We start from the raw sequence: 55,782 nt of genomic DNA, 5'->3' as shown, positions 1-55,782 counted from the left end.
CGTCCGTCAGATCGGTATAGAACTCGCCCAGCCGGGAGCCGGGGAGCATGCCCTTGTAGACGATGCTCCGGCAGGAGCAGCTGGCCACATAGAAGAGTCGGGTGTCCTGTCCCTGCCGGCGCAGTTCCTTCCAGATCAGGTTCTCGGCCATGTGCCGGGCAAGGAACAGGCGGCGTTCAAGGGCTTCGGGATCATGGAGCTCGGCGGCTTCGGGGGAGCTGGTATCCGGCAGGACGAGCAGCTGCAAAAATCCGGGCATGGTCTGACGGGCAGCGGGAGCCAGCACGTCTTCGCGCACAGGGACGTCGCGCTCGTCTTCCACGCGCAGACCGCAGGCCGTGAAGATCTCGCGGAAGCGCTGCAGGCACAGTGCCCGCAGCGCCGCATCCCGGGGCAGGAAAAGCTGGGCCACGGCCCAGGGGGCGGCGCAGACCGACAACGCGGGCCACTGGCGCAGGAAGAAATCGCGCGGCAGAGGGAAGAGGATGCCGGCGCCGTCACCGTTCCTGCCGTCACCGCCGCCACGATGGGCCATGCGGGTCATGGCACCCAGGGCCATGTGCATCACGTCATGACGGCTCTGGCCGTCCAGATAGGCAACAAAACCCACACCGCAGGCATCATGCTCCCGGCGGGGATCGAAAAGACCGTTCATATGTCACTCCTGGGAAGGCTGGGGGAGTGGAGGGAAAACGTCCCCGGGCGGGGATGGTCATGCCCGGCCCGGGGAGACAAAGGGACCAGTTCGGGGATCAGTGCAGCCAGAGCATCTCCGCATAGGAGGGCAGCGGCCAGACGGCGGCATTGAGCATGCGCTCAAGGGCGTCGCAGTGTTCGCGGCAGGCCTGCATGGCAGGGACCACGCCGTCACGGGCAATACGGGCGGCCGTGTGGGCGTCCGCAGCGGCACGCAGCGCGGCGAGCTGCTGTTCCAGGGCGGCAAGGGCACCGTTCAGGCCCACGGTATGGCCGCGCAGGCAGGTGAAGCGCTCTTCTTCCATGGCGGCCTCGGTGCTGACGGCCCGGGTCTTGAGCACCAGATCGGCGGCAGCGGCCTGCTCCTGCAGGGCGACGGGCAGGATCTGCGTGCGGGACATGTCCAGCATGAGCGAGGCTTCGATGGCGATGGTCTTGGCGTAGGTGTCCAGCAGGATCTCCTGCCGGGCCAGCATCTCGCGTTCGGAAAGCACGTTCTGGCGCAGGAACACGTCCATGACTTCAGGCGTGTTGTAGCGTTCCAGGGCATCCACGGTGGTGGCCAGGTTGGGCAGGCCGCGATGGGCCGCCTCCACGGGCCATTCCTCCGAGTACCCGTTGCCGTTGAAGACCACGGCCTGATGTTCCCGGAACAGACGGGGCAGCAGCTCCTGCAGGGCGGCGTTGAGGCTCGTGCCGGAGCCCACGGTGGCTTCCAGCTCGGTGGCGATGTCGTCCAGGGCGCAGGCCATGGCCGTATTCAGGGCGATGTTCACCGGCGCGATGGACTGGGAGGAACCCACGGCCCGGAATTCGAACTTGTTACCGGTGAAGGCAAAGGGGCTGGTGCGGTTGCGGTCGGAAAGATCCACGGGCAGGGGCGGCAGGGAGGAAACGCCGATCTCCATGCTGGTGCGGCCGGGCTTGTGGGTCACACCGTTCATGATGGTGTCGATGACGTCGGTCAGCATGTCGCCCAGATAGACGGAGATGATGGCCGGCGGGGCTTCGTTGGCACCCAGACGGTGATCGTTGCCCGCACCCACCGTGCCCAGACGCAGAGCGGCGCTGTGCTTGTGCACGGCCCGCAGCACGGCGGCCAGGAAGACGAGGAACTGGGCATTGTCCAGCGGGGTCTTGCCGGGATCGAGCAGGTTGTTGCCCTCGGAATCGCTGATGGACCAGTTGTTGTGCTTGCCGCTGCCGTTGACGCCGGCAAAGGGCTTTTCGTGGAGCAGGCAGATGAAGTCATGCCGCGGCGCGATCTCATGCAGCAGGTTCATGATGAGCATGTTGTGGTCGGTGGCGATATTGGCGTCCTCGTAGATGGGCGCGATCTCGAACTGACCGGGGGCCACCTCGTTATGCCGGGTCTTGGCCGGGATGCCGAGGCGGAACAGGGCGTCCTCCACATCCTGCATGAAGGCCATGACGCGCGCCGGGATGGAGCCGAAGTAGTGGTCTTCCATCTCCTGGCCCTTGGCGGGCGGGGTGCCCATCAGCGTGCGGCCCGCCAGCAGCAGGTCGGGGCGCAGGGCGGCCAGACGGCGGTCGACAAGGAAGTATTCCTGTTCCGGTCCCACGCTGGGGCGCACGAAGGTGGCCGTATCGTTGCCGAACAGGCGCAGGATGCGCAGGGCTTGGCGGGAAAGGGCGGAAATGGAACGCATGAGCGGGATCTTGCGGTCCAGGGCCTCGCCCGAATAGCTGTAGAACAGGGTGGGCACATGCAGGGTGCGGCCGATGATGAAGGCAGGGACCGTGGGATCCCAGGCCGTGTAGCCGCGGGCCTCGAAGGTGGAGCGCAGACCGCCGGACGGGAAGGAGGAGGCATCCGGCTCGCCGCAGATGAGCATCTTGCCCGAGAACTCGTTGATGACGCGTCCTTCGCCGGTGGGGGTCAGGAAGGCGTCGTGCTTTTCGGCCGTCAGGCCGGTCATGGGCTGGAACCAGTGGGTGTAGTGCGTGGCGCCCTTGCTGATGGCCCAGTCCTTCATGGCGCAGGCCACAGTATCCGCGATGTCCGGGTCAAGGCGTTCGCCGCGGGCGATGGTGGCCTTCAGCATGCGGAACACGGGCTTGGGCAGACGCTTTTGCAGGATGTCGAGGGAGAAGACGTCACAACCGAAGATGGTGTCGATCTCGGTGGCGGGGGGCTGGTGGTCCGGATGGCTCTGGGCGATCTGCCGGATGGCGTCGGTACGGGCATTCATGAGGGACTCCTTGGAACTCTTTTTTCAGGCCCGCCGGAAAGGGGAGAGGGTGAGACCTTTCTCGGCAGGCCTGATGGGGAGGAAAACGGAAAAACTTTGGGCAGCGGATCCTTACAGGGCGGCGGGGCCGCGCTCACCGGTACGGATACGGATGGCATCCAGCACGTCGTAGATGAAGATCTTGCCGTCGCCGATCTCGCCGGTGCGGGCCACGTCGATCGCCTGCAGCACCTTTTCCAGCGCTTCGTCATGGACCACGATCTCGATCTTGATCTTGGGCAGGCAGTCCACGGCGTAGGTGGTGCCGCGATAGACTTCCGTATGCCCGTGCTGGCGGCCGAAGCCGCGCACTTCGCTGTAGTTCATGCCGTGGATGCCGATGGCGGTCAGCTGCTGCTTCACTTCTTCGAACTTGGACGGACGGATGATGATTTCGAGCTTTTTCATGATGGGCTCCAGATATTCCTGACAGCAGGTGGAGAGGTCTCGACAGTTACAGGGTGTAGCCGCGTTCGTTGTGCAGGCTGAGGTCCAGGCCCCGGATCTCGGAGGCGGGATCCACACGCAGGCCCACCAGGGAATCCGTCAGCTTCAGCAGGATGCGGCTGACCAGGTAAACGAAGCTCCAGGTGGCGACGATGGAGATGACCTGGACCACGAGCTGCCACGGGTTGCCGTAGAACAGACCGTTGACGCCGTTGATGCCGGCGGAGGCGAACAGGCCGGTGGCAAAGGCGCCCCAGGTACCGCCCACACCGTGGATGCCCACCACGTCGAGGGCGTCGTCATAGCCCAGACGGTTCTTGAGCAGGATGCCGCCGTAACAGATCATGCCGCCGGCAAAGCCGATGACCAGGGCGGGCATGGCTCCCACGAAACCGGCTGCGGGCGTGATGGAGACGAGGCCCGCCAGCGCACCGGAGATGGCGCCCAGGGTCGTGGCCTTGCCGAAGCGCAGGTATTCAAGGAGCATCCAGCCGAAGATGCCGGCGGCCGTGGCCAGGTGCGTGGTGACCAGGGCGTGGCCCGCAAGGGCGTTGGCAGCCAGGGCGCTGCCGGCGTTGAAGCCGAACCAGCCGAACCAGAGCAGGCCGCCGCCAAAGAGCGTCATGGGCAGGTTGTTGGGGATCATGGGCGTCTTGCCGAGGTCAGTACGGGGGCCCACCGCATGGGCGCAGGCCAGGGCCGCCGCGGCGGAAGCCATGTGCACCACGGCACCACCGGCAAAGTCCACAGCGCCCAGCTTGGCCATCCAGCCGCCGCCCCAGACCCAGTGCGCCATGGGGCAATAGACGAAGACCGTCCAGAGTGCGGAAAAGACCAGCATGGCCGAGAAGCGGATGCGTTCGGCATAGGCACCGGAAATGAGCGCCACGGTAAGAGCCGCGAACATGCACTGGAACGCCATGAAGACATTGTGCGGCAGGTTGGCTGCGGGGCCGTTGGCTTCGCCTCCCACACCTATGAGGAACACATGGTCAAGGTTGCCGATAAGGCCGGAGATATCGCCGCTGAAAGCAAGGGAGTAACCGAACAGGGCCCAGAGGATGGAGACCATCCCCAGCGCGGCATAGCTGTGCATGCACGTGGAGAGGATGTTTTTTGACCGGACGAGCCCGCCGTAGAACAAGGCCAGGGCCGGAGTCATGAGCATGACGAACGTGGCGCAAAGGATGATGAACGCGGTGTCTGCAGGATTCATGGAAAACCTTCCTGTGGTCTGGCGGTGCGACAGGTATCGGGCCTGTGCACTGCGGAAAACATGATTGCCGTTTTCTCAGACAGCGAGCAGCGGCAGACGTCACAGGACAAAGCAATCCTTGTGCCAGAAGCAGATATGAGGAAGGTTTATTTATGTAATATACTAAAATCACTTATAAAAAATTTATATTTAACGAAAGCGCACCAGAATGCAGGAGAAAAAGAATCCTTGGAAAAGGCATATTTCTACCAAATGGTAGAAATATGTCGGATACACAAACATGCGCTTTGCGGCACAAACGGGATTTGATGTTGATAATCTTTATAAATCAACTAGATATGAAGATATTTTTATTTTTCTACCAGGATGTAGAAAGTTAATACGCTATATATTGATTGAACACCCAATCACTGAAAATTGAAATATATCATATCGATATAATTATATTTTTTTAAATTTATACCAAAATGTGGACAAAGCGGAGCCGCAGGCACGGATGGACAGACGCTATGTTACGAAGCGTTGTTTTGTGCCGGATAGTTCCCTGCGGACCAAGGCAACAGGGGCGGAAAGATATGCCCTGGACAGGATCTGTGCAAAAGCGAAGCTGGTCCGCCTGCATGGTGAGGAATCCATCCTGCTTCTTGCCGGGAAAAGATGGTTTTCGTGCGCCCGCACACGGAATCCCGGGCGTGATGCGGGTATCTCCCTGTGGAACAAGAGGATGACCTTCAAACACAGACAAGGAGATCAGGATGCCCGGACAAGCATGGTTGGCAGGAAGGGGCGCAAGTGCTCTCAAGGTAGGGCGTGCCTGGCTGGGGAGCTGCTGCGGCCTGTTACTGGTGGCGGCTTTGGACAGACTGGCCGTAGGCGATTACGGCGTGCCCATGTTGATAGGTTCTTTTGGTGCCTCGGCGGTACTGCTGTTCGCAGCCCCGGACAGTCCGTTGTCCCGTCCACGCAATCTGCTGGGAGGGCACTTTTTTTCTGCTCTGGTCGGTGTGGCCTGCGCACAATGGCTGCCGCCCTTCTGGGCTGTATGCCTTTGCGTGCCCACAGCCATCGCCGTCATGCTGCTGAGCGGGACAGTGCATCCGCCGGGAGGGGCCACGGCCCTTATCGCCGTCACAGGCGGAGAGCAGATCCGGCAGCTGGGCTTCTGGTATGCTGTAGTCCCCTGCCTGGCGGGTGCTGCCCTCATGCTGGCTGTTGCCTGGTCCATGACGGCAGCGGCATATCTGTGGGCCCGCCTGTACGGTCGTGTGCGCGTGAAAGAGGGAGAGACGACGGGTCTCCATATCCTGTCAGGAAGGTAAAGTTCACGGGCGGTTGGGCAGGGAGCAGGCTGCCGCATGACAGGATCGGCGGATCCGGCAAAGAAAGGACTGTCCTCCCTGTATGTTCCCTGTTATCCAGCTGTCTTGCCTGCGGAAAGGGAATAGGCTACATTATAAAAGGAGTAATCGAAGCACTGTCCTCCAGTGGCTATTCCCTTTTTAAAGGAGATTGTTGATGATAAAAAAGGTCTTTACCGTGCTGCTGGGCCTTCTGGTGGCGGGCGCCATGATCTCTGTGGACTGTTCGGATGCGGCGGTCAAGCGTAACCGTGTGCGCCCGCGTACGGTCAGCAAACCGGTGACCCAGCCTGCCCCGACGGCCACGCAACAGACGAACGCTGCCCCGGCAGCGGCGGCTACGGCGACCGCTCCCAAGACGACTACGGCTCCTGCCGCTACGGCCACCCAGCCCACTACGGCCCAGGGCATGCCCTATGGTCAGACGATGGCCCCCGGCCAGACCATGGCCGCACCGCAGTCGCAGGGCAGCGGCATGGGCAGCGCCCTGCTGGGCGTGGGTGCCGGCCTTGCCGGCGGCTATCTGCTCAACAGCGCTCTGTCCGGCTCTGATGCCACCGCCGCTACCGCTGCTGCGCCTGCCGAAGGAGGGCAGTCCGCCGTGGCTGCTACCCCGGCTCCTGCGGCTGCTCCGGCCTCGCCTGTGGCGAACCTGCTGGGCTACGACACGGCCAACTACTGTACCCAGCTCTCGCAGGGCAATGCTGACGTCATGCAGCAGTGTACTGCCGCTGAGGCCGCAGCTACGGCGGCTTTCCGCCAGTGTGTGGCCATGTCCACTGGGTTGAACGGCATCGGCAGCTACGATGCCCTGCTGCGCTGCCTGCGCGGTACGCCCGCTGTCCAATAAGCTGGCTTCCTGTCAAGAGAATCGCCCCGTCTGATGTTTTCAGGCGGGGCGATATTGTTTTGCAGGGCATGGCGGGAGAAATGGTAAATGGAAAGACGCCTGACTAGAAGGCCAGGCGGGGCTCTGCCAGCATCCTGTCGATATCTGCATACTGGATGGAATGCTTTTTCAGCAATCCTTCAAGGGCAGGGCGATCCCACAGGATAAGGCCCGGTGACCGCGCTCCAGAGTACGCTTCAAAAAAAATCATTTTCTTTCCTCAAGAGCATTGACAGGCTGCCCGCTTTTCTATAAGAACACCCTCACGACGCGCTCGTAGCTCAGCTGGATAGAGCAACAGGCTACGAACCTGTAGGCCAGGAGTTCGAATCTCTTCGGGCGCACCACAACAAAAACAAGCGGTTAGCTGTAACAGGCTGACCGCTTTTTTTGTATCTTTTCTTCAGCAGGGCGTTAGGGGCAAAGATGCCGCATGCTATCGCGCTGTCCCTGTCCGGAGCCTCCCCCTTTGCTTGAAGAGGAAGGCTGAGCAATGTTTTCACGTCCAAGGCGAGGCGTGGAGAGGCGACTATCGCTTTGTCCTGCTATCCTTCCTTCATTGATCTTGCTCATGGCGGGCACCGGCCTCCCCGCTCTGGGGGGCGCCTTATTATTTTGAACAGTGCGGAAGGGATGGGCTTTACGGAGTCCAAAGGAAGTCTGCCCAGGTAAGTTGGCTCCACCTCCGTTTCGCTGCTGCCGAGGCAAGTGTGCCCGGTCGTGATCGTATTGCCGGGAAGCTTCGGATACAAAAAAAGGCCCCGCCGGAAGCGGGGCCTTTTTCATTCAGTCGGAAGCGGGGGCTTCGCGGCGGCTTAGTACATGCCGCCCATGCCGCCCATGCCACCCATGCCGTCAGGCATGGCAGGAGCGTCCTTCTTGGGTTCGGGCTTTTCGGAGATGGCGCATTCGGTGGTCAGCAGCAGGGAGGCCACGGAAGCGGCGTTCAGCAGGGCGGTACGGGTCACCTTCTTGGGGTCGATGACGCCGGCCTTGATGAGGTCTTCGTATTCGCCGGTAGCGGCGTTGAAGCCGAAGCCGTCCTTGCCCTGGCGGACCTTTTCCACAACGATGGAGCCTTCAAAGCCGGCGTTGTGGGCGATCTGGCGCAGAGGAGCTTCGATGGCGTTGCGGATGATGTTCACGCCGGCCAGTTCGTCGTCGTCAGCGGGCTTGATGCTGTCGAGCACCTTGGACACGCGGATCAGAGCGGTACCGCCGCCAGGCACGATGCCTTCTTCCACGGCAGCGCGGGTAGCGTTCAGGGCGTCTTCCACGCGGTCCTTCTTTTCCTTCATTTCCACTTCGGTAGCGGCACCCACATGGACCACGGCCACGCCGCCCACCAGCTTGGCCAGGCGCTCCTGCAGCTTTTCGCGGTCGTAATCGGAGGTGGATTCTTCCACCTGGGCGCGGATCTGCTTCACGCGGGCCTTGATCTCGTCGGCCTTGCCGGCGCCGTCAACGATGGTGGTGTCTTCCTTCTTGACCACCACGCGCTTGGCGGTACCCAGGTCGTTGAGGGTCATGTTTTCCAGCTTGGTGCCGGTGTCGTCAGAAGCCACCTGGCCGCCGGTCAGGATGGCGATATCCTGCAGCATGGCCTTGCGGCGGTCACCGAAGCCGGGGGCCTTGATGGCCACGACCTGCAGGGCGCCACGCAGCTTGTTGACCACCAGGGTAGCCAGGGCTTCGCCTTCCACGTCTTCGGCCAGGATCACCAGAGGACGATTGACCTTGGCGACCTGTTCGAGCACGGGCAGCATGTCCTTCATGCTGGAGATCTTCTTCTCAGTGCACAGGATGTAGGGGTTGTCCATCTCGCATTCCATCTTCTCCGCGTTGGTCACGAAGTAGGGGGAGAGATAGCCGCGGTCGAAGCGCATGCCTTCCACCACGTCCATGGTGGTTTCCAGGCCCTTGGCTTCTTCAACGGTGATCACGCCTTCCTTGCCCACCTTGGCCATGGCTTCGGCGATGATGTTGCCGATGGTGGCGTCGGAGTTGGCAGAGATGGTACCGATCTGAGCGATTTCCTTCTGGTCGCGGGTGGGCTTGGCCAGGTTGGCCAGTTCGCCGATCAGGGCTTCCACGCCCTTGTCGATGCCGCGCTTGATGGCCATGGGATTGCGGCCGGCAGCCACCAGCTTCACGCCTTCGTGGTAGATGGCCTGAGCCAGGATGGTGGCGGTGGTGGTACCGTCACCGGCGGCGTCGGAGGTCTTGGAGGCGACTTCCTTCACCAGCTGGGCGCCCATGTTCTCGAACTTGTCGTCCAGTTCGATTTCCTTGGCGACGGTCACGCCGTCCTTGGTGATGACGGGAGCGCCGAAGGACTTTTCGATGGCAACGTTACGACCCTTGGGGCCGAGGGTCACCTTCACGGCATTGGCCAGCTTATCAACACCACGCGCCAGTTTTTCGCGGGCTTTCACGTCGAAGAGAACTTCTTTAGCGGACATTATATTTTCCTCCTGGGAATAATCGAAAAGCGGAGAGTGTGTATGACCGGGCGTATGCGTTAGTCGGTCAGGATGGCGAGGATGTCTTCTTCGCGCATCACCAGATGGTCGATGCCGTCCAGCTTGACTTCGGTGCCGGCGTACTTGTTGAAGAGCACCTGATCACCCTTCTTGACGGCCAGTTCAACGCGGGTGCCGTTTTCCAGGACCTTGCCGGGACCGGTAGCGATCACCTGACCCTTGCAGGGCTTTTCCTTGGCGGTGTCGGGGATATACAGACCGCCGGCGGTCTTTTCTTCGGTTTCCAGGCGCTTGACCAGCACACGATCGTTCAGGGGCTGCAGTTTCATGGTGTCAGATCCTCCAAAAATTTTTATGGCCACGCTTGGGTGGCATGCACAGCGTCCGCGGGGCGGAGCTGAAATTATCGCGTCATGACCGCCGTAAACCATTGCTGCGGTCCCGCAACGGGATAGTAGATAAGACACTCTTTGCGCTTGAAAAGGGGCAAAAAGGAATTTTTTTTGCAGAAAAGTTATTTTTTAGCATAAAATAAATAAAATCAATATGTTATAAAAACAAAAAACTTTTCTTCCCAGCTGTTTTCCCGGGTACTGGGAAATGGCCGGGAAAAATACGGCAGGAGCAGGATGAAAAGCAGAGGATGCGGCAGCAAGCGTGCAGCCAGCCTTGTGCCGGCACAGGCAATCCGGTGTGAAGGCGGGGGTACCGGATGCACCAGGGCAGACGTCGGGCTGCTTGCGGGCCGAAAAAAGAAAGGCCCCGCATGGGCGGGGCCTGAAAAAACAGCTAGCTGCAAGATAGACTAGTCTTTGTTGCCGAACAGCTGATCCGGCGGCAGGACAGTGAAGCCGTTGCTCTTGAGCAGATCCACGGCCTGGTCGGTCTTGTCGAAACGGAAGATCATGATGGCACAGTCAGCTTCACGGGTGATGAAGGCATACATGTATTCCACATTGATGCCATGCTGCGAGACGAACTGCAGCACGCTGTCCAGACCGCCGGGGGTATCGGGCACCTGCACGGCGACCACACTGGTGCGGCCCAGGGTGAAGCTGTGTTCCTTGAGAACGGATTTGGCTTTTTCCTGGTCATCAACGATGAGGCGCAGGATACCGAAATCGGAGGTATCAGCCAGGGAAAGAGCGCGGATGTTGACGCCGGCCTCAGCCAGCGTATGGGTCACTTCGGCCAGACGGCCGGCGCGGTTTTCCAGAAAAACGGAAAGTTGTTCAGCTTTCATGGCAGGATCCTCTACGCTTTGGGAGCATCGTCGCCCGAGGTGGGCTTTTTGTCCTTGCCGGGGGTGATGTCGATCTCGTCAGGCTCGGACGAGGCCCGGCGGAAATTTCGGATGGCCCGTCCCAGCCCGCCACCGATCTCCGGCAGTTTGTTGGCGCCGAAGATGAGCAGCACTACGATCAAAATAAGTAACAGTTCCTGCATGCCGATGCCGAACATGGGGGCCTCCCTTGAATGTTGAGCCTTTCAGGCCATTGATTTGAAAAACATACGACGTGAAGGTGCCGAGGTCAAGACGTGCTGCGCTAAAGGACACCTCGCATGCGCTTGCGTACCTGCTGGGGAGAGGCGGGTGCCTTGAATCCCGCCTCGATGAGGCTGTGGGCGACCATGTCGCGGGCAGCGCGGCTCCTGCCGCCCATGACCACCACCAGCAGGCGGGTCTTGCCACGGCGGGCCGTGACGATGATGTTGTAACCGGAGGCCACGGTCCAGCCCGTTTTCAGGCCATCGACACCGGGGATGCCCAGCATGGTGTTGGTGGCCCCCAGGGTGCGCCCGTTGAAGCGGAAGGAGCGCAGGCTGTGGTAGCGCATGGCCTGGGGATGGCTGCGCAGATAGGCGCGGGCCAGGGTGGCCATGTCGCGGGCCGTGGTGCGCTGGCCCGCTGCGGGCAGGCCCGTGGGGTTCTTGAAGACCGTCCGGGTCATGCCGAGCTGGCGTGCCTTGTGGTTCATGAGGTGGGTGAAGTTGCGGCTGTTGCCGCTGATATGCTGGGATATGGCCATGGCGGCGTCATTGCCCGAAGCTACGGCCATACCGGTAAGGAGCTGGTCCACGGTGACTCTCTGGCGGGGACGCAAACGCATGCTGGAACCGCCCACCCGGGCCGTAGGATGGACACGGATGCTGGTGTTGCGTTTTAGGCGGCCCATCTTGATGCGGTCCATGACCACATACATGGTCATGACCTTGGTCAGAGAGGCGGGCGGGATGGACAGATTGGGGTTGTGCTCGTACAGCACCTTGCCGTTGCTCAGGTTGATCATGACGGCAGCGCGGGCCCTGCGGGCCGCATCGGCACCGGCAGGCAGCGAGAGCATGGCAAGGACAAGCAGCAGGACGCACAGCCAGCGCCCCGGGATGGAGGGGGAGTGGAACATGAGCTTCAGGCCATATGGTGGTAGGTTTGATGGGCTTCTTCCACAGCCTGCATGGCGATGGCCAGCAGCACGGGGCCGATGATGAGCCCCATGGGACCAAAACTGCCAAGACCGCAGAGGATGGCGATGATCAGTACGAAGAAAGGAGCATTGATGCCCTGTTGCAGGAACAGGGGGCGCAGGATGTTGTCCACGCTGGTCACGGCCAGCGTGCCCCAGAGGGCCAGGCCCACGGCGGGCATGGTGGCGCCGGAGAACCAGAGGGAAAGACAGAGCGGGCCCCAGACGAGCGCCGTGCCCACAAAGGGGATGGGCGCCACGACCGTGGCCAGCAGCCCCCAGAAGGCAGGCTGCTTGATGCCCGCCACGGCAAAGCCGATACCGCACAGGACCCCCTGGGCGATGGCCACCAGGACGATGCCCAGCATGACGCCCTGCAGGGCCCGGCGGATGGCCAGGACGAAACGGCGCAGCATGGTGGCCGGTATGTGGAAGATGCGGGCCGTGATCAGGTTGATGCGGCTTGCGTAGGCGGCAAAGATGACCGTGAGCGTCACGAAGAGGAACAGGGTCCAGAGGACGGTCATGGTGCCGCCCAGCACGTCCACGCTGCGGTTGATGAGCAGGCCCATGGTATCGGCCAGCATGGCATCGAGGTTGCTGAGGAACTCCGAGATCATCTTGTCCACTTTGGGATAGTCCGCCAGGCTGTGGCGCAGCTCCTGGAAGCGCATGACCCATTCGGGCGGCAGCTGGAAGTTGTTTGCCTGGAGTTCCCGCAGCCTGGCCAGACCGCCGGCCACCTGGGGCGACACCAGCAGCACCAGGGTGCTGATGGGGATGACCACAGCCGAGAAGATCATGACGATATAGCCGTACAGCGGCAGGCGATGGGAGCAGGAGATCACGATGTGCCCCAGCCTGCCCGGATGGCGCAGGCGCAGACGCTTGCGCCAGTGCCGGATCGTGCAGCGCATACGCCGGTAGACGGGCAGCGTCAGGCAGGCGAAGCATCCGGCCATGACGATGGTGACGGGGTTGGGGCGGAGCAGCAGGAACCAGGCCAGTGCGGCAAGGATGTACAGGAGGCGCGGCAACATGTTGGGCATGCGGGGAACCTTTAAGCGGCAGAATGGGTCTGGGCGAGGATAGCACGCGGGGCCGGAGCTGCCAAGTTCCCTGTGGGAAGAGGGACGACCGCGGGGCAGAAGCCGAAAAAAAGCCCTGTGCAGGGATGCAGCAGGGCTTGATGGTGTTCCGGTGCCAACGGTTAGTCGAAGATGCTGGAGCCGCGGAAGGTGATGTCCACGATCTCGTAGGTGACGCGGCCGCGCGGGATGTCCACGCTCACTTCGTCGCCCACTTCCTTGCCCAGCAGGGCCTGGCCCACGGGCGAGAGGAAGGAGATGGAACCCTTGGCGGGCTCGGCTTCGTCGGGACCGAGGATGGTGTAGGTGCGGCTTTCTTCGGTATCCACGTCTTCCACTTCCACCGTGGAGCCGAAGATGACCTTGTCGCCGCTCAGCTTGTCCAGGTCGACCACCTGGTAAAGAGCCATGCGGGACTCGATATACTTGATGCGCGCTTCCGCCATGCCCTGGCGTTCGCGGGCGGCATCATAACCGGCGTTTTCGCGCAGGTCGCCTTCTTCACGGGCCTCCTTGATGGCCTGGATGATGGCGGGGCGTTCGCTCTTCAGGCGGGCCAGCTCTTCTTCCAGACGCTTGTAGCCCTGCTTGGAAATGGGGATATTGGTCACGGCCATGATACACCTCTGTTCGTCAGATGAAAAAAAAGCGTCCGCTGCGCGGGCAGCGGAGCGCGTGAAAACTGCATTCGTTATTTGGACTATAGCCGTTGCCCCAATATTGGTCAAGCCCCGCAGACCATACGGATCACCCGTCTGCCGGGATGCCGCCGGGCATGTTGAGGCTTGCACCGGGAGGCAGCTGCGTATATGGTGAAGATAATTTGAACAACTTCTTACCTTGCCGGAACGCCATGAAAAAATACTTGCGTTACCTGGGGCCTGTACTCATAACGGCACTTTTCGTGCTGGCCATATATCTCCTGTATCACAAGCTCAAAGCTTACAGCATCGCCCAGATCAGAGAAAGCATCCAGCAGGTCTCCACGGGCAGTATCTGTTTCTCCATCGGCCTGATGATCGTCAACTACATCATCCTGGTGGGCTATGACTGGCTCGCCCTGAAGGCCATCCACAAATCCTTGCCCCTGCCGCGTGTGGGGCTCGTCTCCCTGGTAGGGCAGGCCGTCAGCTACAACTTCGGGGCACTGCTGGGCGGTACGAGCGTCCGCTACCGGTTCTATTCTGCCTGGGGCTTTTCCCTGGTCGAGATCGTCCGTCTTGTGCTCATGCTGGCCGTCACCTTCTGGGTCGGTGCCCTGGGACTGTGCGGCGTGGTCTTCCTGCTGGCGCCGCCCGTGATCCCTGACGAGCTGCTGGCCAAGATGCCCATCCATGACGTACGCTTCCTGGGGGGCATCCTGCTGGCCATTGCCCTTTCCTATCTGGTGCTGTGCTTCACCATCCGCAAACCGGTCCATATCTTCGGCAAGGAATTCGTCTTCCCCATCCCCCGCATCGCCGTGGCCCAGATGGTCGTGGCCGGGGTGGACCTGATCGCTGCCGCCGCCTGCATGTATGTGCTGCTGCCCGATGATCTGGGCATCGGCTTTATCGACTTCCTGCCCAGCTACCTCATGGCGCAGGTGGCCGTGGTGCTGACCCACGTGCCCGGTGGCGTGGGGGTCTTCGAGCTGGTCATCCTGCACCTGACGCATACCCCGCGCGAGCAGGCCGTTTTTGCAGCCGTGCTGCTGTTCCGCCTGATCTATTTCATCCTGCCGCTGCTGGCCGCCGCGGCCCTGCTGGCCGTGTACGAAGCCCGGCAAAGCCGCAATACCCTGCGGGAAGCGGGGCGCTGGCTTTCGGTACTTTCCCATTCCATCGCGGCCTACACCACCTTCGTGGGCGGCTGCATCCTGCTGGTCTCCGCCATGCTGCCGACGCTGCCCGCCGTGGTGGCGCAGCTTGACGACTTCCTTCCCCGTACCCTGCTCATGGGCGGGCATCTGGTCTGTGCGCTTTCCGGGGCCTTGCTGCTCTTCGTGGCCTATGGGCTGGAGCGGCGCCAGAACCGTGCCTTCTGGATGGCGGTGATCCTGTTGCTGCTGGGCATCGCAGGGGCTTTGCTCAAGGGCCTCTCCTTCCTGGCCGCCGGTGCCGCTCTGGTGGTGCTTATAACGGTCTGGCTGTCCCGGCGCCGCTTCTACCGTTCTTCCTTCTTCTGGGAAGAAGCCATCCCGGCACACTGGCTGGTCCTCGCCTTTGTGGCTCTGGGCCTGGCCATGGGCCTGGGCTGGTTCATCTACCATCCGGCATGGGACAGGGCCACCCTGTGGGGCTTTGAGCAACACTTCAACGCTTCGCGCGTACTGCTGGCCGATGTGGGCATCGCGGTCGTGGTCCTGGTGTCGTGGCTCGTCCGGGTCAGCCTGCGGGCCCGCAAGCGCCTGCAGGAACGCAATCTGCAATCCGGGCGTGTCCCGCGCGCCTGAAGTCGAGATGTATCTGAGGGCTGTCCCGCATGGGGCAGCCTTTTTCGTTGGCGGGGCAGAGGAGAGCCTGAGCTCTTCCTGAGGCTGCGGGCAGACTGTCTGCCGCGGCAAGCATGACCGGGGCAAGCGTTTTCTCCGGTCGGACCGGTAAAGATGGGGCCGGAGGGCTTCCGCCGTCTGGCTGCAGGTGTCCGGGCCGGGACATGGCATGCGCCTGGCAACGTGGCGGATGACAGGGCAGCGAAAACGCCGGCTATTGCCGCTATACTGGTGTTTTTTGGGGGCGTCTTTCAGGCTGGAAGACGCCCGTTACCATTCGGAGGTATGGACCATGATGACGGAAGAAATCCTGTATGCCCGCCTCAAGGAGGCATTGCGTGATGCCATCGCACGGCATCATCTGGACGAGCGCAGCATCAGCCTGAAAAGCCGCGGCCTTACCCCGGAAGAAGCCATAGGGAGGACCGCGCGCACGGACTATCCCATCCTCAACGGCAGGGAAGTCATGCTCCAGGCCCGGTTCGGCGAGGCTCTTGGGCAGGCCTTCACCAGTGCGCCGGTGGATTTCGAGGGCTCGCTGGCCGATGTGCTTGAACTGGACACGACACATGATCCCCAGGCAGCCGGGATGCTGGTGGCCACGCTCAATGCCGTTTTGCGGGCGGTGGGCGAAATCGGCAATACGGTCCACTGTCGCGATGACGGGCCGGAGCTGTGCGCGGAACGGTATGCCGCTCTTGTCCGGGAACGCTTCGGTACGCCGCGCATCGCCCTGGTGGGGTTCCAGCCTGCGCTGCTGGCACGGCTGTCCAAAGAATTCAGCGTGCGGGTGCTGGATCTCAATCCCGAGATCGTGGGGACGGTCCGGTCCGGCGTGCTGGTGGAAGACGGCATGGCAGCCTATCAGGATGTGGTGCGGGACTGGGCCGAGCTGGTGCTGTGCACGGGCAGCACGCTTTGCAACGGTTCGTTCGTCAATTTTCTGGGTATCGGCAAGCCGGTGCTGTTCTTCGGTACCTCCTGTGCCGGGGCGGCGCATGTCCTGGGGGCGGAACGCTTCTGCCCCATGTCGGCCTGAGGCCTGCCCGGCGGGACTGGCCATGGCGTCCCCTTGCTTGGCTGTCGGGAGAATGTCGGTTGTCCGACATCATCCTGACAGGTGAGGGGCTCCAGACTATCGGCATATGCGGAGGTAAGCATATGACCGACAATGACAGGATACTTTGCCAGGTACTGGAACAGCAGCTTTCCCTGCGCCTGCGGGAAGGCTGCCGCGATGTGCTGCTGCATCTTCTGCCCACGCCCCTGCGGGGGCTACTGTATATCGCCCTGCGCAGCAGTGCCGCAGGCTATGCCCGGATGTGGGCGGGGACCCGCAAGATGGAAAGCCGCAGGCAACAGCCCCGAAAGGCAGGTCACCTGCGGCAGGAAGAGGTTTTGTGCGGCAGGCCGGCCTGATGACGGCGTCAAACATGTCCGGCCCGCACTTTACGAAACCTAGAATTTGTAGATGAAGCTCATGTTGACGTTCCAGGCGTCCTCGATGCTGTTGGCACGGTGCCAGCTGCCGTTTTTGCTGAAACCTCCCCAGACATCGGACGACTGATCCAGCCAGAGGGCTATATAGTTGGCTTCCACAAGCAGACGCAGGTTGTCATAGATCTGGTAGGAGCTCATGATGCCGAATTCCGCGGCATAGTCCCGCTGCGTCAGGTAGATGCCGCCATTGGTGTTGACGTTATTGAAGTCCGAGGCCGTGCCGTACAGGCTGCGGCCCGCATGGCCGGGAACGTCCAGTTCTCCCTTGATGTAGCGGGCCATCCTGGGGGCATTGGTCCCGTTATAGAAGTTGACACGGATGGTGTGGCTGAGTTTGTCGATGAAGCTCAGGTCCCGGATGCGCGCACCAAAGCCCCATGTACCGGCCAGGGTATAGCCCAGTACGGCATCGCGGCCGATGGTCCAGGTCCCGAGCGTCCCGAAGCCGGAAAAACCGCTGGTGCATTCGTTATTGTAATCAAAGGACGGCAGCCGCTCGGAACCGTTCGTCGGATCGTCGTCATCACCGCTGCTGTACCAGGCATAGATGCCGGGCGTGCCCCAGTCCAGTTTGTATTCGGCCAGCAGTGAAGCATACCAGCCGCTGCGGTTCAGGGCTTCTTCACCGGAATCGAAGGTGCCGTAATTGACGCTCCAGGCCAGCCGGAAGGGATCGGCAGCCGTGATCTCGCCGGTCAGGCCTGCCCAGAATGCCGTTCCGTAGGCATTGGCCGAGGTGCCGTCAGCCTTGTGGGCGGGCAGGGCATACCACGAAGGGCCTATGCCCGAACCGTAGCCGCTGCCGTAGTAGTCATTGCCGGAGCGGAAGGCATTGCTGCCCACCATGCCCAGCATGGCCCAGGGGGTCAGGCGTACGCCTTCGAAGGTCAGGGGCAGCAAAAGGCCGAATACGTCCACATTGTCCAGGTAGTGGGTCGTTCCGTCCGCCCCCCCGCTCCAGTTGTCATTGAATGGCCGTGCCCAGAATGCCGTCACGGCGGCATGCTCGCCAAGAGGGGCGGACACGTTGATCCCCGCCACGTCGGCATCGAAGACCTGCGAAGCCTCGGAGGCGTAATCCGGCAGGAAGATACGCTGGATGCCCATGCGGGCCTTGACGGCCGTACCGGGGACGACCCAGTCCAGATAACTGTGCTTTATCTTGACGATATTCTTGTCAGCACCCAGGGCACCTCCTTTGGATGCGCTGCCCCAGGTGGCGGCGCCGATCTCAAAATAGACGGTCCCCGAAAGGCTTTCCGAGGCGATGGCCTCCAGTTGCAGGCGGACACGTGTCTTGGCCTCGAACTCGTCCTCTCCCCAGCGTCCCCATCCGGTCACGTTATGGCCGTTGCGGTCATTTTTAACGAAATTTCCCCCGCCGCCGTACTCGAGCATATTGATCCATACGCCCTTGGCTTTGAAGTCCACGGCCTGGCCCTGCTGAGCTCCCCCCAGAAGCATGCCGGCCGCAAGAAAAAGGATGGCCAGGTGTTTCTTCATATCCGTTACTCCTTTGACAGTAGTTTTATGCTGTTGTTTTTTTGTTTTGGGGATCGCAAAGATATTTTCTTACAAGCTCAAGAAAGGTCTCATATTCCGTGGAAAGAGTCGTATTCCTCTTTTTTATGTAGCCAAAAGAAAGGCATTTTCCGCATCCATCTATGGGAATATCCCGGATGGCATACTTCCTGAAGGAATCATTCATCAGACGTATGCCGAAACTGCAGATATCCGTATGCAGCAGCATCTCGATGATCTGATTGTCGCTGTTGGTGGAAAAGAGGCTTTTGAAGTTTGCCGCTTTGGACATCCCCACACTGATCCTGTCCAGGTGATGCTCTATGGAAAAAAAGTCATTGACCGGCTGGATGAAGCTGTTGTCATCAAGGTCGGAGAAGCTGATGCTTTCCCGGTCATACAGGGGATTCTTGGGCCCTACGTAGATGCAGGGCTCATGCTGCGAGATCTCGATGAATTCGATGTCCTTGTGGGCAAGGACATGCGAGAAGCATTTATGCTGGTCTTTGGAAAAGTAGACGATGCCGATATCGGAAACGCCGGTATGGACATTGTCCACGATGTCCTCCACCGTCCCTTCCAGAAATGACATCTTGTATTCATCGTGGTTGATGGTGTTGTACAAAAAGCAGAACAGCCGCGAGATCATGGTGGACGGATAGCAGGAGATGTTTATTTTCTTGTATTTTTTTTGCCGTCCCATCTGCTTCATAAGGCGGACGTTCTGCAGGATGGCGTGGGCCTGGTCATAAAATTCCCTGCCTGCCTCTGTCAGGGAGACACCGCGGTTGGAGCGGACGAACAGCGTGACCCCCAGCTCTTCTTCCAGCATGCTGATATTTTTGCTCACGCTGGATTGCGAGGTATACAGGGTCTCGGCAGCACGCCGGGTGCTGCCGAAATCGGCTGTAGTGACAAAGTGTTCAAGTTGGCGCAGTTCCATGATGATGCTTGCCGGAAGGCGTATTTTTTATGTGAAAAGGGCGACTTGCGGGACGAGGCCCGTCAAGGGGGCTTTTTCGCGCCCCGGACGAGGAGAGTGCCGGCATGTTGCAGACTGCCTGTGTTTCCGGGGCGGACGCTCCCCGGAGAGGCGGATCTGCACGCTGGCCGGCAGCCCTTGTGTCTAGCCGTAGGCCACCAGGGGCGTACCGGCCTTCACGGCAAGAGAGACCGTCATGTACAGGATGATGCCGTCCTTTTCGGCCCGGTAGCAGTCGATGGCACGGCCAAAGATGTCGCGCACGGTCCCCAGTACCGTGCCCCGGCTGACAGGCGCTCCGGGCGTGACTTCCGGGTACCAGCAGCCCTGGTCCTTCGACGTCAGATAGACGGCATCCCGGATCTCGCGCTGCTCCCGGCAGGGCAGCCCCGTGACGGGCGGCAAGAGCTGCAGATGGGCCAGCAGCGCCCGGATGTCCCGCTTGTAGGCATCCACTTCGGCCCGGGACCAGACGCCGTTGCCGCCCCGTTCGATGAGCAGGGACGGTACGCCGCGCAAGGCGGCGGAGTTGTAGGCTCCTGTCGTGGCCGAAGAAAGGACGCGCACGTCCACATCCAGGACCTTGGCGGCCTCTCTTGCCCTGTCCGTGATCCGTTGTTCGGCCACGCCGGGGATGAAGACGAGGGGGTGCATGCTTTCGTGCAGATCACCGCCGTGCATGTCCACATAAAAATCGGCATCATCCTGCAGGCTGGTGATGAGATGGGCCAGACGTTCGGCCTGGCTGCCGTCATCCCTGCCCGGAAAGACCCGGTTCAGGTTCTTGCCGTCTTCCGCCACGATCTCGGACAGCCGTTCGCTGAATCCCGAAGCGTTGGCCAGGTGGACGATGGTCAGCCGTCCGGCCACGACGTCCTGGTCCAGTTCTGCCGCCAGCTCTATGGCTGCCTGTATGCTGCAATATTCGCATCCGTGTATGCCGGCGGTAAGCAGCACGCGCGGCCCGGGTCTGTTGCCGTGTATGGTGGTCACGGGCAGGGAGAGGTCACGGTCACGGAGCAGGGCGATCGTTTTTTGTCCCGGGGCGGCTTCCGCCCGCGAAGCTTGATGAAAGTTCATGTACGTCTCTGTCAGGATAAGGTTCAGCAAAGGACCGCGCCGCCATGCCTGAAGAAAGGCGCGTCACGCAGCCGGGGCCAGTAGCGCAGCAGGAAGAACGACCTGCCGGCATAAAAGATCAGGTATGCGCCCCACAGGCCGTGGTTGCCCCAGAAAGGGACAAAAGCCAGCCAGGCCAGACCAAAAGCCACGAGGGCCTGCAGGGTGGAGAGGAAGACCGGGCGGGTCAGGCTGCTGCCCGTGAACAGGCCATAGTAGGTCAGGCCCAGGGCCGCGCATGCCGGGAAGCATATCCCCCAGTCCGCATACCGTTCCGCAGCGGCCAGGACTTCCGGCAGATCGGTGAACAGGCGCAGCAAAGGCGTGTGCCCCAGGGCGTAGATCAGGGTCATGCCCAGCAGGGCCGCGAGGGACCAGTGCAGGGTAAGGCGCCGTGTCCTTTCCAGAATGGCGGCACAGCCCTGTCCGGCGGCCTTTCCGGCAAATACGCTCGATGTATTGGCGATCCCCTCGAAAACATAGGAGAAGATCAGCATGATCTGGAGGATGACGGCATTGGCCGAGATGGTCAGGGTCCCGAAAGATGCCGTGGTGATCATGAAGATGTTGGTCTGGGTCAGCAGGCAGACCGTACGCAGGAACAGATTGCCGTTGACCCGTGCTATGCGCAGCATTTCCCCCACGCGGACGAGAGTGGGGAGCGGGGCAGGGAGGGGAGGCAGGGAGTCCCGCATGGCGACCAGCCCGGTGATGGTGGCAAACAGGCAGGCCAGTACGGATGCTGCGGCCACTCCCGGTACCCCCCAGCCGAACAGGCTTACGAAAAGCAAGTCGAGCAGCATGTTGACCGCATTGCCGCCTATCTGCATGAGCAGGGAGGCCCTGATGCGGGCCTGCCCCATGAGCCAGCCCAGTATGGCGTAGTTCAGCAGCGTGAGGGGAGCCGTCCAGATCAGGATGTCGTAATAGATCCCGGCGACTTCTCTGGCAGCCGGATCAAGGCGCAACAGGAACATGGCACCGGAAAAGACGGCATCCCGGCACAACAGGATGAGCGTGCCCAGCAGCAGGGCCATGAGGCCCGGCAAAAGGAATGCCTTCCAGGCGGCCTCCGCATCCCCTGTGGCCAGGGCCTGCGCGCTGAACCCCGTGGAGCCCACGCGCAGGAAACCCAGCAGCCAGTACAGGGTATTGAAGATGACGGCACCTACGGCCACTCCCGCGATATAGGAAGGGTCGGAAAGGCGTCCCATGACAGCCGTATCCACGGCGCCGATGAGCGGCTGCGTCACCGTGGAGAGGATGAAGGGCAGCAGCATGGCTGCATATTCCCTGCGGGAGGGGGCGGACAGGGCGGCCGCCTGGGGAGGAACCGGGGGCATGAATCTATCCTTCTCAGGCAATGGCCGCGTAACGATCCTGCCCGGTGCGGGCAGCCCCGCTGCCGTGCTCCACGCCGATGCCCATGACGGATCCCAGCAGGTTGCGGGCATAATCGTTACGGATCATGGCGATGCACCGGATATCGTCCACCTGTTCCACGATGGTGCCCGCGTCGATGAAAACGACCCGGTCACACAGGTAGGTGATGCTGGTCAGGTCGTGGGTGATGAACAGGTAGGAAAGCCCCAGATCCCGGCGCAGCTCGATGAGCAGGTCCATGATCTGCACCTGGGTGGAAGCGTCCAGCGAGCTGATGGCCTCGTCCAGAAGGATGATGCGCGGCCGGATGGCCAGGGCACGGGCGATGCATACACGCTGCAACTGACCGCCGCTCAGTTCATGCGGATAGCGGGAGATGAATGCGGCCGGCAGGCCCACCTGCTCCAGCAGCTCACAGATCCGGGCACGACGGTCCACACGCTGGCCCGTACTGCGTTCCAGGGCCCGCAAGGACTCCCCGATGATATGTTCCACCCTGAAACGGGGATTGGCCGAAGATGTATAGTCCTGAAAGACGACGGAAAGGCTGTGGTGCAGGGCGGCAGCCTCGCGGGCGGAGCGTCTGGCATACAGATCCAGCCCGTTGATGCGCACTGTGCCCCGCTCCGGTTTGAGCAGGCCGGAAAGCACACGCCCCAGCGTGCTCTTGCCGCTGCCGGACTCACCGATGATGCCCAGGCATTCCCCCTCGCGGAGGCTCAGAGAGATGCCGCGCAAGACCTGCTGCCGTTCCCGGCCGAACAGGCTTTTCTGGTTTTCCTTTTTGAATGAGACGTGGATGTCGTCTGCGTGGAGCAGTGTGTTCATGCGGGTATCCTTCCGGGGACAGGAGCATGCAGCGCATCCAGGAAGCGGTGCATGACGGCCCTGTGCTGTTTGATGAGGTGTCGAGTGTAGGTGTCCGTGGCGTTGTCGAAGATCTCCTGTGCCGTACCGCTTTCCACCGCCTTGCCGTCATGCATGACGATGAGCCTGTCAGCGATGAGCGACAGCACGCCGAGGTCATGCGAGATGAAGATCATGGAGACTTCCCCGCGCTGCTTGATGCGCAGGAATTCCTGCATGATGGCATACTGGCTGATGGAGTCGATGGCTGTCGTTGGCTCGTCGGCGATGATCAGCGAAGGCTGCATGCAGATGGCCAGTCCGATCATGACGCGCTGCAACATGCCGCCCGAGAGCTGGTGCGGGTACTTGCGCAGCACGTCCGCCGGGTCGTGGATGCGCATCAGGCGAAGGATGTCCTCCATCCTTTTTTGCAGGGGCCTGCCTTTCAGGGCGGTGTGCTCCTGCAGGGTCTCGGCCATCTGCTCCCCGATGCGGTACAGGGGATCGAAGCAGGACATGGGATTTTGCAGGACCATGCTGATCTTGCCGCCCCGCAGGCGGCGCAGCTGCTCCGGTGTCTGGCTCAGCAGGGGCTTGCCTTCAAAGCGGGAACTGCCGGTGACCTGGAAGTTGTCGTCCAGCAGGCCCAGCAGGGCCTTGCAGGTCATGCTCTTGCCGCTGCCCGATTCTCCCAGGATGCCCAGGCATTCTCCCCTGGCCACGGAAAAGGAGACCCGGTCCACCAGCTGCACCAGACGCTTTCCCTGTCGGAAGTGGACGGACAGGTCCCTGACGGTGAGGATATCGTTCATTGGCGCACCGCCTTGGGATCGAGGGCGTCGCGCAGGCAGTCGCCCAGCATGTTGAAGGCCCCTACCAGCACCACCACGGCGATGCCGGGGACGATCATCTGCTCGGGGTTGGAGACCATGACGTTCTTGGCTTCATTGAGCATGGCGCCCCATTCGGGCACAGGGGCCTGGACGCCCAGTCCGAGGAAGGAGAGGGTAGAGATGTTGAGGATGGCCCATCCCGTATCCAGCGAGGCCAGTACGGCCAGTTCAGCGGCGATGCAGGGAAGCATGTGCCGGGTGAGGATGTAGAAGTTTCCGGAACCGATGCTGCGGGAGAAAAGCACGAAGTTCATGCCCGTATACTTGATGGTCGCAGTCCTGATCATGCGGGCGTACCAGGCCCATTTGATAAAGATGCTGGCAATGACCACATTGCGGATGTCCACCCCCAGCAGGGCGACCACGGCCAGGATGATGATCTGGCTGGGGAAGGAGAGCATGACGTCCACCACACGCATGATGACTTCATCCACCGTGCCGCGGAAGTAGCCTGCGGTGATGCCCATGATCACGCCCAGCCCGATGGTGCCCAGCATGGTCAGCAGAGAAAGGAAGAGCGTGGGCCGTATGCCGAAGAGCATGCGCGAGAACACGCAGCGCCCCAGATGGTCCGTGCCCAGGGGATATTGCCAGGAGGGGCTGTCGAATTTGTTGAGGATGTCGTTGGCATAGGGATCGTTGGGCGCCACCCACGGGGCAAAGATGCCCAGCAGGGCCGTGACCAGGACGATCCCCATGCACAGCAGGGCCATGGGATTCTTGAAAAGTTGTTGCAACATTTACGCTTTCCTTTCGCGCAGGCGCGGGTCGGCCACATACTGCAGGATGTCGAAGAACAGATTGAAGAAGACGAAAAGCACGCCTACCAGCAGCACATAGGCCTGGATGACCGGATAGTCGCGATTGAAGATGGAGGCGATGCACAGGCGCCCCACACCCGGCCAGGCGAACACGTTCTCCACCACGATGGTGCCGGCGATGAGCTGGGGGATGCTCATGCCGATGGCGGTCACGCAGGATTGCAGGGAGTTCTTCAGGATATGGCGTACGAGGATGCTGCGCTGCTTCAGGCCGCGGGCCTGGGCATAGAGCACATAATCCTCGCGCATGTTTTCCAGCATGTTGTTGCGGATCAGGCGGATATAGGTGGAGATGTAGCTCAGCGCCACGGTGAAGGCCGGCAGGATAAGGCTGGAAAAGCCCCCGTAGCCGCTGGTGGGCAGCAGGTCCAGCTTGATGCTGACGATCCAGATGAGCAGCAGGCCTACCCAGTAAACGGGCATGGCCGTGGTGGCAAAGACCACGCCGCGCATGATGCGGTCGAACCATGTGTCCTTGTAGACGGCGCTCAGGAAGCCGATGGGCAGGCTGAGCACGATGACGTAGACCAGCGAGAGCCCGGCCAGTTCCAGAGTGGCCGGCAGACAGCGGCCTATCTCGCCCAGCACTGTCCGCGCAGGGTTGGTGTAACTCACGCCCAGGTCGAAGTGCAGGCAATCCCAGAGCCAGTGGGCATAGCGTACCAGAAAGGGCTGATCCAGACCCAGTTCGGCACGGGTTTGGGCGATGAGTTCTTCCGTGATGATGGGTGTCTGGCGGATGCGCAGGGCCACCTCGGCAGGGTCGGAAGGGATAAGGTTGATAAAAACGAAGCACAGGAAGGATATGCCCAGCAGCAGGGGCACGGTGGCCAGCAGGCGCATGATGATGTAGTTTTTCATGAGGCGATCCGGGCGGGAAAGGCGGGGAAGGGCCGGCCTGTGGCGGGATAGCCCTTCCCTGCGGGGACTTCCGTCCCGCTATTTCCCTTCAAAGTACATTCTGGTGAACGGCACTTCGTACTGGGTCTGGTTGAAGCCCACCCCCTTGAGGCGCTTGGTAAAGAGCGCCTTGTTGGTCTCGTAGGTCAGGGGGATGTAGATGGCATCCTCATGCAGATGGGTCAGGGCAAAAGTGAAAAGCTCCTGCCTGCGGACCGGATCGGTGGAGGACATGATCTCCGTGATGGCCGCATCGATCTGGGCCTTGTCGGGCAGGGAAAGCTGGGCGGCATAGTCGCCGTAGACGCGCTGGCGCATGGCGGCCATGGAAGACTGCGGGTCGTAAGGCATGCCCCAGCAGATGTTGAAGATCATGTCGAACAGGCCGTTCTTCATGTTGTCGCGATAGGACTGTTCTTCCTCGCCGCGCAGGCTCACCTTGATGCCGAGCTTGCCGTATTCATGCTGCAGGTATTCGGCGATGGTCTTTTCCGTCACGCTGTTGCTGTTGTAGAGCAGCCCAAGCTCCATGCGCTTGCCGTCCTTCTGGCGAATGCCGTCGGAGCCCGGCTTCCAGCCGGCCTCGTCCAGGATCCTGGCGGCCTTGGCCATGTCATATTCGTAGGGTTTCAGATCGATGTCGCAATAGGGGACACTGCGGGCATACAGCGTATCCGCGGGAAGTTCGGTATTGTGGAACACCCCCTTGGCGATGGCGACACGGTTGGTGGCATGCTGCAGGGCCTTGCGGACATGGATGTCGGCAAGTACGGGATTCTGGCCGTTGAGGACGATGTGCCGGGTGGAGGTGGGGGCGGAAAGGGCAACGCCGAACCCTTTGCTGTCCTTGTATTTGTTCAGGGCATCGGCATCCAGCATGTTCTTGCCCCAGATCAGGTCGATCTCGCCTTTTTCCAGAGCCAGGATGCGGGTCTGGTTGTCGGGGATGACCTTGACCACGACACGCTTGATCTTGGGCTGTTCGCCCCAGTAGTTCTCGTTGGCCTCGAACACGGCGTATTCGTCCGTGACGACCTTGGTCAGCTTGTAGGGCCCGGTTCCCACATAGGCCGTCACGCCGTTCTTGGTGGATCCGTTTTTCATGGCCTTGGGCGAGATGATGGCAAAGGGACGGGTCACGCCCAGTTCCGTAAGCATGGGCCAGTACGGAGCCTTCATGAAGATGCGGAAGGTATGGGCATCAGGCGCGTCCACCTTTTCCAGCAGGTGCATCATCTCCAGCCAGGTATGGCGGGCACGGTTTTCCAGGATGGCATCGAAGTTGGCCTTGATGGCAAAAGCATCGCACGGGGTCCCGTCAGTAAACGTGACGCCCTTGCGGATATGGAAGGTGTAGACTTTGCCGTCGGCAGAAATATCCCAGCTTTCGGCCAGGCAGGGCTTGTAACCGTCGGCCGTGATGTCCACCAGGGTCTCGAAGATCATTTCCTGGGCATACATCTCACCGGCATACAGGTGGGGGTTGAGATCACGGACATCCCGGTAGTTGACAAAATTCAGCGTATCGGTCGTGTCATTCGCGGCCCGGGCGTCAAGGCCGGGAAAAAGGAATGTCCCTGCCAGGGCAAGAGAGAAGGCCAGCTTGCCGAAAGTGGAATGAATGGTCATGCAGTCCGTCCTTTGTTATGGAATAAAAATTCATTTTCATTTCCAATGGACTCTATGCCATAACCTTCTGATGCCGCAAAATACTTTTTTCCCATTACCCGTGATAGGAAAGGAGAATCACGGCAGGGCGGAGCATGGATATCCCAGGAGCCCTTCAGGCGCTGGGGCAAAGTAGAGTACGGACTGACTGGAACCTGCGTGGATGCGAACGGGGTGGGCCAAGACGAAGTACCTGATAGAGGAACATCCGGTAGGGATGCACACAGGTCCGGCATCGTGGGTTACTCCCGCAGCCGCAGGGAGCAGGCTTGCCCAACACAAGCGGGACGTAGCCGTAGGGAGTTACTCCCGCAGCCGCAGGGAGCAGGCCGCGGCAGGCGAGCCGCCGCTTTCGGCCGTGTCTGCCGGTTTGTGCGGCGTGTGGTACAGGCAGGCCATGGCAGAGACCGTTTTTTTGATCTCCCTGCGCAGCCAGTCCGGGGCCAGCACCTGGGCCCTGTCAGCAAAGCCCAGCACCCGGGAAAGACACTCCGCTTCGTTATGCGCCCTGATAGGCAGCGTGACGGAACCGTCGTCATGCATTTCGCAACGCTGGTCCCGGCTCCAGCGGCGTTCGGCCGCATAGGTGGCGGCCTCCGGGGCAAAGCGCAGGCTGACTTCGAAAGGTTCTTCTTCCATTTCCATGATGCCAGCCCCTCGCCGGACGGTGCGGGGATGTCCGGCAGGGCGGCAGAGCTGCGTCCGGTGACGCGACTGGCCGTGATGCGATGCAGCGCCAGCAGGGTCGTATCGTCGAACAGACGCTCCACCGGACCGTCATCCGTGACCATATGGCCTTGCGCGAAAAGGCTCTCGCGATAGGCCAGCAGGCGCAGCGACGCATACTGCCAGGTCTTTTCCTGCCGGTGCAGAGCGACACGGTAGCTCACGGTACAGATGTTGCGTGCCTGCATGGCCTGGGGCAGACAGTCCAGCGTGGCCGCAAAGGGGGCGTAGTCGATATGGCCCTTGCTCAGCCGACCGCCGATACCGCCTGGCGGCAGGCTCTCCGTATCCGGCAGCAGGGCGGCCGCCTGATACGGGCTGTCACGCATGACGCGGTGCATGTCGTCCGGCAGACAAAAAAGGCGTACCGGTATCCGGTACGCCTTTCGTGTTTCGTGCGTCCTAGGGGGCTGCGTCTACTTCATCTCCTGATAGAATTCGTCCACGGCGGCCAGCACTTCCAGCGGCGGGTTCCAGCCGATGAGCGTGGCCATGAAAAGGTTCAGAGCCATGCTGACGGGGCTTTCGAAGACCGGCGAGAGATCACGCGGGCGTGCGCCCTTGAGGATGGCCTCCACCAGACCGGCGCTGAAGCGGCCTTCTTCGGCCGTATTGGATTGCGCCACACTCAGCAGGGCCCCGTGGATCACGTCCGGTGCGCCCAGCTGGGAAAAGGTGGGGACATGCGCATCCGTCAGCGGCTGCAGCACCCTGCGCATGGCACCGGCCTGCAGACCGACATTGTACGTGAGGTAAACAGCCTCGGCCCCTTGGTCCACCAGTTTTTTATGACAGGCCAGCAGACGCTCCGAGGCCAGGTCCGTGTCCTGGATGTCGAAGGTATCGGTACAGCGCAGCAGGGTGATCCCCAGTTCCTTGGCGGCATCCTCGATCTCGTTGAGGGCGATGCTGCCGCGGCCGGCCGGGGTATCTTCGTAGGCGATGCCGAGTTTTTTGAAGGCGAAGATATCGTGGAAGAGCAGGACCTGGCGCTTGAAGCGGTCAGGCTCGATGGGGGCCACCAGATTGTCCCGTCCCGAATCTTCCACCGAGGGGATGATGCCCGCGTCCACCGCATTGGTCACGGACGAGACGATGACCGGAACAGGCAGATCCTGCGCGGCAAGATCCTGTCCGGCCCAGGTCCCGAAGGCCAGGACCATGTCCACGTCCTTCTTTTCCCGTATGCGGCGCAGGACATCCTGGCGTACTTTTTCCCGCTGTTGGCCGTCCCAGTCCGCGGAGTAGAAACCGTCCGCCGGAAAGACAAGACGTTTGCCGCCTGCATGCTGGTGCAGCCATTCCCACATGCCGCGGGCTTCTTCGCTGTCCTTGGGCAGGGGCACATGCCCGTTCTCGATCAGTCCGCGTTCCTCCAGTCCCAGGGCCAGTCCCTGAAAGATGCGCTGGTAATCGGAAAAGGGGCCGCCTTCCACATAGATCACCCGCCATACCTTTTCCCCGTCGGGATCGGCCTGCGCAGGGGCGGCAAAGGCGCAGTCCCGGAGCAGCAGGGGCAGGAGCAGCAGGCAGGCAAGTACAGGGGCAACATATCGTGACGTCTTCATGAAACCTCCGAAAGGGGCGCCGTCTCCTGCTGGGGAGAGGCGGGCCGGGAGTCGGGAAGGGATCGTCCCGGCAGAGTATCGTGGATAAGGGTCTTGCGGATGTGGGGCATACGGCAGGTACGGGCCACGGCCCAATAGGACGGGATGAACCGGACATGTTCTCCCGGCACGGGAGCCTGCGGGCAGCCGCTCAAGTCCAGGATGGCGTAATTGCCGCTGAAATCGGATATCCGCCAGTCCGGGCGGGCCAGGGAAAGGCCCCGGACGTCCGTATGCAGGCTGCCGCAGTCCACCAGTGCCCGGAGCCGTTTTCCCAGATCAGGGCAGTCGGCGTGCAGCCCCCGTCCGTTGTGGACGCTCTGTCGGGGCGGACGGATGTCCCGTTCCGTCACTTCCAGCACCGTGGCCGACAGGCGGAAGATATCCTGCCGGAAGTCCCCGGCCAGCAGGGCTTCGTCCCGGTACATGTCCCGGCCAAGCAGCAGGGGATCCCCCATGCGGAATTCCATGATGCAGCCGGGCGGCAGATGCGGTCCATGCCCGTGACGGCGGGCGAACCAGTTCCAGAAGATGCTCCCGCCCAGGCTGACCCGGTGCAGGGCATGCCCCAGCAGGGCGCCTGCCCGGGCCGCCAGGGCTTCGAGCAGGGCCATGTTCTCGTCGTCCGGACAGGTCCCGTACAGGCAGCCGAGATTGACGCCGATGCCCGCCACATGGGCCCCCGGCCCATGGGCCGCACGCTGCGACGCGGTCGCTACGGCCCGCAGCAGGGCGGGGGCATCTTCCTGCGGGATCCCTTCGCGCATGTCGCCTATATCCACCATGAGCAGGGCCTCGTGATGCAGGCCCGCGGCACGGGCAGCAGCATCCAGGGCCCGGAAGGTCGACTCACAGGAAAAGGCGCTGCGTTCGAACAGGCGGACGACGTCGTCCGCCCTGTCCGGGGGCGCCAGATTGATCAGGACGCGCCCTGTGCGTGCAGGCGGCTCCTGTCCGTACAGAAGATGCTCCGTCATGTCCGCGATGCCGTAGCGGGCATAGCCCTGCGTACGCAGGAAATCGACGACGTCCGGGTGGGAAGCCACCATCTTCAGCACCGGCAGGAAACGGAAGCCCCAGGCCTGTTCCTGGCGCCGTATAAGACGCAGATTATGAGCCAGGGCATCCAGATTTATCTCCAGTTCAGGCATGAGGCATCTCCAGGGGGAAAGGCGCAAGAAAGGGCAGGCTCCCGATGGGCGGGGCCTGTTGCAAAAGGCTGTCCAGCAGCGGCGGTCGCATCTCCTGAGCGGACAGGTCTTCATAATGATACGGCAGCGAGGCTGCCAGGGCATGATCGACCCGGCTGTGCCGCAGTGACTGCCACAGGGCGGGAGAGAGGCCGCCGGCCAGCCAGAGGTCCGCGGCGCCGGCTCCCCGGCCGGTCTGCCGCAACGGTCCGTCAGGGCAGGGCAGACGCAGGGGCAGCAGCCCCGTGCAGGGCGGACAGGGACGGAATGCCCCGGCGATGCGCGTGGCCGGCCCGTCGGCACCGCAGTGCCGCAGAGCCGTACTGATGCCCCGGATCATGCGCGGCAGGTACGAGGTCTGGAAGATGCCTCCGGCACAGCGCAGGCCCCTGGCCGCCGTCACGGTGGCGAAATAAAGGAAAAGCGAGGGGAGGATGCGCTCTTCCGCCAGGGCCCTGCCCAGGGTACGGGCATCCAGCGGCAGGCGCCAGCCTGCATCCCGGACAGCCACCAGCGAGCGGAAATCGCAGGCAGGCCGCAGGGCCAGGGCCCGGCCTTTGCCGTCCACGCCCCAGAACAGGAAGGTGCCTCGCTGCAGGCCCTGCGCATCCCCGGTCCAGCAGGCCCGTTGCCCGTTGAGGGCATCCCAGATAGCAGCGGCCAGCGGCGGATGCAGGAGCAGGTGCCGGACAAGGCTGTCCGGTTGTTCCAGATCGGCCGTGATCAGGCGACCGCACAGCCATTGCATGTCCAGCGAGACCAGCGGCGGGAGATCACAGCTTTTCGGGATGACCTGCTGCCACAGCAGAGCATTCATGAGGCTGGCCTGATCCCGGAATGTCTGCTGTTCCAGGACGCGGGGATGGCGGTAGACGGCCTGGACAAGACGGTCCAGAGCATGCGGCTCTTCCGGCTGGCCGGAAAGCTGCGAGGGCAGGGTGACCTCGGCGGCGGTGAACGCCGGGCGCACGCTGATGAGCCCATGCCGGTCCCTTCCCGGCAGGATGGGCAGTTTGCGGCTGCGGAAACTCACCTCTTCCGGGGTGCCGCATCCCAGCAGGATGCCGCGAGGATACGCCACGTTGTTGGCCGGGACAGCGCCGCAATTGAACAGGGGCACGGCGTGACGGCAGCTCATGGCGAACAGCAAATCGCCCTGGAAGAATTCCGGGTGGAAATCCACACCGTGATGGTTGGCCGTGAGGGCATGGAGATCGCTCTCCAGTTCACGGCGCAGGGCCTGCCCCAGATCGGGCGAATACAGCCGGGCGCAGGTCGCGGCGGCCAGTTCCACAAGGTCGTCAGCGGCTTGCGGCGGCCTGGGCAGGGCGGCATCCGCGCCAAAGCCTGCCGCATAGTCCGCCAGTGTCTGCGCTCCTGCCTGTTCGAAGGCAGCCAATGCCTCCGGGCAACGGCTGCGGATCCAGTCCCGGGCGGAGGTCATGCCCTGCCTCCCGAATGGCGGGCCGGGCGGACCAGCAACAGGAAAAGAAGGGAAATGGCCACCAGGATGATGCCTGCCCAGCGGGCGGCGTCATCCACGCTCATGATGGCCATGACAGCCCCCACGCAGACCGGGCCGATGACCTGCCCCACGCGTTGCAGGGCATCCAGCAGGCTCATGGCCTGATCCACACCGATGGCCCGGGCGATGTCCAGTTCCAGCAGGAATTCGCTCTGGGCCGGGATGTTGAGACCGGTGGCCAGTCCCAGCAGGATGGAGCCCGCCACCGAAGCCGGCAGGGGAGGAAGGAAACAGAAACAGGCCACGGACAGGGCCGAGAGGATGCCGGCCCAGAAAAGGAGCGGGCCTTTGTGCAGGCTGTTGCCGACCAGACGGGCGAAAAGGGGACCGCTGTAGATGACGATGAGGCAGTTGAGCATGTAGATGCGTCCGATGTTGGACTGGGCCACATCGGCCTGCTTGAGGAAGACAGGCAAAAAGTAGTTGAGGAAACCCACGCAGAGCAGGGCCGAGGGCAGCAGAGCCAGCAGGATGAAAGCCAGGAAGTGGCGGTCCGCCAGCAGGCGGCGGATCTGCGGCAGCGTCAGTCTGGCGGCCGGGGCTTCTTCCCGGACGTCTTCCTGCTTTTCCTGTCCGCGCAGCAGACGCAGGGGCACCAGGGCCAGACAGGCCAGGATGACGGCGGAGATGGCGAAAACGGGACCGTAGCCCAGACGTTCGGCCAGCATGGCCCCCAGGGCGCTGCCGCACAGGGATCCGGCATAGACACCGGCAAACATGTCGGCCAGTTTGCCGTCCCGCACCGTGTAGGCTTGGGCAGTGAGCAGGGAAAGGCCGTAGCCCAGTCCCACCAGCGCCCGGGCGGCGATGAAAAGCCAGGGGGTCCAGGCCAGCATGGAGGCCAGATAGCCCAGGGCCATACAGATGATGCCCGTCATGAGGGGCGGCCGGGCCCCTTTGCGCTTCATCCATGTCCCGGCGATGAGCACGCTGAGGCCGGTCATGCCCATTTCTGCGGAGATGGGCAGGCCCAGCAGTACGTCGCGCGGGAGTATGCTCGTGGTGGTGAGTTCGGCCATGCGCAGGGGGATGAAGGAAATGGTCATGTCCATGGCCAGGATGAAGACGAACATCAGCGGGCGGAACAGGGCGCTGCGGTGAGCGTGGGATTGCGTCGTCCCCTGCAGGCGGGCTTCCAGACTGCGGGAGAGCAGCAGGAACATCTCCACCATGAAGATGAGGGAGATGGCCACCAGAGTCAGGATGTCCAGCCCGTTGGCGATCAGGCGCTCCAGCCAGGGACCGCGCGTGAGGGTGGCCCGCAGTTTCCAGCCCTGCTCCGGCGAATCCCCGCTGACGGAAAAGGCCGAGGCCAGCTCCAGCAGGGGGAATTCCTCGCCGGGCGGCAAAAGTTCGGGAAGGGGGCCGGAAGCGTGGCTCGATGCGAATACCTTGCCGGAAGGCGCCAGGACCTCCAGGACAAGATCGTCACCGTGGGCGGTGGCGGCCCGGGTCAGATAGGCGGACAGGCGGCTGGTATCGTCCAGGGAGACACCCACCAGCAGCAGGCGGTTGAGGTCCTCGGTCAGGATGGCGCCGGTATGCGCGGCATCGTTCCTGAGCCCCTGCGTATATTGCCGGCTGACGGCATGCAGGGCCAGGGCCCCATTGCCCAGCATGAGCAGCAGGAAAATGGCGATGCACAGATTGCGGGGCATGCCTCCGGAACGGCGCAGGCCGAGGCAGAGGGACAAAAGCAGTATCCCTGCCAGTGCCAGCCCGCCCTGAAAGAGCAGCTGCTGCCGGAAAAGATCCCTGAGTGTGGCATCCAGATTGCGGGAAGGCATCCAGACCGCGATATGGCCCACGATGTGTTCGTCCCGATCCGCGACAGGGGCCAGCAGCAGTTCCCCGTCCTTCAGGGAAAGGACAGCCTCTGTTCCCGTTTTCGGCAGGCGGTCGCTGATGTCCGGCAAAAGCGGGAAGCGCCCCCAGTGATGCAGGGCCATGCCCCGGGCATCCAGTACGGCCAGCGGCATGTCGGCAGCCTGGCCCACACTGGCCAGCAGACGGTCGACATTGTGGTAGGTCTCCAGCTTTTTGCCAAAGCGGATCCCTATGGCCATACGGCTTTTCAGGGCCGTGGCCGCAACACTGGCCGATGCCTGCGTCCCTTCCCGTGTGGCCGTGCGCAGGGAGGAATAGAGCAGGGCATCGTACAGCAGCAGGCTGCACAGGAGGATGGCGATCCATCCGGCCAGGATGCGGCCCAAGGGCGCGCGCTGATCCATCGAAGAGCAAGGCATGGTCATGAGGATGTCCGGGGAGAGGCAGGTTGGGCCACGCTCGCACTGTGCGTGCGGCAGAAGGCCAGCATGGTGATGTCGTCGGATTGGGGCTCTTCTCCCCGGAAGCGGACAAGCTCCGAGAAGATGAGCGTCAGCAGTTCCCTGGGCGAGGCCCCGCGATGGGCGGCCAGGAAATCCTGCAACCGGGCCTCACCGTACAGTTCCTTGTCGCCGTTCATGGCTTCGGTCACCCCGTCGGTAAAGAGCAGGCAGGTCTCCTGTTCCTTGAGGGTATCCGTGAACAGCGTGTATTCCATGTCCGGGATGACGCCCACCAGCGGGCCGCTCAGCTTGTCCAGCATGCGGGGCGGGGCGTCCGAGGCCGCATCGATGATGTAGGGCGGGCAGTGGCCGCCGTTGGCGTAGCTCAGTTCGCCGCTTTGGGGGTCATACAGGGCCAGGAAGAGGGTCACGAACATGTTGCCCGGGTTGTGGGCCTCGAGCATGGCGTTGACCTGCGACATGGCGGCCGCCGGATCGAGCCCGGAGCCGAGGGCGTACCGCACGAGCGTGACGGTCATGGACATGAACAGGGCCGCCGGGACACCTTTGCCGGACACGTCTCCCAGGACAAGGGCCCGCCGCCCGTCGCTGGTGACGAAAAAGTCGTACATGTCGCCGCCCACTTCCTTGGCGGGATCCAGAAAGGCCGAGGCCCGGAAACCGCACACTTCAGGAGCTCCGTCCGGGGGCGGGAGGATGCCCATCTGGATCTCGCGTGCGGCGGAAAGCTCGCCCTCCATACGTTCCTTGCTGGCGGTGGCCTCCATCAGATTGCGGATGTTGGTGGCAAGGGCCCCGCCCAGATGGGCATAGGCCCGGGCCAGCTGCCCCAGCTCGTCACGACGTTCCAGCGGCAGCCCCTGGCTGAGGAGGGGCTCGAGCCGGTCAAGGGCATCGGGGGCGGCAAAATCCACTTCGGCCAGCTGACGGGTCTTGCGGGTCAGCAGTTTCAGGGGACGCAGCGTCCTGATGAGCATGAGCAGGGCCGCCAGAGCCACCAGCAGCATGATGGGCAGGCTCACGGCCAGCAGGCTGGCCAGCAGGCTGTCGGAAGGTTCCCGTATCTCGTCCAGGGGGGCCGTCAGGGCCACATACCAGCCAAAGGCCCGGATGCTGCCCAGCAGGCAGAGCATATCGCCCTGTGCCGACGGCAGGATGACCTTGGCCATGCCCGTCTGGCGGGCTTCTGCCCGGGCCGCGTCGAGGCCGTCAGGAAGAAGACCGTCACCACCGGAGACCAGGATATGCCCGTCACCGTCCAGCAGTGCCACGAGCCCGCCGGGATAAAGGGACATCTCCCTGAATTTTTCCCGCGTGTCCTCCAGCAGTTGCGTCTGGGCCCGGACAGCCATCTTTTCCAGATCGTCCAGGGGGATCATGGAGACCAGGATCTCCCGTGACGGCCTGTGGCCGTCCAAAGGCAGGAAATAGGTCAGCACGGGGCGATAGGTGCCGGAGGGGACCATGCGGCCTTCGTTGGTGGCCACGAGGCGGGGCAGGTCAAAAACGGCAAAATCACCATCCCGGGACAACTGTTTGAGCAGGCGCTGCACGGGCCGCTGTTTGGCATCCCGCAGACTGGACGACAGGCCCAGAAGACTCGTCTGGCCGCTACGGAGTTTTTCCGTATCCAGGATCTCCATGCGGATACTGTCGACGTCATCCACCAGAGCGATACTGGCGGCGTCCATGGCGGACAGCAGGGGTTGCAGGACGAGGTGGGCCTGCCCGCTGCCCGCGGGACGCTGCGGGGCCAGGGCCCGCAGCAGTGCCTGGACGCGGGCGGAGGTGTCCCGCAGCTGCGCCTTGCGCAGGAGCACGGAGCGCACCTTGGCCGCCAGATGGTTGAGGGTGGCCGTATTGAGCCGTTCCTCTTCCACCAGCAGCAGGGTGGCGAAATTTTTTTCTTCCATCCCGATCATGGTCTCCCCGACCCGCTGCCAGGTCAGGTAGAGGACCAGCGCGACGGTGAGGGCCACGGAACAGACCACCAGCAGGGCCAGCCGCAATCTCAGGCTTGCGTTCATGCCTCCTCCCCGTCATGGCCGTGGGCCGTCTTGTCGAGGCGCAGCAGCTTTTTGCGCAGGCCTTCCCGGGTGATGCCGAGCAGTTCCGCCGCCCTGCTCTTGTTGCCCTGGCAGGCGTCGAGGGCCCGCTGTACCAGCAGGCGCTCCGCCTGTTCCAGATTGAATATCGTCCGGATGTCCGGCAGCGGTTCCCGGGGGGCGGTGGCGCTTGTCTTTATGCAGCCGTGGCGCGCCAGGGCTGCCAGCAGTTTGGGAGAAAGATCCGACGGACGGATGACCGTATCCACGGTAAGGGCCGCTGCCCGTTCCATCTCGTTGCTCAGTTCGCGCACATTGCCGGGCCAGTCGTAGGCCAGCAGGCACTGCTGGGTGGCCGGGGCCAGGGTCAGGGCAGCGCGTTCCATATTGTGCGCATGCTGGGCCAGCAGATGCCGGGCCAGCAGCAGGATGTCGTCGCCCCGTTCGCGCAGGGGAGGGAGCGTCAGCTCGGCCACATTGAGGCGGTAGTACAGGTCTTCCCGGAAGCGCCCCCGGGCCACGGCCTGCCGCAGGTCCACATTGGTGGCCGCGATGACCTTGATGTCCACGGGCACGGGCCGGGCGCTGCCCACGCGCAGGACTTCCCGTTCCTCGAGCACGCGCAGCAGTTTGGCCTGATTGGGCAGGGACATGTCCGCCAGTTCGTCAAGGAAGAGCGTCCCGCCCGAAGCTTCTTCCACCAGGCCGCGGCGGGCGCTGACGCCGGTGGCCACGCCCTTTTCGATGCCGAACATCTCGCTTTCGAACAGGGAATCGGGGATGGCCGTACAGTTGACGGCCACGAAGGGGGCATCACGCCTGGGGGAGTGGTAATGGATGGTCTTGGCGAAGATCTCCTTGCCCGTGCCGGAAGGCCCCAGGATCAGAGTATTGATGGGCCGCCGGGCGATGGCCAGGGCCTGGGCCACCACCTGACGCATGGCCGGGCAGCGTCCGATGATGCGGCGGACGTTGTATTCCTTTTGCAGGGTCTCCACCACCTGCCGGTTCTCCTCGTGCAGGCGCAGACGGCTTTTTTCCAGCTCCTGCGAAAGCTGTTCCACCTTTTCCAGCAGTTCCGCCCGGTGGAATTCACGGGCTTCCACCTTGACGATCATCATGCCGAAGGCCTCGGCCAGACGTTCCAGCTCCGGCGAGGAGCTGCCTTCCCGGGTCAGGGCGAACAGGGCATCCTCGTCCGCGGGACGACCCCAGGCAAGGTCGTCGCACAGGCGTATCAGCAGGGCAAGGGTTCGGGCGTTCTTTTCGTGCATGGCTTATCCTTGGCGCAGGGATTGCACCCAGCGCAGCACTTCCGCCACGGGGCCGATGAGGTCCTGGGGGATATAGGCGTTTTCCGTGCCTTGCTCGTACAGGCTGCGTGCCAGCGGCACGTTGCGCATGATGGGGATGCCCTCTTCCCGGGCGGTCTCGATCATGCGCTGGGCCAGCACGCCCTGGCCCTTGGCCAGGATGACGGGCAGGGGGGTCCTGTCTTTTTCATAGTCCAGAGCCACGGCAAAATGGGTGGGGTTGGTCACAAGCACCTTCGCTTTCCTGACGTTGGCGATCTGGTTCTGGGCGATCATCTCCTGGTGCAGCTGCTTGCGCTTGCCCTTGATGAGCGGATCGCCCTCGCTTTCCTTGAATTCCCGTTTGACTTCTTCCTTGCTCATCATGTGCTGCTTGTTGAACTGCCACTTCTGGAAGCACCAGTCCGCGGCGGCGATGACGCAGAACACGCCCGCCGAAACAAGGACAAGGTCACCGCAAACGGAACCGAGAAGGCGCCACATGTCGCCGATGTCGCCCTGCGGGATGCGGAACAGCTGCGGCATGTAGTCGGAAAAAATGACGTACACACTGATGCCCAGGATCAGCACCTTGATGATGTTCTTGAGGAACTCCACCAGGTTCTTGAGGGAAAAGACCTGCTTGAACCATTTGTTCATGCTCAGGTTTTCCAGCTTGGGCATGGCGGCCTGTACGGAAAACAGCACCCCCACCTGCATCATGTTGGCACAAAGGGCCACGACCATGACCATGCCGATGAGCGGCAGGGCCACACGCAGGGCGCAGAGCAGGGTGGACGTGACGGCCAGGGGCAGGGCCTCCTCGAACGGCCTGTCCATGAGCAGCATGGGGGCCTCGCCCATGGCCAGCAAGGTATTGAGCATGTCGGAAGACATGGCCAGCAGATAGACGGCCACCGCCATGACGGTCAGGGCCGAAGGCACGTCCTGGCTTTTGGCGACCTGCCCTTTTTCCCGGGACTCCCGCAGGCGTTTTGGGGTCGGTTGTTCTGTTTTTTCGCTGCTCATAGGCTCAAAGTCTCCCGCGCTCCGCGGCTGCCGTCATGGCCTGCGGGCATGGCGGCATCATTCCCCTCCCGGCAGGAGATTATTCAGCTTGAGGATGGATTCCCGTGTAAAATCAAAAAGTTCCGGTGCATGCGACAGCAGCAGTCCAAAATAGAAGCACAGCAGGAAAGCCGCGATGCCGCACTTGATGGGCATGGCCAGCACATACACGTTGAGCTGGGACGCAAAACGGTTGATCAGGCCCAGGGCCACGTCGGTCAAAAGACAGGCTGCCGCGATGGGCCCGGCCAGCAGCAGCATGTGCCCCATGAGCCAGCCGACCTTTTCCGCAAAATACAGGGGCGCTCCCTGGGGCACATCCAGGGGCAGGAGCTGCGTCACCGGCCAGATGCCGTAACTGGCGTACACCAGCCCCACGAAGGCCAGGAACGCCCCGGAAGTATAAAAAATGTAGACCAGGCTCTGGAACAGCAGCTGGCCCAGAGGGCTGCTCTGGTCGCCGGAAAGGATGTCCGTTCCTTCGGCCATGCTGGCCCCGCGCTGGTTGTCCATGAAAAAACCGGCACTTTGCACGGTCCAGAAGACGATGCCCGCAAGAAATCCGATCATCAGGCCGAGCACGGCCTCCTTGAGCAGGAGCAGGGCCAGCTTGCCGCCCACCGCCAGGGAGAGCGCTGCGGAAAGCGTGATCTCGTCGGTCAGGTGGCTGACGATGACGGGATGCAGGGGCAGGTACAGGGCCAGCACCAGCAGCAGACGTATCTGGCCCGTCACCACCGCAGAGCCCAGGAAGGGCGTCACCGTGACCAGGGCGAAGAGCCGCGGCATGCCCAGCAGCAAGGCCGTGAGGTGCCCGTAGACCCCGAGTTCCTGCAAAAATTGCGAAAAATCCATGCGTGTCCTGTCCGTGGCGTATCCTGGGGGCACCCCTTCCGTCAGCCGTATCCGGGCCTGCCGTTCAGAGCAGGTAGAAGCGGTTGAAGATGTCCTCGCTGTACCGCAATATCTCGCCGCTCAGCCATTTGCCCATAAGGAAGAGCGTCAGGCCCACGGCCAGCAGCTTGACGCCGAAGGCCAGGGTCTGTTCCTGCAGCTGGGTGATGGCCTGGATGAGGCTGAGCACGATGCCCACCACCGAAGCCACGATGATGGGCGGCAGGGACAGGATCATGACCAGGTACAGGGCCTTGACGGCGTAATCGATGGCAAGTTCCATGCCTAGCTCCTAGAGACGGATCCGGTTCATGGGCTGGACGCTGATCTCGGGGGTGAGCTCCTGGTAGGAGACCACGGGCAGGCGGTAATGCTCCCCTTCGATAAGGCGGCGCACATAGCGCCGGATGTCCATGCTGGCCAGAAGGACGGGCATCTGGACATGCTTGCGGTAATCGCCCGCCGCTGCTCCCACGGCCGCGATGAAGCGGCGCGAGGTGTCGGGATCCAGCGCCAGGAAGGCCCCGGCCGAGGTCTGGCGGATGGCCTTGCGGATGGTCTCTTCCACCGAGGGATCCATAAGGATGGCCGGCAGCATGTTCTGGCCCCGTGAATACATGTAGCTGATCTGGCGCTTGAGGGCCCCGCGCACGTATTCGGTCAGCATGACGGTATCTTTTTCCTTGGGGCTCCATTCGATGATGGCCTCGAGGATGTTCCGCAGGTCGCGGATGGAGACCTGTTCCTGGGCCAGACGCTGGAAGATCTCCGCGATGCGCTGCACGGGCAGCAGACGGGTGGCCTCGCGCACCAGGTCCGGGGCGCGTTCTTCCATGCGGTCCAGCAGGTATTTTGTCTCCTGCATGCCGATGAAGCTGGAGGCATGCCGTGCCAGGATCAGGGAAAGGTGATAGGCCAGGATGCGCGAGTGGGTCATACAGGAGAGTCCGGCCTGCTCCAGCAGGGCCTGTTTTTCCGCCGGGATCCACAGGCTTTCCACATCGGGCAGGAAGTTCTCTCCGCGCCGCACGTCCAGGCCGAGCATGCGCAGGGTGTCCTCGCTTTCGCGCGCCAGCACCATGCCCTGTTCCAGATGCCCGCGCGACATGGGGATCTCGTTGACCTGGAGCTCGTAGGTCAGGCCCGACAGGGACGAGGAGACGCGCAGGTTGATGCCCGGGAAGGGCACGCCAAGGTCGAAATACAGCGCACGGCGCAGTGCGGAGAGCTCGTCGTTGAGGTTGTCGTAGTCCAGGGACGCCGCCAGGCCCTCCGAAATGTCGAGGATGATGGGGACCGTGGGGGCAAAGTCGTCCTGGGGACCGGAGGGCCGCCCCTTGCGTTCCTTGCGGGTGGCGGACTTGAGGGACTGGTTGAGCTCCTTGCGGGCATCCCGGGGCGCGGGGGCGGAACGTATCCTGTCCAGGATGTAGCCGAGCCCGGCGATGGCGAAGGCCAGGGCGAACAGCTGCGGCTTGGGGAAACCGGGGATGAGGGCGAACAGGAAGATCAGCCCGCCCGCCATGAGCAGGGCCTTGGGCTGGGCGAAGAACTGGCCGCCGATCTGCGCGCCCACATCTTCCTGGGTATCGCCGGAACGGGTGATGAGGATACCGGCCGAGATGGCGATGATGAGCGAGGGGATCTGGGAGACGAGACCGTCACCGATGGTCAGGATGCCGTAGATCTCCAGGGCTTCCCCGGCAGAGATGCCGTGCTGGGTGATGCCGATGACGGTACCGCCCACGATGTTCACCACGGCCACGATCATGCCGGCGATACTGTCGCCCTTGACGAACTTCATGGCGCCGTCCATGGCGCCGAACATCTTGCTTTCCTGGCTGATGACATCGCGGCGGCGCTGGGCCTCTTCCATGTCGATGACCCCGGCGCGCATGTCCGCGTCGATGGACATCTGTTTGCCGGGCATGGCGTCCAGAGTGAAGCGCGCGCCCACTTCGGCCACGCGTTCGGCACCCTTGGCGATGACCAGGAACTGCACGATGGTCAGGATCAGGAAGACCACGGCACCAACGACGAAATTGCCGCCTAGGGCGAACTCGCCGAAGGTCTGGATGATCTCGCCGGCGTCGGCGTTGAGCAGGATCAGGCGGGTGGTGGTGATGTTCAGGCCCACGCGGAACAGCGTGGTGAACAGCAGCATGGTGGGGAAGGAAGAAAACTCCAGCGGTGTCCTGACATACATGGTCATCATCATGATGGCGAAGGACAGGGCCAGGTTGGCGCCGATGAGCGTGTCCACCAGAGCCGTGGGCAGGGGCATGATCATCAGGGCGATGACGGCCACCAGCAGGCCCACCAGGGCCAGGTCACTGTGGCGCGTGGTCAGGGAGACGATGTTGCGTGCGTCGGAGAACAGGCTCACAGGCGGCTTCCCCCTGCGGCAAGATAGGCATTGAGGGCATTGCGGGCCTCGTCGGGGCGCTGCGCCTGCCACAGGGCACGGGCCCTGAGCAGATGCAGCACGGCATCACGGGAGGCCAGCGGTCCGCCCGCCAGGACGAGGTCCAGCTGTTCCAGGGCGCGCTCGGGATCGCCCAGCTCCAGCCAGGCCACGGCAAGACAGCGCCGGGCCCAGAGGTCGGCGGGATCCAGGGCGAGCAGGGCCAGGGCCAGCTTGCGGGCACGCTGGAACTGCCCCATGCGCAGAAAAAGATGGCCCAGCACCTGCAGGGCACGGCCCTGGCCGGTAGTGAGCGGGGAGGTGGCCTCCGCCATGCTAGCCTCCTACCATCAGGCCGGTATAGGCCCGGAGCAATTCGGTGTTCTCCAGCAGCGGCGCCAGCTCGTCACGCACGAAAGCCCGCACGGCGGGTTTGTCGCTGTCCCTGAGGGCCGTCAGGGCGCCCTGCAGCTCCATATGGAAAAGTTCGGGCTGGAGGAGGGAGCCGTCGCCCACGGGCGGACAAAGGGCCGCCTCCAGCTGCTGGGCTGCCTTGCGGCTGTTGTACAGCTCATCCAGACCGGCTTCACGCATGGCGCTGGAGGCCAGCGGACGGGCATCAGGCAGGTGCCCCGCCGTCCCGGGGTCCATGATGTTCTGTATCCCCAGTCCGGGATCCAGCAGGTTGATGGAGGATGCTGCCATGATCAGGCTCCCTGTAGATGGTTCATGACGCGGGCCAGCTCCATGACGGCCTCTTCCAGCAGGGCGGCCCTGGTCTGCCGTTCGGGCAGACGGGTCAGGAGGATCAGGGTATCTCCTTTCATGCCGGCGGTCAGGGAAAAAGCGTGTGCATGCCGGTAATGGCACAGGGCCAGGGCCCGTTCGGGCAACGTGCTGTCATGCGGGGGGAAGGGGCGGGCCAGATAGACCAGCAACTCCTCCCGGCCATGCCGTTGCTGCTTCTCGAAATACAGGCGCCCCATGCCGCTGACATCAAGAGCCACCAGCCCCTGCGGTGAAAAGGCCAGCCCGGGCAGGCCCATGCGCATGCCGAAAGCGTTCAGTTCGTGGTCCAGCATAAGATCTCCGCGTATGTCTTGGACAAAGGCTTATCCCTGTTCCGCCAGCCAGGCGTCTTCCTCGGCGATGGCGGCGTCCACGGCATCCTGGACGGCATCCAGCACCTTCATGCGGCCCTCGTTGCCGTCGAACAGGGACGGGGCGAAGGAACGCGTAGTGTTGAGCAGCTCCTGAAGGAAAAGCACCTTGCGCTCGATGTCCGGGGCCCCGGCTTCCTCGGCCAGGCGGCTGATGCGGCTGCCGCTGATGTAGCGCTCCTTGCGCAGGTCCAGCACCTTGCCCAGCAGGGCCATATCGTCCAGCGGGCAGTGCCGGATCCCGTGGACGCTGCTCCAGCGTTCCAGCAGGCGGGCGCACAGGCTGCGGGCGCTTTGCAGCTGCCGCAGCTCGCCCAGACTGCCGTTGACGTGCTCCAGATGGCTGGTCTCCATGCTGGGCATATCGGCCGCAAGGTCGCTGCCCAGTGCCTTGTAGAGGAAGTCCAGCGCGGCATCGAAATCCTTGCCGTACGTCTTCTGGATGTGGTCATAGAGGCTGTTGACGTCTTCAAAATGGCAGACAACTTCCCGATAGAAGCTCCCCAGCACGCCGGCATCGCCCAGGCCTTCGAAGCCCCGGGCATTGAGCGCGCCGTTGATCCCGGCCCGTATGGCGGGGCCTTCCGTACGTTCCAGCTCCTCCAGGGCTTCGTTCAGGACGCGCAGAGTCTCCGGCGGAGTGTCGGAGGCAGCGGAAAGCTCGTCATGGATGTCCTTGAGGGCGGCCCATGCCTCGGACGGGTCGGGGAAGAAACGGCGCAACTGGCGCAGGGCTTCTTCCTTTTCGGTCCGGGAGCCCAGAAATCCCTTGAGTTCTTTTGTCTTCTGGACTTCGCGGGCGCCACGCATCATCTCCTGATACTTCTTGATGCGTTCTTCCATAGCCTCGTTGATCTCGTCCCGCTCCTTGCGTTCCTCCAGTTCGAAATCATCCGTGGTGTCTGCTGCAAAGGTCAGTTCTTCGGCAGCCTCGGCCAGCAGGGAAAGAGGAGATTCCACCACGGTGGCCGTATTGCCGAACAGCGAACCGGTGACCGCGGAGGAGGCCGTCGTATCGCGGGACGTGGGCTGCACCTGGGAGTGCTGGATGGAAAAATCGATGCTCATGGCGAACTGCGCCTCCCGATCCCGTAAAAAAATGTTGGCAACACGATATGCTATATGCCAGAATCATGCCACATGTTTCTGGTAGCATGAGCCTGTAGCAACAGCAAGGGCGGCCCCTGCGGAATCTGGCGGCTTGTCTGAAAAAACGCCCTGTTTGGGAGGCTGCTGAGGGAACTTGGTTGTTGACTGGAAAAAGACGAGATAGCAAAAAAGTTGGCACTTTGGCGCTACCGAAGAGATTTTTAATGTCTTTTTAGCCTGATACAAACATGGCACGTTTTATGCTTTGCAAGTTGCAACACTGTAAACACAAAAGGAGCTTGGTTATGTCGTTTACGGAACAGGATATGAAGAAGCAGATGGAAGATTTTGCCGCCCTTCGTGAAGAGTTCTCCCGTCTGGAAAGCCAGGAAAAAGCCATGCGCAAGCAGCTCGGCCTGCCGGAACAGGGAAAGACGGATCCGGCTTCTCTGACCCCCGAACTGCGCAAGATGGTCGAAGAGGCCGAGGCCGAAGCCCGTCGTGCCGGTGAAGCCCGTGCCGCCCAGGCCCGTACTGCCGCCAGACCGGCTGCTGCCGGCGGCATCCCCGGAGGCGGCCGTCGGAACATCGTCCGTCTGTAAGCGGACAGGCCGCAGGTCTTGCACTGCCAGTGCCAAAAGGTGATTTTTTATTTTTTCAACAGGGTATTATAATTAAGGAATACATATGAGTCAGGTCGATCTCAACAATGTCTCTGCAACCTCTTCCCTTGGCGAGCTGGGCCCCACCACGAGCCTGCAGCTGATGTTCGCCAAACTGCAGCTGGAACTGGCCGAAACCGCCAAGACCCAGGCCATGGACAAGATGGACGCCATCGCCAAGGTGCAGGACGAACAGAAACTCGTTTCCCAGCTTCTCAACGAGGCCCGCCAGGCCAAGGCCGATGCCAACTCCGGTATCGCCGCAGGCACGCAGTCCGAGACCTACTCCAACGGGACGACGGAAAAGAACACCAAGAATTGTACCCTGATGTCCAAGGAAATGGTGGACTACATGGATGCGCACGGCCTGGCCTACGACAAGACCGGCGGCGACTACAATCACAGCTCTGATGAATGGGACGTGGCCATCACGGCTCTGGAAAGCCGCCTGGAAGAGCTGGGCACCAATACCCAGCAGGAGATGGTCTACGTTCAGGACTACATGGGCCAGTACAACTCCTATTTGCAGGGCGCCAATACCCAGATCGCCAACTCCAACCAGACCCTTACCAATCTGGCCCGTGGCCAATAAGCTGCGGCCGACATAAGGATAGTGATATGAGCCAGGTCAATTTTTCCTCGACGTCTTCTGTTTCGTTCGGTGAACTGGGCCCCACCACGAGCCTGCAGCTGATGTTCGCCAAGCTGCAGCTGGAACTGGCCCAAACCGCCAAGACCCAGGCCATGGACAAGATGGATGCCATCGCTTCGGCGCAGGACGAGCAGAAGCTGGTCTCCCAGCTGCTCAACGAGGCCCGTCAGGCCAAGGCCGATGCCAACTCCGGTGTGGGCAATGATAAGGAAAAGACCCAGACCTATGAGCTCCCCAAGAAGGACGCCAACGGCAATGAAGTACATGATGCCCAGGGGAACGTGGTCTATAAAACGGTCACCGAGACCGTGCCCAAGGGCAACAATGCGACTTTCATGAGCCAGGAGATGGTGGACTACATGGATGCGCACGGCCTGGCCTATGACAAGACCGGCAACAACCATTCGCACAGCGCCGACGAATGGGACGTGGCCATCACGGCTCTGGAAAGCCGCCTGGAAGAACTGGGCACCAACACCCAGCAGGAGATGGTCTATGTCCAGGACTACATGGGCCAGTACAACTCCTATCTGCAGGGCGCCAACACCCAGATCGCCAACTCCAACCAGACCCTCACCAATCTGGCCCGTGGCCAGTAGCCGTCAGACAGGCAGACGGCATCCACCCCAAGGAGCGAGTATGAGTCAGATCACCGAACAGGAAAAAGACATCCAGTCCGCCCTGCTGGACATGGCCAAGGCGGCGGGGTTCACGGAAAAGGAATTCCACACCATCCAGGCCGCCCTGGAAAAGGGGGCCACCCTGGCCGATGTGTTCAACATCAGCAAGGATACTCTGGAATCCGGCTATGCCTATGCCTACAATCTGTACAAGGCGGGCAACTACAAGGATGCCGAAAGCATGTTCCGCGGCCTGTGCATGTATGATGGCGACGATCCCCGTTACTGGATGGGTCTGGCCGGTTGCCTGCAGGCCCGGGAAGCCTGGCAGCAGGCCATCGATACCTACGGCATGGCCGGTGTGGCCGGCGGCCTCAAGGATCCCGCGCCGTTCTACTATGGCGGCCTGTGCTATCTGAAGCTGGGGGACGGCGAGAACGCGGCGGCTTCCTTCCGCGCCGCTCTGGGCCTGGGCGATGCCTCCATCCCCGCGCACAAGGCCGTCCATGACCGTATCCGTGCCCTGCTTGCCACGCTGTCCCAGTCCAAGGAGTGATGCTATGAGTATGGTTCAGGGAACACAGTCCGGGACGCCCGCGGCCGATCTGAGCGCACTGCTGCAACTGGCGGCGACCCAGCAAGGTTCGACCAAGGCCCTGGATGTCAAGGATCTGGAAGAGAGCCTCAATGCACTGCGCTCCTTCCTGGCTGCAGGCGGTGATTCGCTGCTGCCGGATCTTGAAGAGCCGTCCTCGAAGAGCAGCACCACGGTCTCGCTGTCCGGCCTGACCATGAGCGGCCTTTCTCTGGAGACCCTGCTGGATGCTGTGGGCTTCGAGCAGCGCCGTACCGAGACCAAGGCCGGTATGGCCTCGCTGGAGGCCCGCGCCCAGGAACGCGCCATGGCCAACGACGAAAAGCTCAAGTCCATCCAGGAGCAGCTGGAAAAGGCCAAGAGCCAGAGTTTTCTGGATGGCCTGCTCAAGGCGTTCAAGTATATCGGCATGGCTTTGGCGGCCATCGGTTCCGTGGCCATGATCGCTGCCGGTTCCGTGGGCCTGGCTGCCGGTGGTTCCGGCGCGGCGCTCATCGCCGTCGGTGCCGCGAGCCTGGCGCTGCTGACAAGTTCCATCATGGAGGAGGCGTCAGGCGGCAAGGCCGGTTTCAGCCTGTCGTTCATCACCGGCAAGATCATGGAAGCCTGCGGCGCCAGCGATACGGCGATCCAATGGACGAAGTTCGCCGTGGATCTTGCCACCACCATCGCCCTGACGGCGCTCACCTTCGGTGCCGGAGCCGCAGGCGCGGCCGGAAAGGTCGCCCAGACAGCCACCAAGACTGTTTCGGATACGGCCCAGACCTTCCAGAAGGCGGCCTCCTGGACGGCCCGCGTGGCGACCATGGCCGGTGGGGCGAACACCATAGCCCAGTCGGCCACCAGCATCGCTTCCGCCGTCAACGAAAAGGATATCAGCTACCTGCAGGCCCAGCAGAAGCATCTGCAGGCCATTTTGGAACGCATCGCCATGGCCAATGAGCTGGACCTGGAACATCTCAAGGAAGTGATGCGGCGCTCCGAACAGACGCTCCAGACCGTGTCGGACATCGTTCAGGAAAGTGTGCAGGCCAATGTGGCCATCCTCAGCGGCAATCCGGCCATGGCCTGATGCCTGAAAAGGGAGATAGTATGGACACCATCATCACGAATGCAACGGGATACAGCTCCGTCGAGTACAGCAGGCTGCTGGAGCAGGCCCAGGCGAAGGGTGTCAGCGCCGCCAAGGTCGATGAGGCCCTGATCGATGCCATCCAGGCCGGCAAGGACTTTACCGCGGCCGTCAAGGACGTGCGGAGCCAGCTGCCCGACCTGGCGTCGCCCGGAGATAATTCGGGGGACCTGTCCGGTTGGGTGGCCCTGCCCAGTCCCGCTGCCATGTTCGCTTCCGTGATCCTCAAGGATGCGGCGGAGCAGCGGCGTACCAACCGCAGCATCATCCAGGCGCAGGGATTGCAGATCGTCGACCTGATGGAACAGCAGGCCGACAAGATCGAGACGGGCGCCATCCAGAAGTTCGCCTGCGCCCTGACCGGGGCCGTGGTGAACATGGCGGCCGGTGGTGCCAGCCTGGGGGTGGCTGCCGCCGGTGTGGGCAGATCCTCGAGCGGCGGACTAGACATGCGCGCCGGCAATGCCGCGGACGGCCAGCTCACGGCCGCAGTTGCGCAGTCGTTCAATACCATGCTTTCTTCGGCCGGAAGCATGTTCACGGCGGGCGGGGAGTTCGGCCAGAGCATGCAGTCTGCCGAGGCCAAGCGTCTGGAAGCCCAGCAGGAGCAGATCCGCACCATGATGGAGCAGACCAAGCAGACCAACGAGGCGCTCAAGGACCTGGTCTCCAAGTCTCTGGACTTCATGAGCTCCATGCAGGCCAACATGAACCAGACCCGCACCAAGATCCTGGGATGATCCGGCAGCGCCCGTAAGGGCGCGCCGGTCCGGAAGAAAAAGGTTTGACGATGACGCTTGTTTTTGCGTACCGTTGACCTGTGTTTGGATATGAAAGACGTATGCAGGACTGCCTATGGTTTCGCTGGATGACAAGGTCCGTGCCCTTGCGGTGACGGCCGGCTGGAAGACCCCCCGTCCGGGACAGGACGGCTCATACAGCTTTCGGCTGGAGGATGGCCTTGACCTGAAAGTCTTTTCTCCCGACGGGCGCTTGTGTTTCCTTCTGGCTGACCTGCACGCCCTGCCGGAGCCGGGACATGAGCGGGACAGTCTGCTCCGCAAAGTGGCAGGCCAGCAAGCCGGCATCTGCCGCGAGCGCGCCTCGGTCGTGGCCCTTGAACGGCAGGAAGATGCGGCTGCCCGGGGCCTGGACGGGGAGCGCCTGATATTGCAATCCCGGGTGCCTGTGGACGTACCCCAGCAAGAGTTCGACGATGCTGTCCGGGATTTCCTCAATGACCTCGCCTGGTGGAAAAAAAGCCTGGGGGACTCGCCGCGTGAGGAGTTGCCTCCCATGTTCTCCATGTCGGGTACGTTTTTCGGAGGCGTCTATTGAAGCGCCTTGTAGCTGTCTGCCTGTGCTGGATCTTCTGCTGCCTTCTGGCGACAGAAGGTCTTTGCGCGTCTTCCCGCAGCGCCTTCCCGTTCCGGGCGGCGTTCTCTCATTATGCGGACAATGAAAATATCTGTACGGTCCTTTCCGCTTTTGCCCGCGCCGAGGGCTATGGCTCGGTATGCAGCCCTGCCCTCAAGGGGCAGATGAGCGGCCGTTTCGAGCAGGTGGACCCCCGTACGTTCCTCAACGGCATGCGTTCGGCCTTCGGGGTGCGCTGGTATACGCAGGGACGTACGGTGACGTTCTGGAACGACAGCGAAAAGGCGGAAGCCTTCCTGGCGCCGTCCACGGTCTCGGCCGCCGCCTTGCGGGACATGCTGCGCAGTGCGGGCATGATCTCGCCGCAGCTGCCCGTCAAGCTGCTACACGCCCAGAATCTGCTTTCGGTCAGCGGTCCGCCCATCTATCTGGACCAGCTGCGCGGGGCCATGAAAGCCTTTGAGGATGCCCAGGGCAGCCGCAGCGTCATGCGCGTGTTCCCGCTCAAGTACGCCTGGGCGGAAGACATGAAAGTCAACAGCATGGATTCCACCGTGACCATCCCCGGTGTGGCCAGCATCCTGCAGGCCATGGCCAACGGGACCCCGCTGACCGGGTCACAGGTGACGGTGCAGCCGTCGGCGCAGGGAGGTCTGCGGGGCAAGGGGCTGATCGCCATGAACGCCTCGACGGATACGTCCCAGGCTTCGCCGGCAGTCCCCCAGAACGGGAAGGATCAGTCCGGGACGACTGCCGGGCCCAGCATCATCGCCGACCCCCGGGTCAATGCCGTTGTGGTGACCGATGCCGAATACCGCATGAGCTATTATGCCAAGGTCATCGCCGATCTGGACAAGCCTGTGGAGCTTGTGGAGATCCATGCGGCCATCGTGGATATCGACAGCGATTTCTCCCGTGATTTCGGCGTCAACTGGTCGGGTACCGGTGCTTACGGCAAGCACTGGACAGGCGGCGGCAGTGCCGGGGGCACTTCGACCAGCGGCATCTTCCCCTCTGCCGGGGCTTCCAGTGCCGGGGGCCTTTCCTATTCCACCCTGTATTCCTACGGCTCGGACTACTTCCTGGCCCGCGTCACCGCTCTGGAAGAAGACGGCCAGGCCCGCGTGCTGGGCAAGCCTTCCGTGCTGACCATGGACAACGTGCAGGCCTCGCTGGAAAATACCAGCTCCTACTACGTTCCCGTATCGGGCAACGAGTCTTCCGACCTGTTCAAGATCGACTCCGGGACCGTCCTGAAGGTGACGCCCCACATCATCCCCGGCCTGCCGGGGCAGGCGGACAGCATCAAGCTCATGGTCAGTGTGCAGGACGACCGGGACGACGGCTCCAGCCTTTTTTCCGTGGATCCCAACAACCTTTCGCCCATCAAACAGACCAAGATCAATACCCAGGCCATCGTGGGAGAAGGGCAGAGCCTGCTCATCGGGGGACATTATTACGAGATCCAGAGCGATGCGGAGACCGGGATCCCCGGCCTCAAGAACATCCCCATCCTGGGCGGTCTGTTCGGTTCTACGGGCAAAAAGCACCAGCGCATGGAGCGTCTTATCCTGATCACGCCGCGCATCGTCCGCATGGATACGGCCTCCAATGTGCCGTCCCGCGTGGATGACCCCCGTTTCAGCCGGACGCCGACACAGGCCGACTATGAGGAACGCCGTCCCAAGGAGATGCCTGTGGGCGGTTGTGCCCGTCGCCGTGAACTGGCGCCGGACGTGCAGCCCGCACCTCCTGTGACGGTCACGCCCCAGCCGGCGCCTGTGCCCGCCACCAACAAGAGCATCCAGAATTCGACCATGCCGCAGCCCATACTGACTCCTGTCAGCACGGGGGCCCAGCCGGTGCCGGCCCCTGTCGGCAGCACGTCTGTTTCTGCCGGAGGACGGCAGTGACCTGCAGCCGGGGCAGTGCCATCTGCCTGTATGTCTTTTCCGGGCCGCATCTGGGGGCCTGCGTTGAACTGACGGAAGGAAGCTGGGTCGTCGGGTCTGATGATGCCTGCGACATCATCCTGACCGGTCTTGCTCCCCGCCATGCCGTTCTGGACATTTCGTCCGAAGAGAATGCCTTTCCCGTACTGGCCGTGACGCCCCTGGATGGTCCCCTTCGCCTGCAGGGAGAAGAGCCCGTGGAGCCCGCCGAGGCCGATGGTCCCTTGCGCCCCGCAGCCGGGAGCGCCTGGTATCTTGGCACGACCTGTTTTGCCTGGAACCGTCCCGGAGTCCCCCAGGAAAGCCTTGTACCGGAGCTGTCCCCGCACGCCCGTACCGCCGGGGCCGAAGAAGCGGCGTCCGCGGAGGCAGAGGCTGTCCCCGCTGTCACGGAGACAGCGGAGCTGTTGCCAACCGCCAATGATCTTGGCATGGACGCCGGGGCTTCGGAAACACTGTTGCCGGATGTTCCGGAATCTTCTCCCGCTCGCCGTGTCGGCTGGCGGGCCTTGCTGCTGGTACTGGTGGCGATTTTTCTGCTTGCGTTGTCGCTGATGGTCAGGCCTGCGGACTCTGATCCTGAACATTATCCTGAGATCATTAAAAAATATCTTGAAGATGCCGGCATACGCGGGCTGGCTGTAAGCCGCCGTGATCCCGGAGTGGAGATCCGCGGGACAGTGGCGGACGATGCTGCCATGATTCGTTTGCGTGACATGGCACGTGGCTTGCATATCCCTGTGTACCTGGAAGTTGCCGTACAGGAAGACATGCTGCGTGCTGTGCGCAGTTCGCTTGGTATCCGCGGTTTCCATCCTGATGTCGTCCTGTGGGAGAACAAGGGCAATCCGCGTTTGCAGGTCAGGGCCTATATGAAGGACGAGCTGCTGGAGGCAGCGGCTTTCACGGCCCTCAAGGCCGAAGTCCGGGGCCTGCCGGCGGTGGATCGGCACATCGTTTACGAAAAGGATCTGGCGCCGGTGCTGGATGCGGCCCTGCAGCGGGAAGGTCTGGGGAGCGTCCGGGTCATCTATCTGCCGGGCAGGGTGGATTTTTCCGGTGATTTCCGGCCGGAAGACACCAGAAAACTGGACGCCATCCGTCAGGATGCCAGCGAGCTGTTCGGTGTTCGGTTGCACGGGACCTCGTCGGCGTCGGGCGCTCTGGCAGCTGCAGAGCGCTCCCTGACACCTTCCCGGGACGGTGAACCCGCCGCTGCCACACCGGCCCGGCCTTCGGGCGGTACCGGCGGGGATCCCCTGGGCGGGCTGCGCGTGACCGGTGTCACCATGTCGCCCATGCGTTTCGTGACCACCGCCGACGGCAGACGCCTGTTTGAAGGCGCCGTGCTCCCCAGCGGCTGGACCCTGGAGAGCATCGATACCAAAGTCCTTGTCCTGCGTAACGGCAGCCAGGTCGTCAGTCACAGATTGAGAGGTAAATGATGGAAATGGAATCAGCCTTTGACATGCTGGCGGAAGATCCTTCGGGCCGTGGCCTCAAGCAGCTTCGCGAGGAGCTGTTCGAGATGCGGACGGACGTCAAGCGCGCCATGGATGCCGGCATGACGTCAGACGAGATGGCTGTTGCCCGGCAGGTCATGACCGCCGTGGATGCCGCGGAGAAAGTGGCGGAGCGTGTCTACGATACGCTGAACCGCTGATCCGGGAAAAGCCGCCGCAGACTGCGGATGGCCGGTGTGGCCGGTCCCCGCAGCTTAGGAGCGGCCCTTCCGGCCGCAGCGCCGGGCAGCAGAAAGCGTAAGAGCAAGATGACCGCATTGCGGATCAGTCAGGAGAATATCATGAATATAGGAAGCTCGGGCGGGATCGATATCGGCCAGCTGTTCCAGAATGCCACCAACGGGCTGAGCCAGGACGGGCAGGCCCTGCAGGCCAAGATGGACCAGATCAGCGCCTCCGGCGAGGTGGACCAGATGCAACTGCTGGAGCTGCAGTTCGCCATGGGGCAGTACAACGCCAAGCTGGAGACCATCTCCTCGGTGACCAAGAGCATCCAGGATATGCTCAAGTCGCTGGCCCAGCGGACGGGCTAGCCTCCGGGAACGGAGGCGTGCAGGCAAGAATGTTGTGACGGGGCCGTTTTCCGGCCCCTAAAACGGGAGAGATATATGGTTTCCGAAAAACAGATGGCCCGCCTGCTGGATCTGGCCAATCTGGCCTGCCAAAAAGGGCTCGTCGGGGAGGCAAGGACCATTTTCCAGGCAGTCCTGGCGCTCAGGCCGGGGTTCGCGCCGGCCCTTGTGGGGCTGGCATTTTCTCATGTGGTCGTGGACGATTTCGATACCGCGCTCACCATCCTGGACCAGGTCCTTGCGGATAATGCCGCTGATGCCGACGCCCTTGCCATGCGTGGCCTTGCCTGTCTGCTGGCCGGGCGCAGAGGGGATGCGGAGCAGGCCTTTGCCGCCATTCCGCAGGATTGCGCTGCGGCCGATATGGCCCGGGCCGTCATGGAAGTCGCCTGACCGGCGGCATGACGTTTTGTCCACCGGGAGGCACGGCCTATGATCCCCGCATCGGCACAAGGGGCGACCAAGCTGCTGGAAGCTTTGGAAAAGCTTTCCCAATGGGCGGGCGAGCCTTCCGGGGGAGGTCCTTCCGGTGCGCCGTCGCGTGAGCTGGTGCGGGCCTTCGAGGAAGCGCTCTCCACGGCTCCGCCAGAAGGCCCCGCAGCTGCGGCCGGTGAGGGCGGCCCCACTGCATCGTCGGCAGCGGCGCTCCTGCCGGGACCGGCGGAAGCCATGCCGTGCCCGCCAGTTGACGGAGCGGGGGCGGAAGGCTCTCTTGCCGTGGAACAGAGCGGGAACCCTCTTGCCGTGGAGCAGCCCGCCGCAGCCGGTGGCGCTGATGTCCCCGCCGGGCAGGAGGTGACGGAGCCTCAGGCCGTCTTCCAGAGCGAAGGGATCTCCCGCCAGGATGTTCTGGAAGAGCTGGGCCAGTTGCTGGAGCGTGTCTCCGCGCAGGGGGCGGCCATCAGCCCGCAGGAATTGCTGCATGTGCAGCAGCTTGTGGGCATGCTCAACGTACAGGCCAAAGTGGGTGTCCAGACATCGCAGCAGACGACGCAAGGCCTGGAAGGCCTGCTGCGCCAGTCCGGTTAGGCACCCGTATCTTAAGAGGTTTTTTCATGCTGCGTCCCATGCTTTTTTTGCTGCTTTCCCTGCTTCTGCTCCTTTCCGGCTGTAAGGTGGAGATGTACTCCGGCCTGTCCGAGGATCAGGCCAACCAGATGCTTTCCACCCTGCTGCGGCGGGGGATCGAGGCGGAAAAGCAGGCCGCAGGCAAAAACGGCTATACGCTGCTGGTGGATGACGACCAGCTGGTGCGCGCCCTGCAGGTCCTCAAGGAGAACAGCCTGCCGCGCGAAGCCTTCAAGAACCTGGGGGAAGTGTTTGCCGGTGACGGCATGATCTCGTCCACCTCCGAGGTCCAGGCCCGCATGTCCTACGCCCTTTCGCAGGAGCTGGCGGACACGCTCTCGCGCATCGACGGCGTGCTGACGGCCCGCGTCCACGTGGTGCTCGGCGTCAACGACAAGGTGAACAACATCACCATCGCGCCCTCAGCGGCGGTTTTCCTGCGTCATACCCTGGATTCGCCCGTGGTCAACCTTGTGCCCGAGATCAGGGAGCTGGTGGCGGGCGCCGTGGCCTCGCTCAAATACGACAATGTGAGCGTGATGCTGGTCCCGGTGCGGGAAAGCGTGACGGTACCGGATACGAAGCTCCCGTCCCCGCTGCTCTCGCCGGGGGCCCATACGCCCGCCCTGCTGTTGCAGATGCTGGCCATGGCGGCCGTGCTTCTGGCCCTGGGCGTGGGCGGCTGGGTCTATGGTCGCCGTCTGCTGGCCCGTCGCCGCGCTGCCCGTGAAGCCCTTGAGGCCGGGGAAGGGGATGACACCGGCAAGCAGGGTGAGGCCTGATGCACAAACAGTTTTTTGCAGACGTCCTCGCGCGTCGTCCGGCCTTGTGGCAGCGCCTGCTGCAGGCCAATCTGCCGGAAGGCGGGCCGCGGCTGCCGGATGACTGCCGTGAACAGCTGGGCGGGGCTGCGGACAGCCTCTGGGCCTGGCTGCAGCAGCGCCCGTTGACGCACGGGCCGGCCGCTGCTGAAAGCGGGCCTGCCGTACCGGTCCCCTTTTGGGATTACGCCGAGGAGTCGCGCCGCCTGGCTCTTCTGGATGCTCCGGCGCTGCTGGAACTGTGCCGGGTGACGGGCGTTGTCCTGCATGCTCCGGCCATCGCGACTGTGCTGCTGCGGGATGAGGTCCTGCCCTTGCGGGAATCCCTGGGAGAGGAGACGTATCAGTACGCCCTGCAGCGGGGCCGCTACCAGCTGGGGGGCGTGCGGCGCTTCTTCCAGTGGCGGGATACGGATCTGCCCCTGGCGGAACGCTGTGCCCTGCACGGCAATATGGCGCTGCGTCTGGTGGCCGGGCTTTGGCCGGAAGACGTGGCCCTGCGCGTCTGCGATCG

General features: G+C 62.6%; 56 protein-coding genes and 1 tRNA gene (2 of these 57 running past the window's edge). 22 read left to right on the top strand and 35 right to left on the bottom strand.

Annotated features, from left to right (window positions below; all coding sequences use genetic code 11):
* From gltB to ACQRAG_RS05690, 4 genes are all read right to left on the bottom strand, one after another.
* Positions 1-655 carry the 5' end (the start) of a glutamate synthase large subunit gene (gene gltB / locus ACQRAG_RS05705; RefSeq protein WP_427803896.1) on the bottom strand. Its footprint begins 3,926 nt before the window's first position, so 655 of the gene's 4,581 nt are visible here — the first part of the coding sequence; its start codon is at positions 653-655; the stop codon falls past the left edge of the window.
* A gap of 97 nt (positions 656-752) precedes the next feature.
* The gene (locus ACQRAG_RS05700) at positions 753-2,909 is read right to left on the bottom strand and encodes a glutamine synthetase III (RefSeq protein ID WP_427803897.1); all 2,157 of its coding nucleotides are present in this window, start codon (positions 2,907-2,909) and stop codon (positions 753-755) included.
* A gap of 111 nt (positions 2,910-3,020) precedes the next feature.
* The gene (locus ACQRAG_RS05695; protein ID WP_204625279.1) at positions 3,021-3,356 is read right to left on the bottom strand and encodes a P-II family nitrogen regulator; all 336 of its coding nucleotides are present in this window, start codon (positions 3,354-3,356) and stop codon (positions 3,021-3,023) included.
* 46 nt (positions 3,357-3,402) lie between these two features.
* A complete protein-coding gene (locus ACQRAG_RS05690) occupies positions 3,403-4,611 on the bottom strand; it encodes an ammonium transporter (RefSeq protein ID WP_204625280.1) in 1,209 nt (402 codons plus the stop codon).
* A 60-nt stretch (positions 4,612-4,671) separates the two neighbouring features.
* Here ACQRAG_RS05690 and ACQRAG_RS05685 point away from each other — a divergent pair, with 60 nt between their 5' ends.
* From ACQRAG_RS05685 to ACQRAG_RS05670, 4 genes are all read left to right on the top strand, one after another.
* Positions 4,672-4,920, top strand: a complete 249-nt coding sequence (locus ACQRAG_RS05685) for a hypothetical protein (RefSeq protein WP_304049518.1) — start codon at positions 4,672-4,674, stop codon at positions 4,918-4,920.
* Positions 4,921-5,366: 446 nt separating this feature from the next.
* Positions 5,367-5,930, top strand: coding sequence for an HPP family protein (locus tag ACQRAG_RS05680; protein ID WP_204674244.1), 564 nt, complete (start codon positions 5,367-5,369; stop codon positions 5,928-5,930).
* Positions 5,931-6,126: 196 nt separating this feature from the next.
* On the top strand, positions 6,127-6,819 hold the full coding sequence (locus ACQRAG_RS05675; protein ID WP_427803898.1) for a hypothetical protein: 693 nt from the start codon (positions 6,127-6,129) through the stop codon (positions 6,817-6,819).
* Positions 6,820-7,128: 309 nt separating this feature from the next.
* Positions 7,129-7,205: transfer RNA gene (locus tag ACQRAG_RS05670), tRNA-Arg, on the top strand.
* 468 nt (positions 7,206-7,673) lie between these two features.
* On the opposite strand, the gene groL is transcribed toward ACQRAG_RS05670, so the two are convergent.
* From groL to greA, 7 genes are all read right to left on the bottom strand, one after another.
* Entirely contained in the window at positions 7,674-9,320 is a 1,647-nt protein-coding gene (groL, locus tag ACQRAG_RS05665; protein ID WP_006004682.1) for a chaperonin GroEL, read from the bottom strand.
* Between the two features lie 59 nt (positions 9,321-9,379).
* Positions 9,380-9,670, bottom strand: a complete 291-nt coding sequence (gene groES, locus ACQRAG_RS05660; RefSeq protein WP_006004684.1) for a co-chaperone GroES — start codon at positions 9,668-9,670, stop codon at positions 9,380-9,382.
* 476 nt (positions 9,671-10,146) lie between these two features.
* Positions 10,147-10,584: an ACT domain-containing protein gene (locus ACQRAG_RS05655; RefSeq protein WP_168934985.1), complete on the bottom strand. Its 438-nt coding sequence runs from the start codon at positions 10,582-10,584 to the stop codon at positions 10,147-10,149.
* A gap of 11 nt (positions 10,585-10,595) precedes the next feature.
* A complete protein-coding gene (locus tag ACQRAG_RS05650) occupies positions 10,596-10,802 on the bottom strand; it encodes a twin-arginine translocase TatA/TatE family subunit (RefSeq protein ID WP_006004692.1) in 207 nt (68 codons plus the stop codon).
* Between the two features lie 86 nt (positions 10,803-10,888).
* A complete protein-coding gene (locus tag ACQRAG_RS05645) occupies positions 10,889-11,746 on the bottom strand; it encodes a D-alanyl-D-alanine carboxypeptidase family protein (RefSeq protein ID WP_168934984.1) in 858 nt (285 codons plus the stop codon).
* 5 nt (positions 11,747-11,751) lie between these two features.
* A complete protein-coding gene (locus ACQRAG_RS05640) occupies positions 11,752-12,855 on the bottom strand; it encodes an AI-2E family transporter (protein ID WP_204626521.1) in 1,104 nt (367 codons plus the stop codon).
* Between the two features lie 161 nt (positions 12,856-13,016).
* Entirely contained in the window at positions 13,017-13,505 is a 489-nt protein-coding gene (greA, locus tag ACQRAG_RS05635; protein WP_168935013.1) for a transcription elongation factor GreA, read from the bottom strand.
* A gap of 242 nt (positions 13,506-13,747) precedes the next feature.
* Between greA and ACQRAG_RS05630 the strand changes: the two genes are divergently transcribed.
* From ACQRAG_RS05630 to ACQRAG_RS05620, 3 genes are all read left to right on the top strand, one after another.
* On the top strand, positions 13,748-15,328 hold the full coding sequence (locus ACQRAG_RS05630) for a lysylphosphatidylglycerol synthetase family protein (RefSeq protein ID WP_427803899.1): 1,581 nt from the start codon (positions 13,748-13,750) through the stop codon (positions 15,326-15,328).
* A gap of 331 nt (positions 15,329-15,659) precedes the next feature.
* Complete coding sequence (locus ACQRAG_RS05625) at positions 15,660-16,406, top strand: Rossmann-like domain-containing protein (RefSeq protein WP_240937644.1); 747 nt, start codon at positions 15,660-15,662, stop codon at positions 16,404-16,406.
* A gap of 122 nt (positions 16,407-16,528) precedes the next feature.
* Positions 16,529-16,786, top strand: coding sequence for a hypothetical protein (locus ACQRAG_RS05620; RefSeq protein WP_427803900.1), 258 nt, complete (start codon positions 16,529-16,531; stop codon positions 16,784-16,786).
* A gap of 39 nt (positions 16,787-16,825) precedes the next feature.
* On the opposite strand, the gene ACQRAG_RS05615 is transcribed toward ACQRAG_RS05620, so the two are convergent.
* From ACQRAG_RS05615 to sctW, 24 genes are all read right to left on the bottom strand, one after another.
* The gene (locus ACQRAG_RS05615; protein ID WP_168934980.1) at positions 16,826-18,370 is read right to left on the bottom strand and encodes an outer membrane homotrimeric porin; all 1,545 of its coding nucleotides are present in this window, start codon (positions 18,368-18,370) and stop codon (positions 16,826-16,828) included.
* A 25-nt stretch (positions 18,371-18,395) separates the two neighbouring features.
* A complete protein-coding gene (locus tag ACQRAG_RS05610) occupies positions 18,396-19,331 on the bottom strand; it encodes a LysR family transcriptional regulator (RefSeq protein ID WP_337392019.1) in 936 nt (311 codons plus the stop codon).
* 183 nt (positions 19,332-19,514) lie between these two features.
* Positions 19,515-20,450, bottom strand: a complete 936-nt coding sequence (locus ACQRAG_RS05605; RefSeq protein WP_337463996.1) for a M14 family metallopeptidase — start codon at positions 20,448-20,450, stop codon at positions 19,515-19,517.
* Positions 20,451-20,473: 23 nt separating this feature from the next.
* Positions 20,474-21,832 (bottom strand): MATE family efflux transporter, encoded by a 1,359-nt coding sequence (locus ACQRAG_RS05600; RefSeq protein WP_427803901.1) that lies wholly within the window; start codon positions 21,830-21,832, stop codon positions 20,474-20,476.
* Between the two features lie 13 nt (positions 21,833-21,845).
* The gene (locus ACQRAG_RS05595) at positions 21,846-22,700 is read right to left on the bottom strand and encodes an ABC transporter ATP-binding protein (RefSeq protein WP_204625480.1); all 855 of its coding nucleotides are present in this window, start codon (positions 22,698-22,700) and stop codon (positions 21,846-21,848) included.
* Positions 22,697-23,533, bottom strand: a complete 837-nt coding sequence (locus ACQRAG_RS05590) for an ABC transporter ATP-binding protein (RefSeq protein ID WP_289615804.1) — start codon at positions 23,531-23,533, stop codon at positions 22,697-22,699. Before ACQRAG_RS05590 ends, ACQRAG_RS05595 begins: the two co-directional genes overlap by 4 nt.
* Entirely contained in the window at positions 23,530-24,354 is an 825-nt protein-coding gene (gene opp1C / locus ACQRAG_RS05585) for a nickel/cobalt ABC transporter permease (RefSeq protein WP_006004722.1), read from the bottom strand. The genes ACQRAG_RS05590 and opp1C overlap by 4 nt, the downstream gene beginning before the upstream one ends.
* Complete coding sequence (opp1B, locus tag ACQRAG_RS05580; RefSeq protein ID WP_006004724.1) at positions 24,355-25,296, bottom strand: nickel/cobalt ABC transporter permease; 942 nt, start codon at positions 25,294-25,296, stop codon at positions 24,355-24,357.
* Between the two features lie 78 nt (positions 25,297-25,374).
* Positions 25,375-26,964, bottom strand: coding sequence for a nickel ABC transporter substrate-binding protein (nikA, locus tag ACQRAG_RS05575; protein WP_304025356.1), 1,590 nt, complete (start codon positions 26,962-26,964; stop codon positions 25,375-25,377).
* A gap of 342 nt (positions 26,965-27,306) precedes the next feature.
* Positions 27,307-27,648, bottom strand: a complete 342-nt coding sequence (locus ACQRAG_RS05570) for a WYL domain-containing protein (protein WP_427803902.1) — start codon at positions 27,646-27,648, stop codon at positions 27,307-27,309.
* 497 nt (positions 27,649-28,145) lie between these two features.
* Positions 28,146-29,297, bottom strand: a complete 1,152-nt coding sequence (locus ACQRAG_RS05565; RefSeq protein ID WP_427803903.1) for an ABC transporter substrate binding protein — start codon at positions 29,295-29,297, stop codon at positions 28,146-28,148.
* Positions 29,294-30,487 (bottom strand): alanine racemase, encoded by a 1,194-nt coding sequence (locus ACQRAG_RS05560; protein ID WP_304046383.1) that lies wholly within the window; start codon positions 30,485-30,487, stop codon positions 29,294-29,296. Before ACQRAG_RS05560 ends, ACQRAG_RS05565 begins: the two co-directional genes overlap by 4 nt.
* Positions 30,480-31,970, bottom strand: coding sequence for a hypothetical protein (locus ACQRAG_RS05555; protein ID WP_427803904.1), 1,491 nt, complete (start codon positions 31,968-31,970; stop codon positions 30,480-30,482). Before ACQRAG_RS05555 ends, ACQRAG_RS05560 begins: the two co-directional genes overlap by 8 nt.
* Positions 31,967-34,303: an MFS transporter gene (locus ACQRAG_RS05550; RefSeq protein WP_427803905.1), complete on the bottom strand. Its 2,337-nt coding sequence runs from the start codon at positions 34,301-34,303 to the stop codon at positions 31,967-31,969. Before ACQRAG_RS05550 ends, ACQRAG_RS05555 begins: the two co-directional genes overlap by 4 nt.
* A complete protein-coding gene (locus ACQRAG_RS05545) occupies positions 34,300-36,369 on the bottom strand; it encodes a SpoIIE family protein phosphatase (RefSeq protein WP_303740439.1) in 2,070 nt (689 codons plus the stop codon). Before ACQRAG_RS05545 ends, ACQRAG_RS05550 begins: the two co-directional genes overlap by 4 nt.
* Positions 36,366-37,661: a sigma-54 interaction domain-containing protein gene (locus ACQRAG_RS05540; protein WP_427803906.1), complete on the bottom strand. Its 1,296-nt coding sequence runs from the start codon at positions 37,659-37,661 to the stop codon at positions 36,366-36,368. Before ACQRAG_RS05540 ends, ACQRAG_RS05545 begins: the two co-directional genes overlap by 4 nt.
* A gap of 3 nt (positions 37,662-37,664) precedes the next feature.
* Complete coding sequence (sctU, locus tag ACQRAG_RS05535; RefSeq protein WP_300705736.1) at positions 37,665-38,708, bottom strand: type III secretion system export apparatus subunit SctU; 1,044 nt, start codon at positions 38,706-38,708, stop codon at positions 37,665-37,667.
* A 57-nt stretch (positions 38,709-38,765) separates the two neighbouring features.
* Positions 38,766-39,602 carry a type III secretion system export apparatus subunit SctT gene (gene sctT / locus ACQRAG_RS05530; RefSeq protein WP_303740442.1) on the bottom strand — a complete coding sequence of 279 codons (837 nt, stop codon included), beginning with the start codon at positions 39,600-39,602 and terminating at the stop codon, positions 38,766-38,768.
* A 64-nt stretch (positions 39,603-39,666) separates the two neighbouring features.
* Positions 39,667-39,924 carry a type III secretion system export apparatus subunit SctS gene (sctS, locus tag ACQRAG_RS05525; RefSeq protein ID WP_006004747.1) on the bottom strand — a complete coding sequence of 86 codons (258 nt, stop codon included), beginning with the start codon at positions 39,922-39,924 and terminating at the stop codon, positions 39,667-39,669.
* A 9-nt stretch (positions 39,925-39,933) separates the two neighbouring features.
* Positions 39,934-42,027: a type III secretion system export apparatus subunit SctV gene (sctV, locus tag ACQRAG_RS05520; protein ID WP_168934964.1), complete on the bottom strand. Its 2,094-nt coding sequence runs from the start codon at positions 42,025-42,027 to the stop codon at positions 39,934-39,936.
* Complete coding sequence (locus ACQRAG_RS05515; RefSeq protein WP_168934963.1) at positions 42,024-42,380, bottom strand: tetratricopeptide repeat protein; 357 nt, start codon at positions 42,378-42,380, stop codon at positions 42,024-42,026. Before ACQRAG_RS05515 ends, sctV begins: the two co-directional genes overlap by 4 nt.
* A gap of 1 nt (position 42,381) precedes the next feature.
* On the bottom strand, positions 42,382-42,750 hold the full coding sequence (locus tag ACQRAG_RS05510; RefSeq protein WP_204625467.1) for a type III secretion protein: 369 nt from the start codon (positions 42,748-42,750) through the stop codon (positions 42,382-42,384).
* 2 nt (positions 42,751-42,752) lie between these two features.
* Positions 42,753-43,127 (bottom strand): type III secretion chaperone SycN, encoded by a 375-nt coding sequence (sycN, locus tag ACQRAG_RS05505; protein WP_427803907.1) that lies wholly within the window; start codon positions 43,125-43,127, stop codon positions 42,753-42,755.
* Between the two features lie 30 nt (positions 43,128-43,157).
* Positions 43,158-44,273 carry a type III secretion system gatekeeper subunit SctW gene (gene sctW / locus ACQRAG_RS05500; protein ID WP_427803908.1) on the bottom strand — a complete coding sequence of 372 codons (1,116 nt, stop codon included), beginning with the start codon at positions 44,271-44,273 and terminating at the stop codon, positions 43,158-43,160.
* 326 nt (positions 44,274-44,599) lie between these two features.
* Between sctW and ACQRAG_RS05495 the strand changes: the two genes are divergently transcribed.
* The 15 genes from ACQRAG_RS05495 to ACQRAG_RS05425 all read left to right on the top strand — a co-directional run.
* Positions 44,600-44,896: a hypothetical protein gene (locus ACQRAG_RS05495; protein ID WP_204625464.1), complete on the top strand. Its 297-nt coding sequence runs from the start codon at positions 44,600-44,602 to the stop codon at positions 44,894-44,896.
* 85 nt (positions 44,897-44,981) lie between these two features.
* A complete protein-coding gene (locus ACQRAG_RS05490) occupies positions 44,982-45,548 on the top strand; it encodes a USH1C-binding protein 1 (RefSeq protein ID WP_204625463.1) in 567 nt (188 codons plus the stop codon).
* Between the two features lie 26 nt (positions 45,549-45,574).
* A complete protein-coding gene (locus ACQRAG_RS05485; RefSeq protein WP_427803909.1) occupies positions 45,575-46,207 on the top strand; it encodes a USH1C-binding protein 1 in 633 nt (210 codons plus the stop codon).
* Between the two features lie 40 nt (positions 46,208-46,247).
* Complete coding sequence (locus tag ACQRAG_RS05480; RefSeq protein WP_204625461.1) at positions 46,248-46,784, top strand: SycD/LcrH family type III secretion system chaperone; 537 nt, start codon at positions 46,248-46,250, stop codon at positions 46,782-46,784.
* Positions 46,785-46,788: 4 nt separating this feature from the next.
* Positions 46,789-47,895, top strand: coding sequence for a type III secretion system translocon subunit SctE (locus ACQRAG_RS05475; RefSeq protein WP_204625460.1), 1,107 nt, complete (start codon positions 46,789-46,791; stop codon positions 47,893-47,895).
* A 20-nt stretch (positions 47,896-47,915) separates the two neighbouring features.
* Positions 47,916-48,695 (top strand): hypothetical protein, encoded by a 780-nt coding sequence (locus ACQRAG_RS05470; RefSeq protein ID WP_204625459.1) that lies wholly within the window; start codon positions 47,916-47,918, stop codon positions 48,693-48,695.
* A 115-nt stretch (positions 48,696-48,810) separates the two neighbouring features.
* On the top strand, positions 48,811-49,293 hold the full coding sequence (locus ACQRAG_RS05465) for a molecular chaperone Tir (protein WP_303866216.1): 483 nt from the start codon (positions 48,811-48,813) through the stop codon (positions 49,291-49,293).
* Positions 49,290-51,245 carry a type III secretion system outer membrane ring subunit SctC gene (gene sctC / locus ACQRAG_RS05460; RefSeq protein WP_204673979.1) on the top strand — a complete coding sequence of 652 codons (1,956 nt, stop codon included), beginning with the start codon at positions 49,290-49,292 and terminating at the stop codon, positions 51,243-51,245. Before ACQRAG_RS05465 ends, sctC begins: the two co-directional genes overlap by 4 nt.
* Positions 51,242-52,729, top strand: coding sequence for a type III secretion system inner membrane ring subunit SctD (gene sctD, locus ACQRAG_RS05455; RefSeq protein ID WP_304039716.1), 1,488 nt, complete (start codon positions 51,242-51,244; stop codon positions 52,727-52,729). The genes sctC and sctD overlap by 4 nt, the downstream gene beginning before the upstream one ends.
* On the top strand, positions 52,726-52,947 hold the full coding sequence (locus ACQRAG_RS05450) for a hypothetical protein (protein WP_204625455.1): 222 nt from the start codon (positions 52,726-52,728) through the stop codon (positions 52,945-52,947). The genes sctD and ACQRAG_RS05450 overlap by 4 nt, the downstream gene beginning before the upstream one ends.
* Before the next feature lie 141 nt (positions 52,948-53,088).
* Entirely contained in the window at positions 53,089-53,340 is a 252-nt protein-coding gene (locus ACQRAG_RS05445; RefSeq protein WP_040369130.1) for an EscF/YscF/HrpA family type III secretion system needle major subunit, read from the top strand.
* A gap of 75 nt (positions 53,341-53,415) precedes the next feature.
* The gene (locus ACQRAG_RS05440) at positions 53,416-53,772 is read left to right on the top strand and encodes a tetratricopeptide repeat protein (protein WP_168936552.1); all 357 of its coding nucleotides are present in this window, start codon (positions 53,416-53,418) and stop codon (positions 53,770-53,772) included.
* 39 nt (positions 53,773-53,811) lie between these two features.
* The gene (locus ACQRAG_RS05435; protein ID WP_168936553.1) at positions 53,812-54,408 is read left to right on the top strand and encodes a hypothetical protein; all 597 of its coding nucleotides are present in this window, start codon (positions 53,812-53,814) and stop codon (positions 54,406-54,408) included.
* A 26-nt stretch (positions 54,409-54,434) separates the two neighbouring features.
* Positions 54,435-55,229, top strand: coding sequence for a type III secretion system inner membrane ring lipoprotein SctJ (sctJ, locus tag ACQRAG_RS05430; protein WP_040369131.1), 795 nt, complete (start codon positions 54,435-54,437; stop codon positions 55,227-55,229).
* A protein-coding gene (locus ACQRAG_RS05425; protein ID WP_427803910.1) for a SctK family type III secretion system sorting platform protein crosses the window boundary here: on the top strand, positions 55,229-55,782 show its 5' portion. 130 nt of this gene lie beyond the right edge of the window; the window shows 554 of its 684 coding nt (coding positions 1-554); its start codon is at positions 55,229-55,231; its stop codon lies off the right edge, out of view. Before sctJ ends, ACQRAG_RS05425 begins: the two co-directional genes overlap by 1 nt.

It is taken from the genome of Desulfovibrio sp. SGI.230 (assembly GCF_050313065.1).
GTDB lineage: Bacteria > Desulfobacterota > Desulfovibrionia > Desulfovibrionales > Desulfovibrionaceae > Desulfovibrio.
Note: the sequence above shows the minus strand (reverse complement) of the source record. Positions and strands in the feature narration are given on the sequence as shown.

Coding starts and splice junctions, on each gene's coding strand:
- ACQRAG_RS05700 (WP_427803897.1), bottom strand. CDS start 2,909: ATGAATGCCCGTACCGACGCCATCCGGCAGATCGCCCAGAGCCATCCG.
- ACQRAG_RS05695 (WP_204625279.1), bottom strand. CDS start 3,356: ATGAAAAAGCTCGAAATCATCATCCGTCCGTCCAAGTTCGAAGAAGTG.
- ACQRAG_RS05690 (WP_204625280.1), bottom strand. CDS start 4,611: ATGAATCCTGCAGACACCGCGTTCATCATCCTTTGCGCCACGTTCGTC.
- ACQRAG_RS05685 (WP_304049518.1), top strand. CDS start 4,672: ATGATTGCCGTTTTCTCAGACAGCGAGCAGCGGCAGACGTCACAGGAC.
- ACQRAG_RS05680 (WP_204674244.1), top strand. CDS start 5,367: ATGCCCGGACAAGCATGGTTGGCAGGAAGGGGCGCAAGTGCTCTCAAG.
- ACQRAG_RS05675 (WP_427803898.1), top strand. CDS start 6,127: ATGATAAAAAAGGTCTTTACCGTGCTGCTGGGCCTTCTGGTGGCGGGC.
- groL (WP_006004682.1), bottom strand. CDS start 9,320: ATGTCCGCTAAAGAAGTTCTCTTCGACGTGAAAGCCCGCGAAAAACTG.
- groES (WP_006004684.1), bottom strand. CDS start 9,670: ATGAAACTGCAGCCCCTGAACGATCGTGTGCTGGTCAAGCGCCTGGAA.
- ACQRAG_RS05655 (WP_168934985.1), bottom strand. CDS start 10,584: ATGAAAGCTGAACAACTTTCCGTTTTTCTGGAAAACCGCGCCGGCCGT.
- ACQRAG_RS05650 (WP_006004692.1), bottom strand. CDS start 10,802: ATGTTCGGCATCGGCATGCAGGAACTGTTACTTATTTTGATCGTAGTG.
- ACQRAG_RS05645 (WP_168934984.1), bottom strand. CDS start 11,746: ATGTTCCACTCCCCCTCCATCCCGGGGCGCTGGCTGTGCGTCCTGCTG.
- ACQRAG_RS05640 (WP_204626521.1), bottom strand. CDS start 12,855: ATGCCCAACATGTTGCCGCGCCTCCTGTACATCCTTGCCGCACTGGCC.
- ACQRAG_RS05630 (WP_427803899.1), top strand. CDS start 13,748: ATGAAAAAATACTTGCGTTACCTGGGGCCTGTACTCATAACGGCACTT.
- ACQRAG_RS05625 (WP_240937644.1), top strand. CDS start 15,660: ATGATGACGGAAGAAATCCTGTATGCCCGCCTCAAGGAGGCATTGCGT.
- ACQRAG_RS05620 (WP_427803900.1), top strand. CDS start 16,529: ATGACCGACAATGACAGGATACTTTGCCAGGTACTGGAACAGCAGCTT.
- ACQRAG_RS05615 (WP_168934980.1), bottom strand. CDS start 18,370: ATGAAGAAACACCTGGCCATCCTTTTTCTTGCGGCCGGCATGCTTCTG.
- ACQRAG_RS05610 (WP_337392019.1), bottom strand. CDS start 19,331: ATGGAACTGCGCCAACTTGAACACTTTGTCACTACAGCCGATTTCGGC.
- ACQRAG_RS05605 (WP_337463996.1), bottom strand. CDS start 20,450: ATGAACTTTCATCAAGCTTCGCGGGCGGAAGCCGCCCCGGGACAAAAA.
- ACQRAG_RS05600 (WP_427803901.1), bottom strand. CDS start 21,832: ATGCCCCCGGTTCCTCCCCAGGCGGCCGCCCTGTCCGCCCCCTCCCGC.
- ACQRAG_RS05595 (WP_204625480.1), bottom strand. CDS start 22,700: ATGAACACACTGCTCCACGCAGACGACATCCACGTCTCATTCAAAAAG.
- ACQRAG_RS05590 (WP_289615804.1), bottom strand. CDS start 23,533: ATGAACGATATCCTCACCGTCAGGGACCTGTCCGTCCACTTCCGACAG.
- opp1C (WP_006004722.1), bottom strand. CDS start 24,354: ATGTTGCAACAACTTTTCAAGAATCCCATGGCCCTGCTGTGCATGGGG.
- opp1B (WP_006004724.1), bottom strand. CDS start 25,296: ATGAAAAACTACATCATCATGCGCCTGCTGGCCACCGTGCCCCTGCTG.
- nikA (WP_304025356.1), bottom strand. CDS start 26,964: ATGACCATTCATTCCACTTTCGGCAAGCTGGCCTTCTCTCTTGCCCTG.
- ACQRAG_RS05570 (WP_427803902.1), bottom strand. CDS start 27,648: ATGGAAATGGAAGAAGAACCTTTCGAAGTCAGCCTGCGCTTTGCCCCG.
- ACQRAG_RS05565 (WP_427803903.1), bottom strand. CDS start 29,297: ATGAAGACGTCACGATATGTTGCCCCTGTACTTGCCTGCCTGCTGCTC.
- ACQRAG_RS05560 (WP_304046383.1), bottom strand. CDS start 30,487: ATGCCTGAACTGGAGATAAATCTGGATGCCCTGGCTCATAATCTGCGT.
- ACQRAG_RS05555 (WP_427803904.1), bottom strand. CDS start 31,970: ATGACCTCCGCCCGGGACTGGATCCGCAGCCGTTGCCCGGAGGCATTG.
- ACQRAG_RS05550 (WP_427803905.1), bottom strand. CDS start 34,303: ATGACCATGCCTTGCTCTTCGATGGATCAGCGCGCGCCCTTGGGCCGC.
- ACQRAG_RS05545 (WP_303740439.1), bottom strand. CDS start 36,369: ATGAACGCAAGCCTGAGATTGCGGCTGGCCCTGCTGGTGGTCTGTTCC.
- ACQRAG_RS05540 (WP_427803906.1), bottom strand. CDS start 37,661: ATGCACGAAAAGAACGCCCGAACCCTTGCCCTGCTGATACGCCTGTGC.
- sctU (WP_300705736.1), bottom strand. CDS start 38,708: ATGAGCAGCGAAAAAACAGAACAACCGACCCCAAAACGCCTGCGGGAG.
- sctT (WP_303740442.1), bottom strand. CDS start 39,602: ATGGATTTTTCGCAATTTTTGCAGGAACTCGGGGTCTACGGGCACCTC.
- sctS (WP_006004747.1), bottom strand. CDS start 39,924: ATGGAACTTGCCATCGATTACGCCGTCAAGGCCCTGTACCTGGTCATG.
- ACQRAG_RS05515 (WP_168934963.1), bottom strand. CDS start 42,380: ATGGCGGAGGCCACCTCCCCGCTCACTACCGGCCAGGGCCGTGCCCTG.
- ACQRAG_RS05510 (WP_204625467.1), bottom strand. CDS start 42,750: ATGGCAGCATCCTCCATCAACCTGCTGGATCCCGGACTGGGGATACAG.
- sycN (WP_427803907.1), bottom strand. CDS start 43,127: ATGCTGGACCACGAACTGAACGCTTTCGGCATGCGCATGGGCCTGCCC.
- sctW (WP_427803908.1), bottom strand. CDS start 44,273: ATGAGCATCGATTTTTCCATCCAGCACTCCCAGGTGCAGCCCACGTCC.
- ACQRAG_RS05495 (WP_204625464.1), top strand. CDS start 44,600: ATGTCGTTTACGGAACAGGATATGAAGAAGCAGATGGAAGATTTTGCC.
- ACQRAG_RS05490 (WP_204625463.1), top strand. CDS start 44,982: ATGAGTCAGGTCGATCTCAACAATGTCTCTGCAACCTCTTCCCTTGGC.
- ACQRAG_RS05485 (WP_427803909.1), top strand. CDS start 45,575: ATGAGCCAGGTCAATTTTTCCTCGACGTCTTCTGTTTCGTTCGGTGAA.
- ACQRAG_RS05480 (WP_204625461.1), top strand. CDS start 46,248: ATGAGTCAGATCACCGAACAGGAAAAAGACATCCAGTCCGCCCTGCTG.
- ACQRAG_RS05475 (WP_204625460.1), top strand. CDS start 46,789: ATGAGTATGGTTCAGGGAACACAGTCCGGGACGCCCGCGGCCGATCTG.
- ACQRAG_RS05470 (WP_204625459.1), top strand. CDS start 47,916: ATGGACACCATCATCACGAATGCAACGGGATACAGCTCCGTCGAGTAC.
- ACQRAG_RS05465 (WP_303866216.1), top strand. CDS start 48,811: ATGGTTTCGCTGGATGACAAGGTCCGTGCCCTTGCGGTGACGGCCGGC.
- ACQRAG_RS05450 (WP_204625455.1), top strand. CDS start 52,726: ATGATGGAAATGGAATCAGCCTTTGACATGCTGGCGGAAGATCCTTCG.
- ACQRAG_RS05445 (WP_040369130.1), top strand. CDS start 53,089: ATGAATATAGGAAGCTCGGGCGGGATCGATATCGGCCAGCTGTTCCAG.
- ACQRAG_RS05440 (WP_168936552.1), top strand. CDS start 53,416: ATGGTTTCCGAAAAACAGATGGCCCGCCTGCTGGATCTGGCCAATCTG.
- ACQRAG_RS05435 (WP_168936553.1), top strand. CDS start 53,812: ATGATCCCCGCATCGGCACAAGGGGCGACCAAGCTGCTGGAAGCTTTG.
- sctJ (WP_040369131.1), top strand. CDS start 54,435: ATGCTGCGTCCCATGCTTTTTTTGCTGCTTTCCCTGCTTCTGCTCCTT.